General features: G+C 61.8%; 54 protein-coding genes, 1 tRNA gene and 1 pseudogene (2 of these 56 running past the window's edge). 22 read left to right on the top strand and 34 right to left on the bottom strand.

Annotated features, from left to right (window positions below):
* From ACWTV3_RS13620 to ACWTV3_RS13585, 8 genes are all read right to left on the bottom strand, one after another.
* Positions 1 to 506, bottom strand: the 5' portion of a protein-coding gene (locus ACWTV3_RS13620; RefSeq protein ID WP_498478737.1) for a hypothetical protein. 19 nt of this gene lie to the left of the window's left edge; only the first 506 of its 525 coding nucleotides appear in the window; the start codon lies at positions 504 to 506; its stop codon lies off the left edge, out of view.
* Between the two features lie 397 nt (positions 507 to 903).
* Positions 904 to 1,473, bottom strand: coding sequence for a DUF6932 family protein (locus ACWTV3_RS13615; RefSeq protein WP_498478736.1), 570 nt, complete (start codon positions 1,471 to 1,473; stop codon positions 904 to 906).
* A gap of 224 nt (positions 1,474 to 1,697) precedes the next feature.
* A complete protein-coding gene (locus tag ACWTV3_RS13610; protein ID WP_498478735.1) occupies positions 1,698 to 1,910 on the bottom strand; it encodes a hypothetical protein in 213 nt (70 codons plus the stop codon).
* Positions 1,911 to 2,036: 126 nt separating this feature from the next.
* Positions 2,037 to 2,675: a hypothetical protein gene (locus ACWTV3_RS13605; protein WP_498478734.1), complete on the bottom strand. Its 639-nt coding sequence runs from the start codon at positions 2,673 to 2,675 to the stop codon at positions 2,037 to 2,039.
* A 179-nt stretch (positions 2,676 to 2,854) separates the two neighbouring features.
* Positions 2,855 to 3,130 carry a hypothetical protein gene (locus ACWTV3_RS13600; RefSeq protein ID WP_498478733.1) on the bottom strand — a complete coding sequence of 92 codons (276 nt, stop codon included), beginning with the start codon at positions 3,128 to 3,130 and terminating at the stop codon, positions 2,855 to 2,857.
* A gap of 177 nt (positions 3,131 to 3,307) precedes the next feature.
* Positions 3,308 to 5,968, bottom strand: coding sequence for a phage/plasmid primase, P4 family (locus ACWTV3_RS13595; protein ID WP_498478732.1), 2,661 nt, complete (start codon positions 5,966 to 5,968; stop codon positions 3,308 to 3,310).
* Positions 5,969 to 6,006: 38 nt separating this feature from the next.
* Entirely contained in the window at positions 6,007 to 6,381 is a 375-nt protein-coding gene (locus ACWTV3_RS13590) for a hypothetical protein (RefSeq protein WP_498478731.1), read from the bottom strand.
* Between the two features lie 678 nt (positions 6,382 to 7,059).
* Positions 7,060 to 8,460: a recombinase family protein gene (locus ACWTV3_RS13585; protein ID WP_498478730.1), complete on the bottom strand. Its 1,401-nt coding sequence runs from the start codon at positions 8,458 to 8,460 to the stop codon at positions 7,060 to 7,062.
* A gap of 57 nt (positions 8,461 to 8,517) precedes the next feature.
* Between ACWTV3_RS13585 and ACWTV3_RS13580 the strand changes: the two are divergent.
* Positions 8,518 to 8,700 (top strand): annotated as a pseudogene (locus tag ACWTV3_RS13580) (thiamine-binding protein); the annotation flags it as partial.
* Positions 8,701 to 8,843: 143 nt separating this feature from the next.
* Here the strand turns inward: ACWTV3_RS13580 and ACWTV3_RS13575 are convergent.
* The 6 genes from ACWTV3_RS13575 to ACWTV3_RS13550 form a co-directional block, all read right to left on the bottom strand.
* Positions 8,844 to 9,515: a response regulator transcription factor gene (locus ACWTV3_RS13575; RefSeq protein WP_100389926.1), complete on the bottom strand. Its 672-nt coding sequence runs from the start codon at positions 9,513 to 9,515 to the stop codon at positions 8,844 to 8,846.
* A 37-nt stretch (positions 9,516 to 9,552) separates the two neighbouring features.
* Positions 9,553 to 10,806, bottom strand: coding sequence for a hypothetical protein (locus ACWTV3_RS13570; protein ID WP_498478729.1), 1,254 nt, complete (start codon positions 10,804 to 10,806; stop codon positions 9,553 to 9,555).
* On the bottom strand, positions 10,803 to 11,966 hold the full coding sequence (locus tag ACWTV3_RS13565) for a sensor histidine kinase (protein ID WP_498478728.1): 1,164 nt from the start codon (positions 11,964 to 11,966) through the stop codon (positions 10,803 to 10,805). Before ACWTV3_RS13565 ends, ACWTV3_RS13570 begins: the two co-directional genes overlap by 4 nt.
* A gap of 114 nt (positions 11,967 to 12,080) precedes the next feature.
* Entirely contained in the window at positions 12,081 to 13,286 is a 1,206-nt protein-coding gene (metX, locus tag ACWTV3_RS13560; protein ID WP_498478727.1) for a homoserine O-acetyltransferase MetX, read from the bottom strand.
* 195 nt (positions 13,287 to 13,481) lie between these two features.
* On the bottom strand, positions 13,482 to 14,837 hold the full coding sequence (locus ACWTV3_RS13555; protein WP_498478760.1) for a bifunctional o-acetylhomoserine/o-acetylserine sulfhydrylase: 1,356 nt from the start codon (positions 14,835 to 14,837) through the stop codon (positions 13,482 to 13,484).
* 65 nt (positions 14,838 to 14,902) lie between these two features.
* Positions 14,903 to 15,997: an acyltransferase family protein gene (locus ACWTV3_RS13550; RefSeq protein ID WP_498478726.1), complete on the bottom strand. Its 1,095-nt coding sequence runs from the start codon at positions 15,995 to 15,997 to the stop codon at positions 14,903 to 14,905.
* A 32-nt stretch (positions 15,998 to 16,029) separates the two neighbouring features.
* On the opposite strand from ACWTV3_RS13550, the gene ACWTV3_RS13545 reads away from it, so the two are divergent.
* The gene (locus ACWTV3_RS13545) at positions 16,030 to 16,803 is read left to right on the top strand and encodes an SDR family oxidoreductase (protein ID WP_498478725.1); all 774 of its coding nucleotides are present in this window, start codon (positions 16,030 to 16,032) and stop codon (positions 16,801 to 16,803) included.
* On the opposite strand, the gene ACWTV3_RS13540 is transcribed toward ACWTV3_RS13545, so the two are convergent.
* The gene (locus ACWTV3_RS13540) at positions 16,800 to 18,299 is read right to left on the bottom strand and encodes an MFS transporter (RefSeq protein WP_498478724.1); all 1,500 of its coding nucleotides are present in this window, start codon (positions 18,297 to 18,299) and stop codon (positions 16,800 to 16,802) included. The genes ACWTV3_RS13545 and ACWTV3_RS13540 overlap by 4 nt on opposite strands.
* Before the next feature lie 44 nt (positions 18,300 to 18,343).
* Here ACWTV3_RS13540 and ACWTV3_RS13535 point away from each other — a divergent pair, with 44 nt between their 5' ends.
* Both ACWTV3_RS13535 and ACWTV3_RS13530 read left to right on the top strand, forming a co-directional pair.
* Positions 18,344 to 19,024 carry a uracil-DNA glycosylase gene (locus ACWTV3_RS13535; protein ID WP_498478723.1) on the top strand — a complete coding sequence of 227 codons (681 nt, stop codon included), beginning with the start codon at positions 18,344 to 18,346 and terminating at the stop codon, positions 19,022 to 19,024.
* A gap of 77 nt (positions 19,025 to 19,101) precedes the next feature.
* Complete coding sequence (locus tag ACWTV3_RS13530) at positions 19,102 to 19,608, top strand: GNAT family N-acetyltransferase (protein WP_498478722.1); 507 nt, start codon at positions 19,102 to 19,104, stop codon at positions 19,606 to 19,608.
* Positions 19,609 to 19,732: 124 nt separating this feature from the next.
* Here ACWTV3_RS13530 and ACWTV3_RS13525 read toward each other — a convergent pair whose 3' ends face one another.
* Genes ACWTV3_RS13525 through ACWTV3_RS13515 form a run of 3 tightly spaced genes read right to left on the bottom strand, consistent with a single transcriptional unit; the run spans position 19,733 to position 21,746 of the window.
* Positions 19,733 to 20,503 carry an ABC transporter permease gene (locus ACWTV3_RS13525; RefSeq protein ID WP_498478721.1) on the bottom strand — a complete coding sequence of 257 codons (771 nt, stop codon included), beginning with the start codon at positions 20,501 to 20,503 and terminating at the stop codon, positions 19,733 to 19,735.
* Positions 20,500 to 21,390 carry an ABC transporter ATP-binding protein gene (locus ACWTV3_RS13520; RefSeq protein WP_498478720.1) on the bottom strand — a complete coding sequence of 297 codons (891 nt, stop codon included), beginning with the start codon at positions 21,388 to 21,390 and terminating at the stop codon, positions 20,500 to 20,502. Before ACWTV3_RS13520 ends, ACWTV3_RS13525 begins: the two co-directional genes overlap by 4 nt.
* Positions 21,387 to 21,746, bottom strand: coding sequence for a GntR family transcriptional regulator (locus tag ACWTV3_RS13515; protein WP_010205039.1), 360 nt, complete (start codon positions 21,744 to 21,746; stop codon positions 21,387 to 21,389). Before ACWTV3_RS13515 ends, ACWTV3_RS13520 begins: the two co-directional genes overlap by 4 nt.
* 133 nt (positions 21,747 to 21,879) lie before the next feature.
* On the opposite strand from ACWTV3_RS13515, the gene ACWTV3_RS13510 reads away from it, so the two are divergent.
* Positions 21,880 to 23,295 carry an amidase gene (locus ACWTV3_RS13510; RefSeq protein WP_498478719.1) on the top strand — a complete coding sequence of 472 codons (1,416 nt, stop codon included), beginning with the start codon at positions 21,880 to 21,882 and terminating at the stop codon, positions 23,293 to 23,295.
* 2 nt (positions 23,296 to 23,297) lie between these two features.
* On the opposite strand, the gene ACWTV3_RS13505 is transcribed toward ACWTV3_RS13510, so the two are convergent.
* Positions 23,298 to 24,365, bottom strand: coding sequence for a hypothetical protein (locus tag ACWTV3_RS13505; RefSeq protein WP_498478718.1), 1,068 nt, complete (start codon positions 24,363 to 24,365; stop codon positions 23,298 to 23,300).
* Positions 24,366 to 24,944: 579 nt separating this feature from the next.
* On the opposite strand from ACWTV3_RS13505, the gene ACWTV3_RS13500 reads away from it, so the two are divergent.
* A complete protein-coding gene (locus tag ACWTV3_RS13500; RefSeq protein ID WP_197126412.1) occupies positions 24,945 to 25,298 on the top strand; it encodes a siderophore-interacting protein in 354 nt (117 codons plus the stop codon).
* A gap of 42 nt (positions 25,299 to 25,340) precedes the next feature.
* Here ACWTV3_RS13500 and ACWTV3_RS13495 read toward each other — a convergent pair whose 3' ends face one another.
* From ACWTV3_RS13495 to ACWTV3_RS13485, 3 genes are all read right to left on the bottom strand, one after another.
* On the bottom strand, positions 25,341 to 25,808 hold the full coding sequence (locus ACWTV3_RS13495; protein WP_498478716.1) for a hypothetical protein: 468 nt from the start codon (positions 25,806 to 25,808) through the stop codon (positions 25,341 to 25,343).
* Positions 25,805 to 27,217 (bottom strand): dihydrolipoyl dehydrogenase family protein, encoded by a 1,413-nt coding sequence (locus ACWTV3_RS13490; RefSeq protein ID WP_498478715.1) that lies wholly within the window; start codon positions 27,215 to 27,217, stop codon positions 25,805 to 25,807. The genes ACWTV3_RS13495 and ACWTV3_RS13490 overlap by 4 nt, the downstream gene beginning before the upstream one ends.
* Before the next feature lie 76 nt (positions 27,218 to 27,293).
* The gene (locus ACWTV3_RS13485; RefSeq protein ID WP_498478714.1) at positions 27,294 to 28,094 is read right to left on the bottom strand and encodes a crotonase/enoyl-CoA hydratase family protein; all 801 of its coding nucleotides are present in this window, start codon (positions 28,092 to 28,094) and stop codon (positions 27,294 to 27,296) included.
* Positions 28,095 to 28,178: 84 nt separating this feature from the next.
* On the opposite strand from ACWTV3_RS13485, the gene ACWTV3_RS13480 reads away from it, so the two are divergent.
* Positions 28,179 to 28,496 carry a DUF4333 domain-containing protein gene (locus ACWTV3_RS13480; protein ID WP_498478712.1) on the top strand — a complete coding sequence of 106 codons (318 nt, stop codon included), beginning with the start codon at positions 28,179 to 28,181 and terminating at the stop codon, positions 28,494 to 28,496.
* Here the strand turns inward: ACWTV3_RS13480 and ACWTV3_RS13475 are convergent.
* The 6 genes from ACWTV3_RS13475 to ACWTV3_RS13450 form a co-directional block, all read right to left on the bottom strand.
* Complete coding sequence (locus ACWTV3_RS13475) at positions 28,454 to 29,329, bottom strand: arginase family protein (protein WP_498478711.1); 876 nt, start codon at positions 29,327 to 29,329, stop codon at positions 28,454 to 28,456. The two genes, ACWTV3_RS13480 and ACWTV3_RS13475, sit on opposite strands and share 43 nt — an antisense overlap.
* Positions 29,330 to 29,353: 24 nt before the next feature.
* Positions 29,354 to 30,091: a PspA/IM30 family protein gene (locus ACWTV3_RS13470; RefSeq protein WP_498478710.1), complete on the bottom strand. Its 738-nt coding sequence runs from the start codon at positions 30,089 to 30,091 to the stop codon at positions 29,354 to 29,356.
* A 39-nt stretch (positions 30,092 to 30,130) separates the two neighbouring features.
* Positions 30,131 to 32,143 (bottom strand): TPM domain-containing protein, encoded by a 2,013-nt coding sequence (locus ACWTV3_RS13465; RefSeq protein WP_498478709.1) that lies wholly within the window; start codon positions 32,141 to 32,143, stop codon positions 30,131 to 30,133.
* Between the two features lie 55 nt (positions 32,144 to 32,198).
* Positions 32,199 to 32,939, bottom strand: a complete 741-nt coding sequence (locus ACWTV3_RS13460; RefSeq protein ID WP_498478708.1) for a hypothetical protein — start codon at positions 32,937 to 32,939, stop codon at positions 32,199 to 32,201.
* On the bottom strand, positions 32,932 to 33,471 hold the full coding sequence (locus tag ACWTV3_RS13455) for a sigma-70 family RNA polymerase sigma factor (protein WP_498478707.1): 540 nt from the start codon (positions 33,469 to 33,471) through the stop codon (positions 32,932 to 32,934). The genes ACWTV3_RS13460 and ACWTV3_RS13455 overlap by 8 nt, the downstream gene beginning before the upstream one ends.
* Positions 33,472 to 33,575: 104 nt before the next feature.
* The gene (locus ACWTV3_RS13450) at positions 33,576 to 35,405 is read right to left on the bottom strand and encodes a phosphoenolpyruvate carboxykinase (GTP) (RefSeq protein ID WP_498478706.1); all 1,830 of its coding nucleotides are present in this window, start codon (positions 35,403 to 35,405) and stop codon (positions 33,576 to 33,578) included.
* Positions 35,406 to 35,530: 125 nt separating this feature from the next.
* Here ACWTV3_RS13450 and ACWTV3_RS13445 point away from each other — a divergent pair, with 125 nt between their 5' ends.
* Complete coding sequence (locus ACWTV3_RS13445; protein WP_498478705.1) at positions 35,531 to 36,967, top strand: helix-turn-helix domain-containing protein; 1,437 nt, start codon at positions 35,531 to 35,533, stop codon at positions 36,965 to 36,967.
* 50 nt (positions 36,968 to 37,017) lie between these two features.
* On the opposite strand, the gene ACWTV3_RS13440 is transcribed toward ACWTV3_RS13445, so the two are convergent.
* Together ACWTV3_RS13440 and ACWTV3_RS13435 are read right to left on the bottom strand one after the other, a co-directional pair.
* A complete protein-coding gene (locus tag ACWTV3_RS13440) occupies positions 37,018 to 38,115 on the bottom strand; it encodes a type I restriction endonuclease (RefSeq protein ID WP_498478704.1) in 1,098 nt (365 codons plus the stop codon).
* Positions 38,116 to 38,267: 152 nt separating this feature from the next.
* Entirely contained in the window at positions 38,268 to 38,708 is a 441-nt protein-coding gene (locus ACWTV3_RS13435; RefSeq protein ID WP_498478703.1) for a rhodanese-like domain-containing protein, read from the bottom strand.
* 87 nt (positions 38,709 to 38,795) lie between these two features.
* Between ACWTV3_RS13435 and ACWTV3_RS13430 the strand changes: the two genes are divergently transcribed.
* On the top strand, positions 38,796 to 39,458 hold the full coding sequence (locus ACWTV3_RS13430; RefSeq protein ID WP_498478702.1) for a pentapeptide repeat-containing protein: 663 nt from the start codon (positions 38,796 to 38,798) through the stop codon (positions 39,456 to 39,458).
* Positions 39,459 to 39,463: 5 nt separating this feature from the next.
* On the opposite strand, the gene ACWTV3_RS13425 is transcribed toward ACWTV3_RS13430, so the two are convergent.
* The gene (locus tag ACWTV3_RS13425) at positions 39,464 to 40,744 is read right to left on the bottom strand and encodes an FAD-dependent oxidoreductase (protein ID WP_498478701.1); all 1,281 of its coding nucleotides are present in this window, start codon (positions 40,742 to 40,744) and stop codon (positions 39,464 to 39,466) included.
* Between the two features lie 98 nt (positions 40,745 to 40,842).
* Here ACWTV3_RS13425 and ACWTV3_RS13420 point away from each other — a divergent pair, with 98 nt between their 5' ends.
* Positions 40,843 to 41,208, top strand: coding sequence for an ArsR/SmtB family transcription factor (locus ACWTV3_RS13420; RefSeq protein WP_498478700.1), 366 nt, complete (start codon positions 40,843 to 40,845; stop codon positions 41,206 to 41,208).
* A gap of 61 nt (positions 41,209 to 41,269) precedes the next feature.
* On the top strand, positions 41,270 to 41,473 hold the full coding sequence (locus ACWTV3_RS13415; RefSeq protein ID WP_498478699.1) for a hypothetical protein: 204 nt from the start codon (positions 41,270 to 41,272) through the stop codon (positions 41,471 to 41,473).
* A gap of 35 nt (positions 41,474 to 41,508) precedes the next feature.
* On the opposite strand, the gene ACWTV3_RS13410 is transcribed toward ACWTV3_RS13415, so the two are convergent.
* Positions 41,509 to 41,581 (bottom strand) — tRNA-Arg (locus ACWTV3_RS13410).
* Between the two features lie 86 nt (positions 41,582 to 41,667).
* Here ACWTV3_RS13410 and ACWTV3_RS13405 point away from each other — a divergent pair.
* On the top strand, positions 41,668 to 42,462 hold the full coding sequence (locus ACWTV3_RS13405; protein WP_498478698.1) for a transglutaminase-like domain-containing protein: 795 nt from the start codon (positions 41,668 to 41,670) through the stop codon (positions 42,460 to 42,462).
* Between the two features lie 15 nt (positions 42,463 to 42,477).
* On the opposite strand, the gene ACWTV3_RS13400 is transcribed toward ACWTV3_RS13405, so the two are convergent.
* Positions 42,478 to 43,095 (bottom strand): arginyl-tRNA synthetase, encoded by a 618-nt coding sequence (locus tag ACWTV3_RS13400; protein WP_498478697.1) that lies wholly within the window; start codon positions 43,093 to 43,095, stop codon positions 42,478 to 42,480.
* A gap of 135 nt (positions 43,096 to 43,230) precedes the next feature.
* Here ACWTV3_RS13400 and argS point away from each other — a divergent pair, with 135 nt between their 5' ends.
* The 9 genes from argS to prmC all read left to right on the top strand — a co-directional run bounded on the left by argS (position 43,231) and on the right by prmC (position 54,904).
* The gene (argS, locus tag ACWTV3_RS13395; protein WP_498478696.1) at positions 43,231 to 44,892 is read left to right on the top strand and encodes an arginine--tRNA ligase; all 1,662 of its coding nucleotides are present in this window, start codon (positions 43,231 to 43,233) and stop codon (positions 44,890 to 44,892) included.
* 5 nt (positions 44,893 to 44,897) lie between these two features.
* Entirely contained in the window at positions 44,898 to 45,758 is an 861-nt protein-coding gene (locus ACWTV3_RS13390; protein WP_498478695.1) for an LmeA family phospholipid-binding protein, read from the top strand.
* A 105-nt stretch (positions 45,759 to 45,863) separates the two neighbouring features.
* Positions 45,864 to 47,267, top strand: coding sequence for a diaminopimelate decarboxylase (gene lysA, locus ACWTV3_RS13385; protein ID WP_498478694.1), 1,404 nt, complete (start codon positions 45,864 to 45,866; stop codon positions 47,265 to 47,267).
* Positions 47,264 to 48,580, top strand: coding sequence for a homoserine dehydrogenase (locus tag ACWTV3_RS13380; RefSeq protein ID WP_341620771.1), 1,317 nt, complete (start codon positions 47,264 to 47,266; stop codon positions 48,578 to 48,580). The genes lysA and ACWTV3_RS13380 overlap by 4 nt, the downstream gene beginning before the upstream one ends.
* 3 nt (positions 48,581 to 48,583) lie before the next feature.
* Positions 48,584 to 49,675 (top strand): threonine synthase, encoded by a 1,092-nt coding sequence (gene thrC / locus ACWTV3_RS13375; protein WP_498478692.1) that lies wholly within the window; start codon positions 48,584 to 48,586, stop codon positions 49,673 to 49,675.
* The gene (thrB, locus tag ACWTV3_RS13370; protein WP_341620773.1) at positions 49,672 to 50,610 is read left to right on the top strand and encodes a homoserine kinase; all 939 of its coding nucleotides are present in this window, start codon (positions 49,672 to 49,674) and stop codon (positions 50,608 to 50,610) included. Before thrC ends, thrB begins: the two co-directional genes overlap by 4 nt.
* A 132-nt stretch (positions 50,611 to 50,742) precedes the next feature.
* Positions 50,743 to 52,941, top strand: coding sequence for a transcription termination factor Rho (rho, locus tag ACWTV3_RS13365; RefSeq protein ID WP_498478691.1), 2,199 nt, complete (start codon positions 50,743 to 50,745; stop codon positions 52,939 to 52,941).
* Positions 52,942 to 52,943: 2 nt separating this feature from the next.
* Positions 52,944 to 54,023, top strand: a complete 1,080-nt coding sequence (gene prfA / locus ACWTV3_RS13360) for a peptide chain release factor 1 (RefSeq protein ID WP_100389965.1) — start codon at positions 52,944 to 52,946, stop codon at positions 54,021 to 54,023.
* A gap of 44 nt (positions 54,024 to 54,067) precedes the next feature.
* Positions 54,068 to 54,904, top strand: a complete 837-nt coding sequence (prmC, locus tag ACWTV3_RS13355) for a peptide chain release factor N(5)-glutamine methyltransferase (protein WP_498478759.1) — start codon at positions 54,068 to 54,070, stop codon at positions 54,902 to 54,904.
* A gap of 72 nt (positions 54,905 to 54,976) precedes the next feature.
* Here prmC and ACWTV3_RS13350 read toward each other — a convergent pair whose 3' ends face one another.
* A complete protein-coding gene (locus ACWTV3_RS13350; protein ID WP_498478690.1) occupies positions 54,977 to 55,591 on the bottom strand; it encodes an HAD-IA family hydrolase in 615 nt (204 codons plus the stop codon).
* Positions 55,592 to 55,659: 68 nt separating this feature from the next.
* Between ACWTV3_RS13350 and ACWTV3_RS13345 the strand changes: the two genes are divergently transcribed.
* A protein-coding gene (locus ACWTV3_RS13345; protein WP_100389968.1) for an L-threonylcarbamoyladenylate synthase crosses the window boundary here: on the top strand, positions 55,660 to 55,732 show its 5' end (the start). Its footprint extends 584 nt past the window's final position; the window shows 73 of its 657 coding nt (coding positions 1-73); the start codon lies at positions 55,660 to 55,662; the stop codon falls past the right edge of the window.

The raw sequence follows: 55,732 nt of genomic DNA, 5'->3' as shown, positions 1-55,732 counted from the left end.
GCTCGCATCTCGTAGCTAACGGATTCTTTGCCCGTTGACGTGCTCACACGCAAGGTTTGTATCGCGCCAACTCGCACTCTGCGATTGTAAAACTGTGCCAAATTCTGGCGTAGTTCAGGCGGGGCAGCAAGAGCAATAACGCTGCCGTCCTGCAATCTCAAGCGCAGTTTTTGTGTGTGCTCGACGCTCGCAGTCAGGAGGATCCCGAACAGGTCGACATCCTCGTGAGTGGACGTGTTTCCCTTCGCGACGCTCTTGAGGTATTTGGCTGCGCTGTTGCTCAACATTTCGCTGCGTCGATTTCCCGAGCGGTTATTCCAGCCGACGTCGAGACCTAGACCTTCCTCTACGAGAACGGCGCTCAGATCGAACAAGTGCTTGGCAGCGCGCGGACCTAATCGTCGTATCTCACTCGGGACAGCTTCTGTATTGTTTTGCGCCGGACCGAGCAGGCCGACTAAATCAAGCAATGCCGAGAACGACTCATCGAGAAGGTCACGATCCACGCTGTCAGCGCCGACGACAGATTCTGTCGCGGGCTTCCGGAGCTCAAAAATGATAGACCCGGGCTTCACGCGCGGAGTGAAATGAAGTTCGGTCGCGGCGAGGATGTTAGTAGGTAGCTTGCCGACAGTTGTGGAAAGACCAACAATTGCAGCACCTATTGCGCTGACGGACTCCTGCAGCGAGAAAATGGCGCGCGTTGCAGCCCGCGCTGAAAGTTCGTGATTAGCCGTCGCGCCGCCGATGAATCTCGCAGTAAGGCGCTCCCGAGGCCCCGGCGCTAGAACGAACATTCGCTCAGCTGCGGCACGGTTTACGTTCATCACGTCGACGTCTAGTTCCGCAGGCTCAGCTTCGAGAATGGCAAGGAGGGCGGCGACGTTTTGGGTCGCCTGTCGTCTAGTCGCCACGTCTCACCTCCAAATATCCGCGCCTCGGATGGGCACTAGCTAATACGGGATCGTCGTCCGGTCCCTCGGTAGTTCTTGTGCGAAGCCACCAGTCGTCCCATGCTCCACGAATGGCCGTGTACTCAGCGGCTTCCTCTGAGACCCCAGCTCCTTCCCATGGCATCGCGATTACTGTTCTGACCATCACGAACGGCTCTACTCGGAAACCGAACTTATCGCGAACGTAGCTTTTCCGTCCAAGTTGTTTGACTTGCGAGCGTTTGGTGTTGCTAGGAAGGGCGTCGAATGCTGCAGCATTCAGGATAAATAAACAATCTATGTCATCGGGATCCATTCTGCCTGTGACAAAACTGCCACCGACCCAGATTGTTTCGATGAGGTCTATCCCGAACGCGTCGAATAGAGCGCAGGTGTCTAGAAAATCTGTGAAGATCTGGTCGCGCGTTGTGGAGTCCGCGAATCCCACGCTATCGACAAATTCACTTTCAAGGTCGCCAGTAGAGCAACCGAACCTTCCGAGCGGAAGGAGTCCGTCTGCATTGAGCGGGGGCAAGTGCATAAAACTCATTATGTCGCAGCGCTCGCCGGGGCGCTTCCCCCAAGTCGCGGGTCGTATAGGTTTTCGGGGTACGAAAGTCCCAGACTCGCGCATACCGCGAGACGGTATGCCGTCTCGGAACCAAAGGTACGCCGGGGGAGGAGGTCCCCCCTCCTTCCCGATAGGTGGGGTCGCCGGGACCAGCTCGCGAGAGCCGGCCCCGGCACGGGGATGCGTGTACACGACTAGCCGCGTGCCTCGCGAGCGATTGCCGCAGCGTCGAAGTTCGCAGATTCGACAGCACGCGCTCGAAGGCGGTCGTAGTAAGTCTCCGGGTCGAGGCCCAGGCTCTCCGCTTCGCGTGTGACCTTTCGGCGCGTCTGCGCGTCTGCGTCAGCGAACGCAGGGAAAGGGTGCGCCGCGATAGCGTCGCGGACAATGTCGTCGAGGTTGCTCATGGTTAGTTAGTCCTTTCAAGTTCGAGGTCCGCCGAGTCGATGCGAGCCTCTAGATGAGCGAGTGCGTAATTGAGAAGGGCCACGCCGGACAATCCGAGCGCAGCCCCAGCAGCAAGAGCGGGTGAGTTATTCACTAGCGGCCTCCTCTGCTCCGGCGTCCGCGAAGGAGCGCTCGATCTGCGACGCGGTAGGAAAGTGTTCAACTACCTTCTGGAGAGTCTCCTCAGCGGCGTGGACCGTGCCGAGCGTGTTGTGCGCCAGCGAACGCTTCGAGTAGTGGAACGCAAGAGCTGGCTGACCAGCGACCTTGTAGGCGCTATCGCGATCAGCGAGTGCAGCCTTCAGGTCTGCGAGTGCCGCCTCAGCTCGCGCTTGCGCTTTCAACGTTGCGTCGACCGCGACGTCCTTTAGTGCGCCGGACATGCGAGCTTCGAGGACGTGCTGGTCGTACTTGCGAAGAGCGCGGAGGGAGACCTGAGCTTGGCGTTTCACGGCGAGCGTCGCGGCTTGGGATGCGGCCTCCAGCGGTTCAAGCTCAGCGGTCAACGCTTGGCGCTTACGAGCGGCCATGACTTCGTCGCTCGCAGCTTTGACCGCGGCGTAGAGTTTGCGGCCCTTTTCGTTCTCCGCCAACCATGCCTCGCGGAGGTCGAGCGCGTTGGTCGCTTCGATGATCCACGGCTCAGGCTCAGGAGCGAACGCTGAGAACTGCGCGCCGCCGAAGCCGGTCGAGTGGGTGCGAGTGTGGTCATAGACGTATTTCATAGGGGGTTTCCTTTCGGGATGGGGCGTCCTCGGGTACGGACGCCGGGGTAGGACCGTGAGCGGGATGCTCACGTCAGGTCATAGTGAGAAGGGGAAAGCGAGGTCGGACTCCCGTCGCGCCTCAGCGAACGGGCGGACTGGACGCTCGATGGTGAGCCGGAGCGTCACGTTGGCCGATCTTATAAACCCAGCTCGATGTCGTTCAGGTCCGGGCCGGACGGCGCGCGCAAGACGACGCGGCGAGTGTCCGGGAGTGGTTTCACTTCGCCGGGACGGAGGTCTAGGTCAGGCTCGTTATAGCCGCTCGTTGCGACATTGAGCATTCGCTGAGCGGTCGCTTCGTCGAGGAGTCCGCGGTTGAAGCGGGAGACGACGCTAGTGATGCGCGCCGCGAGAGCGACGCCGTAATCTTCGGCGTATTTGTGGAGTACTTCGCGGGGGTTTAGTTCAGTCATTTCAGGGTCCTTTCGGTGTTGTGGTTGCGTGTAAACGCGAGAGGGTGGGATTTTGCAAGCAAGTTAGCGAGCTTGGCCTTTTTTCTATTTGTCTCCTAGAGATTTTTTTCCTAGGGACTGAATAGAAAAAGTGGCTAGTTTGCTAACTTGCTTGCATTTTGAGCTGCGCTCCTTGCGCTAACTCACGATTCGCGGAGTCAGGCCGGGGATTCGTTCGCCGTACTTCGCGACTCCGGCGTCTTCGCCTAACTCCAGAGCGCGAGGACCTGCCGCGACATAATCCGCAGCGCCGAGAGCGTCCGCGCGCGACTCGTTGAACCGCTTATTCACGACGGACGGCGCGACCAGGCGACGCCCGGCCCAGCGGACCGGGAAGCGGTCGACCTTTGCGCCCTTGCTCGTTCGGTTCGTTGGTAGGTCCCAGCGCTTCACGAGGGCCGTCTTTAGCTGACGTGCGGACTCCGGCAGTCCCGGCGTCCGGAGGAAGTCCTCGCCCATAGCCTCGCTCCAGAGTTGGAACCGCGCCCAGAGGTCAACGAGTAGAACGTTGCCCTCCTTCGGGTTGCCGGTCTCCTCGACATTGAACGCGAGGAACATTTGGAGCACGTCAGACTCGACACGCTCCTCCTCTGTCCGGGAGTCGATAGCGGCGCAACTAGGCAAGCCTCCGACGTACCATTTCGCGGCCTCGCGAACCGCCAGCGCGAGGATACCTTCGGCTTCCTCCTCCGCGATCATGCGTCCGATTCCCTTGACCTGTTCAGCCTCGCTGAAGTGGCGCAGGAATGGCACGATACGCAGACGACGCCAGACGGCGGAGTCGTCCGAGAACTCCGGGATCACGTTCGTCGCGAGGAGCATGGCGAACTGCGGACGATAGGCGAAGAGGTCTTGTCGCATGTACTTCGCTTTCACGAGGTCCTCGCCCGTGACCGCCTTCAGCCGGTCCTCATGGAGAGCCTTACCCGAACCTTCAGACGCGACGACGATGCGAGCTCGACGCAGCGACGCGAGGTCACTCAGCGCGGCGTTCTCATTGCCGGAGTTCTTCTCGAACGTGGAGAAGGAGGTCGACTCCGTAATCGAGCCGAACACACTCTGGAGGACGCCGAGGAACTGCGACTTCCCATTAGAGCCTCGCGGCGAGTGGAGAATCCAGAGCTTTTGCTCGCTTGAGTGTCCAGTGACGGCGTAGCCGATTAGCCGGAGCATGTAGCTCACTAGCTCCTCGTCAGTGTCGCCGTCCGCGTTCACGAACACTTCGCGCATGAAGGCCATGAACTTCGGAGCCTCTGCGTCCTCGCGGTAGCCGGTAGCCAGTCGCGCCGTGATCTTGTCAGATGGGCGCATAGGGCGCAGCTTCCCGGTTCGCAGCTCGACGACGCCGTTAGCGACAGCGAGGACGTCCGGGTCCGCGTCGAAGTCGGTCAGCTCCGCTGCAATGGACGGGTGTCCGCGAAGGAACTTGAACGCCGCCGAGACCTCGTTAGCCGCTTGGAGCGCTTTCACTAGCTCCGTCTTTGGCTGCAACTCACTCGTGACCTTTGCGAGGGCCTTCTGCTGGCTCGCGGCGCTCGCTCCCGCGGGGAGCGTGCTCAGCGCCTCGCGGATCAGCTCGCCGCGTTCGGTGAGTACCTGAGTCGCGAACTCTTTAGCCAGTCGTCCCGCAAGGTGCAGCACGACTGATTCAGAGTTTGCGAGCCACTGAGTGCCGTCGTAAAACATCCAGCCAGCCGCACGAGTGAACGCGAGGTCGTAGCCGAGTGCGCGGACGTAGTCGCGGATCGCGCTCGCCGCTCCCTCGTGACCGCGTCCCGCATACGGGGATGCGTCGAAGCCGGAGCCTTTACGGTACTGGCGCTCCGCGCCCTCGACTCGTTTAGCGAAGCGCGTCTTGAAAGCGTCCGGCGCTTCGTTCCGGAAGTCACGCACGTCGTAGCCCTTGACGGCTGACCCCCAGCGGACCCACGATGCCGAAGCGACGTAGGAGTCCGTATGGTCGATGATCGCGCGGGTCATGGCCTCACCCGCAGCGTCCTCGTCAGCGACGACGACGATTGAGCGGCCCACGAGAAGCTCGCGGACCTCGTCAATGCGCTCAGCGAGTCCAGCTCCACGAATGCCGATCACGTCGTACTGACCGAGAGCCGCGACGGTGATCGAGTCGGAGGCTCCCTCCGTGATGATTACCGGGCCGGAGCTGCGCCAAGGCCCTACGGTTCCCGCAGCATCCCAGCGAGCTTCCTCGTCCGTGCCCTTGCCGGGGTTAGCGGTCGAGAGCCACTTACTGTCCGGGGCGTCGAAGTCGCGGCGCTGGAGCCATGCGATATGTCCGTCCGCGGAGCGCGTGTAAACGACGCACTCGCCGCCGTTCTCGTGAGGCTCCCAACCGATTCCTGCCTCGTGAGGGTTATATCCCTCCGGGAGTCCGAAGCGGTCCGCGAGGGCCTGGGCGTGAGGATCGCCGTCCGCGATCAGCTTCTGGAGAGCCATAGATGCACGGAACGCGCGAGCTTCGAGAGTCGCTCGCTGTTCGACGCTGGCAGGAGCGGTCTCGCGCTTGCCGCGTAGTGTCTGGCCGACGTAGGCGACGTTCGACAGTTCCGAGGGAGTCAGGCCGACAGACGCGAGAATCTCGTGGAAGTCGCAACGGCGGGACTGGCAAACGACGAGCGCTTTACCTTCGTCGGTGAAGTCGATCACGAGCGAGGGACTGTGACTTCCGTCCGACTCGTGAACTGGGCAGAAGGCGCGGTAGCCGTGGCCTCGTTCGTTGTCGTCGACTGCTCCGATGGCGTCGAGGATTTTAGAGGCGGGGGTGACGTAGTGGGTGAGCATTGGGTTCTCCTTTATGGGGTGAGTGTTAAGGGTTCGGGTCACGAGCGGGGTCCGAATTGGGTCGCCGCTGCGACGTCGTGAGCGTCCGCTAGGACGTTCTCCGCATCGACGGATTCCTGATCCGTCAGCCAGTGAGAGAGGGGCACGTCTGGAGCGTCGAGGTCAGCCCACGGGAGCCTCTTCTTTGGGTAGTAGCCGCGTTCGTCTGGAAGCGCCTCGACGTCGAGAGTGAAAACGTCTGGCGGAAATGTGCCGAGGGAGAGGGCGTAGCCTTGCGCGCGCAATCCCATGTAAGGCAGGAGTGGCTCTCCGACGACACCCAGCCCGTGAGCATGACGTCCCTCGTTGGTGACGACGTAACCGATACGGACGCCGTCAGCGATACGGATAGCTGAAATGTTTTTGGTGTTCATTTTGGTTTTCCTTTCGGTGTGATGCCGGAGTCCGTCCGGCGCGGTTATTTGTTTTCGAGTTCAGCGAGACGCTGGCGAAGAGCCTCTAGCTCGTCGCGCTCCGCATGACGCCAGCGCTTGACTTTGCAGTTGTTGGAGTAGGTCACGGCGTCGATTCGACGAGCCGTAAACGCTCTCCCGCAGGTTGGGCACTTGAAGCGGTAGCCGGGCATCAGTCCCTCCTCTCTTCGAGCGGTTGGTGACGGATAGATCGCAAAAAAGGGGTAGCCGTCCACGCGGGGACGGCGACGCGGGTAAAAGAGGTTCCGTATATATAGACGGCCAACGAGCGTCTCGCTGCTCAGAAAAGTTTTGGAGAGGGTCAAGCGCGTGAAAGGAGCCGCGCTGACCCTCTGCCCCTATGACAGCGACGCAACACTGCGTCGCCGAGCTGGTCGCCATTGACCAACGGGGAAGACAGGAAGAACGCTCCCAGTGATGAGACCGACACGGGGAGCGTTCTTATGGAGAGGAGAAACGTGTCTCTAGGGTCTCTAATAAGGAGACGGCCAAAAGGTACTCAGCTGCTCACTTTTTCGGTAACAAATTAATTACGCTTGAGAGACGTCCTCGCCGGGGTCGACCGGGTCAGGGTTTAGGTGCGTCGCGAGCTTGCTTTCCTCCGGCCCATACCGGCGATTAGCTCGTGAAGTGGAGCGAGACGCGAGACGGGTCCCAGAAGCCCCTCCGCTTTGCTGGCGCGAGGTCAATCTCTACCCCGGAGGAGAGGATCAGGTCCCGGCGCTGACGAAAGTCGTAGCGTTGCCAGACTTCGGAGATAAGCTCGCCGGTCGAGACCAGCTCGATGACGGGAGTCGTGGGAAGCTCGTCCATGCGTTCGCGTTCCATGCGGAGAGCGTTTAGACGAGTCACGAGAGCCGTCACGTCTGCGTCCGGGTCGCGGAGCGCGTCCGTCGTGTCCCGGATAGCCTCCTCGACGGCTGCGAGACCAGCGACGGGACGAACGTACTCGCGAGGCTCGACGGCCTCCAGACGTCCTATGGCGCTCAGGAAGCGGCGCTCGACTTCCCGCTCCACGAGGTCCGCGTCGACAGCTGCGCCGCGAGAACAATCTCCGCCGCGAGCGCGAGTCATACAAGCGTAAATTGTGTTCGCTTGACGGCGTCGAACGATAAGAGGCTTCCCGCAAGTAGGACACGGGAGGAGACCGGAGAGGAGACGGGTAACGCGGTTACGCTTCCCAGCCTTCGTCGCTTCGGAGCGTCCGGGTGTAGGTGTCCAGTCCGTGAGCGCGCGAAGGCGCTCGACCTCGTCGACCGTGAGGAGCGGCTCCCATTGTTCGACCGGGACGCCGTTGTCATCGCGGAGTAGCTCGCCCTTGACCTTCACGCGGCCTAGGACGGAGTTGCTCCGGAGAATGCGCTGGACGCTCGTAGGGTTCCAGTTCTCCGCGCGACGTGGCGCGATCCCGTCCTCGTTCAGCCCTAGCGCTATCTGGTAGACGGGTTTCCCGGCGAGCGCTTCGTCTGCCATGCGGCGCACGATGGGAGCCTCTACCGGGTCCGGCTCCAGAGCGCGGCCCACGCCGGACGGGTGAGTGACGGCGCGATAGCCGTAGGGACGGACGCCTCCGGGCCAACGTCCATTCTTGCGAAGATGCTCTTGCGAAGCGGAGATTCTGAGACCCGCCGTTTTGGATTCCATGCTGGCGAATACTTGCAAGATTTCGACCATAGCTCGCCCCATTGCGGAAGTCGTGTCGAGCGACTCCGTCGCGGAGATAATCTGGAGGCCCTCGTCGAGAAGGACGCCGAGGTCGACGACGGAGCGGACGAGCCGGTCGAGCCGCCAGACCATGACGGCGTCCGCGCGGTCCTCCCGGATCAGCTCCCGGACGCGAGCGAGACCGGGACGGACGAGACGGCTCTTCGTGGCGCTGACGTCGACGTCCTCCGCTATCTCGACTAGCTCGAAGCCGCGAGCGGCGCACGTCTTGACGATCAGCTCCCGTTGCCGGACGACGGAGGTCGACTCCTCGCGGGAGGCTCTAGATAGGCGGACATAGCCAACGATTCTCATACTGTCTCCCTTGTCTTTTAGGACTATGTGAGGGAGTAGAGGGCCATGTACCCACTAACTGCTCACGAGGGAGACTGGGACGAAGTATTTGCTGTCGTCAAAGCGGCGACCGAAGCCGTCGGCCAATTTGGGTCGCGGGTCTCGCTCGTGCTGAAGGCCGACATCCGCCCCGGTCGTACGGGTGAAATGACCGGAAAAGTCGAGCGCCTCGAAGAAGCGATCATTCGCGCTGAGAGCTAACCAGCCAGCGCACTGCTGCCGCACAACACAATCGCCCTGACCCACACGAGTGGGGCCAGGGCGATTGGTGTTAGGGCGTTTGGTGTGAGACGTGGTGCCGCACGATGCAGCCTATGAAAGGTGCAGCCGGCAAAGGGTATGGCTTACAGGTGGTGCATCGTGTCGGTCTCGATCAGGATGCCGTCTTCAAGAGCGCGCTTACGCAGTGCAACCTTGGTGCCGACATCGAAGCCCGCGACGCGGTACTTCTCGCGAATGCGCTTGAGGTAGCTCTTGGCGGTCTCTTCAGAGATGCTGAGCTGGTACGCCACCGACTTGACCGGCTCGCCGCCGCCGTAGAGCGCCATAACGCGACGCTCTTGAGCGCTGAGCTTGGGAGCGCCACCGATTTCGTCGGCGTTGATGGCCAAGTCGAGTTCGGCGGAGATGAACGATTCGCCCTTCGACGCTGCGCGGATCGCTTCAACGATCATGTCAGCATCTTCGCTCTTGACGAGGTACCCGAGAGCACCAGCAGCCAAGGCTTCGCGAACCACGTTCGGCTCGGAATACGTGCTCATGAGGACGACGCGAACGTTCATCGACTTGAGGGTGTTGATCTTGAGCGAAACGGGGATGTTGTCTTTGAGGTCGAGGTCGAGCAATACGACGTCGACGGGGAACTCAGGATGAATCGTGAGTTCGGGCCAGGTGGGAACGGCAACGACCATGTCGATGTCTTCAGCGGCCTTGCGGATCCACTCGGTAAGAGCGCCGAGCAGCATTCGGTGGTCGTCAACGAGTGCGAGCCGGATGCGCTTTGTTGGTTCAGTCACGGTGAATTCCTCTGGTAGTTCGTCTTATCTTACGAATTTATTGGTCTGCGGGGTTCTCGACGAGACATTCGATGTCGAGACGCACGCTCGAATTCTCGATCGAGTCGGTGTAGGTGCCGACTTTCGCAATGGCCTCCCACGTAGAAGCGTCGACGCGATTGCGCGCGACTCCGCTTGACGTAATCGAAATGCCGACTGCCACTTTGTCTTCGAAGCCGGGCGCCAAAACGGTAGTTGAGGGCGCGATCGTAATGTGAACGGAGTTTTTGGCTCCGCGCTTCGGGGTGTCAGTAACGAAGAGCCACGCCGTCGAGAGCAGACCGTCGCGCTGCACCGGGTCGAGGAGGCCAGCAAGGCTTCCTTTGTCGGTGAGCGTGACTGATTTGCCGAGCAGGTCTGACTCGGTAATGGCGTGGTAGAGCCACGTTTCGCGACGCCCCTCAATGAGGTGCAGTCGCAATTCCGTAGCAAGGGATGCCGCTGTTGACGCAATTTTGGGTTCGAGCGGCAGCTTGGTGGAGCCGTTCGCTACGGAGTCGAGCAACTTTTCGGCGGCAAGGTCGAGACGAGCCAGTTCTTCGGAAGCCATCATGCCGACCGCAAAGCGAGGTGCGGTGAGCGTGCTCTGCACCAGCACTCGGTCGAGTTCTACTTGCACGAGTTGCCGGAAGTTCGTGATGAGTGAGAGGCCGATCACGGTGGGCAACACCGCGAAGGCGACCGTGGTCACTTGGGGTGCGAGGTTGTCGGTCGTCAGCGGGACGTTGATCAGGATGACCGTAGTGAGACCAACTCCGACGACAGAGACCGCAACGATGAGCTCAGTGGTGGGGCGCACCGTGAGAACGAGCAGCAACGCCATTCCTGCAGCAACAGCCGCCGTGGCGTAGCCGCCGATGTCATGGAGCTCCCAGACCGCGTAAATGTCGAGAGCTATCACGGCGGCAAGACCGGCGACGAACAAGTAGAAGATCCACTGCGGAAGCTGTCCGCTCGTGAGCTGAACGATGGTGATCGTCGCGGCAATGAGCAAAACGAGCAGACCCCAGGCCACCGCAGCAATGATCGGGTTGGGGTAGATGTCCCATTGGATGACGAGCCAGACGAGCCCGTAGATGGCACGGAGGCTCACGAGAATAGCGGCGCCGACGCCGACGAAACCGGTGCCGAGGCTGGTGAGTCGGGGACTGTCATCCCGAGCAAGGTGACGAACTGTCGCGCTCTTGGAGTGTCGACCCTTCTCGCCGACGATAACGCCGAGAGTGTTTTCTTCGGGGGGAGCGTAGGTCATCGGGGAACCTCCAGCACCACGGTTGTGCCTGAGCCAGGGGTCGAGAACAAGCGGGCCTGACCGCCGACCTCTTTGAGGCGAGCAACAACCGACTCTTTGAAACCAAGACTCGCTGAATCGACGTCGTCGAGAATGAAGCCAACGCCAGAGTCGGTGATCATCGCCCGAACCGTTTTTTCGTCTTCGGTGATGGTGACGTGCGCTTCGGTGACTCCCGAGTGGCGACGAACGTTCTCGAGGCACTCAGCGAGCGCGAGCAAGAAAGCGTCGAGAACATCACTGGGCAGGAGTACTTGGCCGGTGCCGTGCCAGCTGACTTCCAGCCCCATGCGTCCAAAGCGTTGCTTGACCGATTCCAGTGTCGTTCCGAGGACGGTTTCGCTGACGGGGGCGCTGAGGTTGTAATCGCCGGAGGCCTGCGGCGTGGGGGTTGCCCCTAGACGCAATTGGCGTAGCAGTCGAGCGTCATCCCCGGCTTGCTGGCGCATGGCCTCGGCGGAGACGCCGACGCCGGAGTGGGCGAGAAGAGTGAGCGTTGCCAAAACGGTGTCGTGCAACAGGCGGGCACCCTGGCGGCGCTGAGCTTCCGTCTCGCTTGCTTGCCGCTCAGCGCGGTGTGCGCGCCCGATGCTCGCGATGCGGCGAACGGCCTGGGGAACGCCCGAGCTGATCCAGAATCCGATGAGTGCCGCGAGAATCCATCCGAAAACCAGAAGAGCCAGCGTGCGCACGGGAGTTTGGAACGGCTCCATCGAGATAACAGTGACACTCGACACCGTGACGAAACTCACCAGCAAGACGATGCGGCGGATGAGAGTGGTCGTGAGCACGATCCCGAGGCAGGCGAGTGAGGCCGACGACAGTTGCGCGACAGCGGAGAGACCCGCCTGGGTGGGCCCACCGGGAGTGCCGGCGACGAGCAGAATCACCATGCTGCCAGCGATGAATGACGGGATGACCCAGCCGAGCGAACGACTGTTGCCCATCTGAAATTGCAGCACAGCCATGACCGCATACAGCGGAAGACAGAGGAACAGGGTGACCGTCGCGACGGCTCCGGGGATGCTCAAGCAGATGACCGATACGGTCAGAAAGCTGAGGCTCGCTACGCGCGCAGTGCGCTGCAGTAGGCGATCCCGTTCTTTAGCGATGAGGTCCATTTGGGGCAATGTTTGCACATTTCGTCCCTCTATCGGGGGTGACGCACCGCTTTTCGCATGAGGAAACGCCATTTTTTGACTAACACGCGCGTCTTCGGGCGATTCTCAGCGAGGTTACACGGCAAGCAGGCGCCTCAGTTGTTCGCTCATGAGTTCGGATTCAATGAGGAAGCCATCGTGGCCGAATGGCGAGTGGATGACGTGCGGAACGCTGCCATCGAGGTTGTCGGGCAGGTGCTCGGCAATAATCTCTTGACCGGAGACAGGGAACAGCCGGTCGCTGTCGATGCCGAGCACGAGGGCGGGCATGGTCGCGCGGGCAAGTGCCTGCTGCACCGTTCCGCGACCGCGCGCCACGTCGTGAGAGCTCATGGCTTCGACGAGGGTGATGTAGCTGTTCGCATCAAAGCGGCGGGCGAACTTGTTGCCGTGAAAATCGAGATAACTCTCTACCGCGTAGCGGCCGCCCTTGCCCCACGGGCTCACTTCGCTCTGCCAGGTGCGCTCAAAACGGTCATTGAGCTCATCGGAGGAGCGGTAATTGATGAGGGCCAATCGGCGGGCGAGGGCCAAACCGCGGTGGGGGCCATCGCCATCCGCCGCGTCGTAGTAGGCGCCGTCGGCAAAGGCGGGGTCGGTGCGAATCGACTCGACCTGCACCGAGTTGTGGGCAATCTGGTCGGCCGTCGATACGGGAGGTGCGGCCAGAATCGCGACCTTGGCGACACGCTGCGGATGCCCGACCGCCCACTCGAGGGCGTGCATGCCGCCCATCGAGCCACCGATCACGGCAGACCAACGGTCAATGCCGAGTGCGTCGCTCAGCGCGACCTGTGCCGCGACTTGGTCGCGGATGGTGACGAAGGGAAAGCGGGCGCCAAATTCAGCACCGTCGGGGGCGTGGGATGCCGGACCGGTGCTGCCTTGGCAGCCTCCCAAGATATTGGGGGCGACGACGAACCAGCGGTCGGTGTCGATGGCCTTGCCCGGCCCGACGAGATCGTTCCACCATCCGCCCGTGGCGTGACCAGCACCGGGAGCGCCGATGATGTGGCTGTCGCCGGTAAGCGCGTGAGCGATGAGGATCGCGTTCGAGGCATCGTCATTGAGCGTGCCATGGGTCTCGTACGCGATCCGAGCAGAGGGCAGCTTTCCGCTGAACTCGAGCGAGAGGTCGGTGACCGTGACGAACTGGCGCTCGCCCGTGGGATCTCCCTCTCGCCAGGCACCCGTCGCCGGGGGCTTGCCGAGGAGCGAACGCACGTTTGCGTCAGTGATGAATGCCGAAGGAACAGTGTCTTCAGGTGTCTGCCAGTCCATGTCTCTCCCAGTATCGCGAACGAACCTGTATGGCACGAAATTATTACGCTGGTGCGGGAGAGATATTCCGGTACACGACCAGCAGTTCCGGTGAAGAACGAGCGCGGATGCCGGCCAACGCTTTAACGCAGCGATGGCGGTGACCCCCGTGAGGAGTCACCGCCATCGTGAGCAGTTGCCGAGGTCAGTCGCGACCTAGGCGCTCGCGCGGAGCTCTTCCGTCTTCGCGCGGGCGGCTGCGAAGCCAGCCTGGAGGTCAGCCTTGATGTCCTCGATGTTCTCGAGGCCCACCGAGAGGCGGACGAGCCCGGGGGTGACTCCAGCGGTCAACTGCTGCTCGGGGGAGAGCTGCGAGTGAGTGGTGGATGCCGGGTGAATGATGAGGCTGCGCACGTCACCGATGTTGGCAACGTGACTGAACAGCGAGACACCGTTCACGAAGGAGCGACCAGCGTCGACGCCGCCCTTGAGCTCGAAGGAGAGAACTCCACCGACGCCCTTGGGCGCGTACTTGTTGGCGCTGGAGTACCAGGGGCTTGAGGGGAGTCCGGCGTAGTAGACGGTGTCGACATCCTCGTGAGCGTCGAGCCACTCAGCGATGGCTTGAGCGTTCTGAACGTGACGCTCAATGCGCAGGCTGAGGGTTTCGATGCCCTGAATGAGCGAGAAAGCGCTGTCGGGGGAGATGGCGGCACCGAGGTCACGCAGCAGCTGCACTCGTGCCTTGATGATGTAGGCAATGCCGTCGCCGAGTACTCCCGTGTAGCTCGCACCGTGGTACGAGGGGTCGGGCTCGGTGAGGCCGGGGAACTTGTCGACGTTCTTTGACCACTCGAACTTGCCGCCATCCACAATGACGCCGCCCAGAACGGTGCCGTGACCGCCCAGGAACTTTGTGGCCGAGTGCACCACGATGTCGGCGCCGTGCTCGAGCGGGCGAATGAGGTACGGGGTGGCGATGGTGTTATCGACGATCAGCGGAACTCCGCTGGCGTGAGCAACGTTGGCCACGAGCTCGATGTCGAGAACGTTGATGCGTGGGTTACCGATGGTCTCGGCGAACAGGAGCTTGGTGTTGGGGCGCACGGCGGCGGCCCACTCTGCTGCGTCATCCTGGTTCTCAACGAAGGTGGTTTCGATGCCGAGCTTCGCGAGCGTGTATTTGAAGAGGTTGTAGGTTCCGCCATACACCGACGACGACGACACAATGTGGTCGCCTGCCTGAGCAATGTTGAGAATGGCGAACGTGGTGGCCGACTGGCCCGAAGCGAGCAACAGTGCTGCGGTTCCGCCTTCGAGGGCGGCAACGCGCTGTTCGACGACGTCCTGAGTGGGGTTCTGGATGCGGGTGTAGATGTTGCCGAATTCGGCGAGCGCGAAGAGGTTCTTCGCGTGATCCGCGTCGTTGAACACGTACGCGGTCGTCTTGTAGATCGGAGTGGCCCGCGAGTTGGTCGTAGGGTCAGGCTGCGCGCCCGAGTGGATCTGCTTGGTTTCAAAGTTCCAGTCGCTCACGGCGGCCTCCTCGTATCTCTGGGTGGGTCGGGATATCCGCCACACTGTGAGCCTAAGGAGCCCCTGTGGGGCGGTCAATCACTCGTGAAATATGTCGTAACTCAACGTTTTTGGGTAGACAGATCGGTCTCTTTGGGTAAGGGGATAAAGACCCAGTTGGGTTTTGGTTCGATCAGGGGGCGGAAGATCTTCTTCACGATCGGCATCGAAAGAACGAGGGCGATACCGATGGAGCCGAGGATCATGCTCACGAGCCACAGGGCCGAGGCCCGCTCATCCAGCAGCAGTCCGCTCTCTCGCAGCGGGTAAAGAACGAAGCTGTGCAGCAGGTAGACGTACATGGTGGCTTGGCCGGCATCCGTAACCCAGGTGTGGCGGCGGGGAACGAGAGCGAAGAAAGCGGCGCTGAGAATGACGGCGAGCACAATGAGGCCCAGCCGCACGCCACCCGCCCACCACTGGTCTTCGCCGAGCCCGTGATACGAGGCGTCATAGAAGAACCAGAAGCGCAGATCGATGGTGCGCCAGAGCTCGATGTTGCCGAGAATGACCGCCATAAAGCCCGCGAAGACCGTGACCGCGAGCGCTCGCAGTAGTACGACGAGGCGCTCTGCGACGTTCCAGCGGTCCATGAGGCCCCACTCGCGCAGTTTCCAGCCGAGCACGAAGAACGGGAGGATGCCGATGGCGCGCGAGAGAGAGAACGTGCTGTCGACGTTGTCGAGATACCCGACACCGATCGACGCGATCACGGCCCAGAGCAGCGGCCAGCGCACCTGCGACAGGTACGGCAGGATGAGGCGGAAGATGCCCAAGGCGAGCAGGAACCAGAGCGTCCAACTCGGTTTAGAGGGGTTGAGATCAGTCTCGCCTTCGACCAAAAACTTCACGAGAGTCCAGATCGTCTCCATGATGAAGTACGGCAGGATGATGTCGGTGATGACCCGGCGCATCTGAAGCGCCGTCGGGGCGCCGGGCTTCGAGAAGTAGCCGCTGATGATCGCAAACGCGGGCATGTGGAACGCGTAGATGAAGAGATACAGCGCGAGAGCGTAATTGGAGTCATACGTCATCCGCTGAATGCCGTGGCCGATCACGACCAGAGTGACCGCAAGAAAGCGTGCGTTATCCCAGTGCGGCATGCGCACCTTGGCGGTGCGGGCAGGCTGGGGCGTAGTGAGAGAAGCTCCGGTCATTCGTCGAAGTGTAATACCGCTACTTTGGAAGAATGGTGAATCGGCGAGTAGTAGTTACAGGAGCAAGTTCAGGTATCGGCGAAGCGACCGCGCGACGGTTCGCGAAACATGGCTGGCAGGTGGTGGCTGTAGCGCGTCGCGCTGATCGACTTGCCGCTCTCGCCGCCGACACAGGCATCGAAACCTTTGTCGCCGATGTCACGAATCAGGATGACGTCGAAGCGCTTGCCGCTTTCTTGCGTGAGCTCGGCCCCATCCACGCTCTCATCAACAACGCGGGTGGTGCGCTCGGCGTCGCTAGCGTTGAAGAGAGCAACGCGGATGACTGGCTGCGGATGTTCGACGTGAACGTTGTCGGCACCAAGCGCGTCACGAGCGCCCTGCTGCCGCTGCTGCGCGAAGCGATCGTGGAGGGTGACACCGCAAGCATCCTCATGGTCACCTCCATCGCGGCTTCCGTGCCTTATGAGGGCGGAAGTGGCTACAACGCCGCCAAGTTTGCTCAGCACGCACTCACGGCTGTGCTTCGCCTTGAGCTTGCGGGGGAGCCGATCCGTGTGATCGAGGTTGCGCCCGGCATGGTGAAGACCGAAGAATTCGCTCTTGTTCGGTTCGGCGGTGATGCGGTCAAGGCCGACACCGTTTACGAAAACGTGCCTGACCCGCTCGTCGCCGACGACATCGCGGAGACGATTGTGCACGCGATCGAGCTGCCGCCGTTCGTGAACCTTGACCTTGTCACGGTGAAGCCTGTTGCCCAGGCCGCACCGCACAAGATGATCAGAGGCGAACTCAAGCCACGCTAGTCGGCGACGATAGTTTCGTTGCTTGTTTCGTTGCTCGTTTCGGTCGGTTTGAGCTCCTCGAAGTCGTCAACGACATCCGCGAACGCGAGCTTCGGCACCAAGAACAACAGCACGGCTGCGACGAGAGCGCCAGTACCGCAGATCGTGAACACCGTCAGGTAGCCGAACAAGCTTGACGCGGTTTCGGTGACCGCGGAAGCAGCTCCGGCCAGCAGCACGATGGCGAAGATTGCCGAGGCGAACGAGCCACCGATCGTCTTGGTGGTGTTCGTTAGAGCGGTCGCGATGCCGGTCTGGCCGCGCGGGGCAGCAGCAGCGGCCGCGGCAGGGAGCGCGCCAACGAGAGCACCCGAGCCGAGGCCCGCGATGCTCATGTTGAGGAAGACGCTCAACACCGTGGTGTGGAACGGCAGGAACATCAGGTAGCCAGTGGCAACGAAGAAGGTGGCCACGATGAGTGCCACGCGGGGGCTCTTCCACTTCGACAGAATCGGGAACAGCAGTGCGCCCACGATCATCGAGACGAGGTAGGCACCGATGATGTACGAAATCTCATCGGATTCCATGCCGAGGCCGTACCCGTTGATGGGGTCGGTGCCGGCGAAGGTCGCGAGCGGAGCCTGAGCTCCGAGCAAGCTGATACCAACGAGCCCCGCCGTGAGCTGGATGGGCCACATGCTCGGGTCGCGCAGCATGCGAAGATCGATCGCCGGGTCTTTCTGGCGCAACTCGTAACGGCCCCACGGGATGAATGTCGCAACACCAGCGAGCATGACGAGGTAGACCCACCAGGCACCGGGCCCGTTGATGCGCAAGAACGTCAAACCCGAGGTAATGAGCAACAGGCCGATGGTGAGGAGCACGAAGCCCCAGAAGTCGAGCGTGCGGCCGGGCAGCGGTTTCGATTCGGGTACTCCGAACAAAATGACGAAGAAGACGATCGTCACGGCGATCGCGGGGATCATCAGAGTTTGTTGAACGTTCTCGCCGAAGGCTTTGAAAATACGGCCGCCACCGAGGGCACCCATGATGGCGCCGGCTTCGAGGGCCACGACGAGGAATCCAGCAGCGCGGCGGGTTTGGGACGCGCCCATGCCCGTTGTGCGTCCGCGGTCAAAGATCAACGCGACTTCGAGGGGAAGCCAGACGACGTAGAAGCCCTGCAGAGCCCACGCAATCAAGAAGCTCGTGAAGTCACCCGTGAACGCGAGCCACCACGTTGCTCCGGCGGTGAGCACGGTCGAAATCAGCAGAATGCGCTTGTGGCCGTGCATATCGCCGAGCTTCGCCAGAATCGGCACCACAATGGCGCTCAGGAGTAGCTGGGCGGCCTCGAACCAGTTGAAATCAGCATCGCGGATGCCCAAATGCTGCACCAGGTCGGGAATGAGAGGGATGTAATACCCCTGAATGATGCCGCTCACTAGCTCGACAAAGAAGAGGTAGCCGATGAGGCCCACGGTGATAGCACCGGACTTGCCGCGCAGGAATGACATGAACGGATGCTATCGGTAGACAGGGCGCGCATTAGCGTAGTGACATGGACTTGAGCAGTGTCGACCCCGGATGGTCTCGCGCACTACACCCGTTAGGGGCACAACTGGATGCTGTTCAGGCATTTCTTGAGGCCGAGACTGCCGCCGACCGAGACTGGCTCCCCGAGCCGGATGTCGTACTGCGGGCGTTCGAAGCACCCCTTGATGAGGTGCGCGTGCTCATCGTCGGCCAAGACCCGTACCCCACGCCCGGGCATGCCGTGGGGCTCGCATTCTCGGCCGATCGGACGGTGCGACCGCTACCGCGGAGCCTCGCCAACATTTACAAGGAACTGAATGACGACCTCGGCATCGCGCCCGCGGCGCACCCCGATCTGAGTGCATGGCAGAGCCAAGGAGTGTTGCTGCTCAACCGGGTGCTGACGGTGCAGGCGGGCCAGACGGGCTCCCACCGTCGTCACGGCTGGGAAGAGATTACCGCCGCTGCAATTCGGGCGCTTGCGGCGAGGCCGCAGCCCCTTGTTGCGGTGCTGTGGGGCAAGGATGCGGCATCCGTCGCGCCGTTGCTGGGGGATACGCCGGTGATCATGAGTGCTCACCCGAGCCCGCTCTCTGCCCGCCGCGGGTTCTTCGGTTCGAAGCCGTTTAGTCGAGTGAATGCTGCGCTCCAGGCGCAGGGCGCTGAACCCATCGACTGGCGAATCGACCCGTCACCAGCCCCATAAAATAAGAGTCTCGTCGCCCTCGGGGCGAGACAGTTTTCACCACTTACTTTCTTTGTCACGACACCTCGGGAGCAGCCATGGCACACCACTTTAGAGACGCCATCGCAGCGGATGATGCGGCGCTCGCCGAAATCTATGGCCACTACGTGAGCACGACCGTCGTCACCTTCGACATTGTCGAGGTCACGCCCGAGGTCATGACCGCTAAGCGGGTCGCCGTGGAAGAGTCTGGGCTGCCCTTCATTGTCGCGGTCGACGAGAATGAGCGTGTGCTCGGCTATGCCGCCATGTTCCCGTGGCGCCCCAAGGCCGCGTACAAGCAAACCGTTGAAGGTTCGATCTACCTTTCTCCCGCGGCCACCGGGCAGGGCGTGGGCGGCGCTCTACTCAACGAACTCATTGAACGCGGGCGCCAGGCCGGCATCCGCGAGATCATTGCCGTGATTTCGGATGACGGAGCCGACGCCTCGATTCACCTTCATAAGAAGCTGGGCTTCGAATCCATCGGCCACCTCAAGCGCGTCGGCTTCAAGTTTGACCGTTGGGTCGGCACGTATCTAATGCAGAAGTCGATCGACGCGTAGCGCTTCGGCCGCGAACCACACACCACGAACCACGACGTCACGAACGACGGATGCCCGGCCTCCCGCGAAGGGGAGAGCCGGGCATCCGCATCTCTGGGTTGGTCTGGCGACCTCAGCCTTCTGACTAGGCGGCGTTGCGCGGAGTTGCGCGCCGCAGCAGCGTGAATCCAGCCACACCGCTGATCGCGGTGAGCACGAGGCTCCAGGCTGCGACTCCAGTGACCCCGAGGTCGACCAAGGCGGCCCCGATTGCGGCCCACGAATCCGTGAAGGTTGCAAGCGCAATCAAGCCGACGAGCAACGCCGCGACGACGATGAAGAACATCGTCACGCCGGTGGACTTCCACCGCACCCAGACTGAGGCAATGGCCGATCCGAAGAACAGGAAGAACAGGAACGCCACGAATTGCACGAAGATGCGTTCCGCAATGCCCGCTCCGAAGTAGACGGGCGCGAAAATCGTGACGCCCATTCCCCAGCCGCCTGTCATCGTTTCGGCGGCTGAGATTATCGTCAAGCCGGCGGTGTAGATCACGGCTAGCGCCACGAAAGCAAGCGCGCTTCCGAGGTAGTAGTCGCGGCGGGTAACGCCGTAGCCGAGTGCGAACGGGAACGTAATGCTGATCGCCTGGATCGCCACGACCATCATGTAGATGTAGATGAAGAAGCTCGACCCGGAGAACTGGGTTCCTTCTAGTGCACCAGCGCGATCGGCGGGGTCGATCGCCGAGTAGATCAGCCACCAGATGGTGAGCATACCCACAAAAATCACGCCGAGAATGATCCACGGCAAGCCGAGGGTCGTCCACGGGTTGGCGAAATGTAGCTTGGCCACATTCGTGATGCGCTTCAGAGGGCTTGCCGGCGGGGCGAGAGCCGTTGTTGTGGTGGTCATGCGCTGGCCTCGAATTCCTTGGTCTCGGTGCGGGTGAGTTGGATAATGAGCTGCTGCAGCGACACCGGTGACAGTTCCAGCCCGGCAGCGTGTGCGTCGCGGCGCTCGCTCTCGCTGAGCCCGGCAACAGTCACCGAGCTGAGTCCGCCGATGCCGTCGCGGTGCAGCACTTCGCGGTTGCCGATGAACGCTTCGACCGCGATCTTCATGCCGACCACGTTCGTGGCGCGGTTGCGGAGAGTTTCGGCATCCTCGTTGATGAGGAGCTTGCCTTCGTCGATCACGAGAACGTGTTCGAGCAGGTTGCTGACCTCGTCGATGAGGTGAGTGGAGAGGATCACGGTGCGCGGGTGGGTGGCGTAGTCCTCTAGAAGGCGGTCGTAGAAGATTTGGCGAGCCACGGCATCCAACCCCAGGTACGGCTCGTCGAAGAAGGTGAGCGGTGCGCGTGAGGCGAGGCCGACGATGACGCCGATGGAGGAGAGCTGGCCGCGCGAGAGCTTCTTGATGCGGCGGTCGAGGGGGAGGCGGAAGTCGGCGATCAGGCGATCGGCGAATTCTTGGTCCCAGTTGGCGAAGAACCAGGGGGCGGTCTTGAAGACGTCTTTGGGCCGGAAGTCTTCGGGGTAACGCTGACTCTCTTTGATGAAGCAGGTGTTCTGCAGAACCTTGGCGTTCTCGACTGGGGCTTGCCCGAACAGCGAGATGGTGCCGCTCGAGGCAAATTCTTGGCCGGTGAGCAACTGCATGAGCGTCGTCTTGCCGGCGCCGTTGCGGCCGAGGAGGCCGTAAATCTTGTTCTCTTCGACGGTGAAGCTCACGTCGTTGACGGCGTTTACTTTGCCGAAGTGCTTGCTGAGGTTAGTTACCTCGATGGTGGAGGTCATGAGTTATTCGCCTCCTTGGCGATCATCTGGGTGAGTTGGGCGGAGTCGATGCCGAGCTTTTCTGCTTCGGCCAAGAGGGGGCGAACGTACTCGCTGCTGAAGCTGTCGCGGCGAGCTCCTTTGAGTTGTTCTTGAGCGCCGGCGGCGACGAACATTCCGATTCCTCGTTTCTTGTAAAGAATTCCGGCATCGACGAGCACGTTCACGCCTTTGAGGGCGGTCGCGGGGTTGATGCGATAGAAGGCTGCGAACTCGTTGATCGAGGGAGCCTGGCCTTCTTCGGGCAGTGCGCCGGAGATGATGTCGTTCTCAATGTTCTCGGCGACCTGCGCGAAAATGGGGCGGGAGTCATCCATGTGAGCCTCCTTTCTGAGTGCGGGTGCTGGTCTAGCAGTGCCGCGGTAACAGCGCGGCGGCTAGTTGGTTAGTTGGTGATGTAACTAACCAACCAGCATCGCGGGTTGTTGTCAACCCCCTTAGGCTGAATCCGTGTCAGAACTTCATCGCCTCACCGCCCTTGAGCAGCTCCATCTCGTGCGAGCGGGCGAGCTGAAGCCCAGCGAACTCGTGGAGTGCTACCTCGATCGCATCGAACGCCTCAACCCCGAGTTGGGCGCCTTCACGGTCGTGACTCCGGATGCTGCGCGCCAGCGTGCCGCCGAGCTAGAGGCCTCTGGCTCCCGCGCTGCCGTCCTCTGGGGTCTACCCTCGGGCGAAAAAGACTTGTGGGCCCGCGCCGGAGTGCGCACCGCCTATGGATCGCGCGCCTTCGCCGACTACGTGCCCGAGGTGTCGGATGAGATCACCGACGTTCTCGATGCCGCCGGCGCGATCAGCCTCGGCAAAACAGCGACTCCCGAATTCGGCCTGCCCGCCTACACCGAGCCGCTCTCGGATGCCCCGGCCGTGAACCCCTGGGACACCTCTCTCGGCTCCGGCGGCAGCAGCGGGGGAGCGGCCGTCGCCGTCTCCGCGGGGCTCTTGCCGTTCGCTCCAGGCTCGGACGGTGGTGGCTCGATTCGCATTCCCGCCGCCGCGACCGGACTCGTCGGACTCAAACCGTCGCGTGGTCGTGTGCCCGCGGGCAGCGGTTTCGGCAGTCTCGGCCAGCTTCCGGTAACCGGACCGCTGGCTCGTACCGTGGCGGATGCTGCCCTCCTCCTCGATGGCATCGCTGGCCCCTCGCCCTTCTCGGTCGGCCCGCCCACGTGGGACGGCGGCGCCTTCCTCAACGCGGCGATCCGTGGCGAGGGCACGTTCAACATCGGCGTCATGACAACCTCGCCGTGGGATGACACCTACGAGATCAGTGTCTCGCCCGAAGCTCAGGATGCTCTTACCCTCGCTCGCACCGCGCTCGACCAGCTCGGCCACGGCAGCGAAGACTTCGCGCTCGACCCCTCACCCGAATACGCCGAAGCTTTCACGGTGCTGTGGCAAGCGGGAGCCGCCGGAATCCCGCTCGATGGCGAGCAACTTGAGCTCGTGGAACCCCTCACGAAATGGCTCATCGAAAGCGGACGCCGGATGAGCGCGCGCGACGTGGGCGTCGCCATCGCAACGCTGTCTCGGTTCGAGCGCAGCGTCATCCGCCAGTTCTCGACCTACGACGCCGTCCTGACTCCGGCGATGGCCATGACCCCGCGCCCGCTCGGTTGGTTCCACGCCGAGGATGCCTTCGAGAACTTTGCAAAGCAAGTGCAGTACACGCCCTGGACGAGCTTCGTCAACGTCTCAGGCCTGCCCGCGATCAGCCTCCCCGTGCACGAAACCGCGGAAGGGCTGCCGATGGGCGTGCAACTCATCGGCCGCCCCGGTCGCGAAGACGTGCTGCTCGCGATCGGTGCGCAACTCGAGCGCCGCTTTCAGTGGGGTTCGCGGCATCCTGCGGCGTTTGGGGCTTAGCGCTACTGGTTAGCTCTCCAGCTCTCGTCTTGATCGGGGGCGAAGTGCACACCTAGCGACTTCGCTAGTGCTCGCATCTGTTTCGAGAGAGTGCGCCACTCCTTCTCGGTGATCTCGCCGATTTCGAACCCGACTCCGCGCACAGCACCGTCGGCAACGAAGACGGTCGCACCAGCCAAAGAGCCGAGGGCAAGATCAGCGTGCCCGGCAGAAAGCCACTCGGCGGATTCGGTGATGGTGCCGCCGCCACCCAAGCTCGCATCCATCTCTAGGAGAGCGTGATGCACGACCGCAGAGTCCAACGCTTGGCCGGCGGCAAGATTGTCGGGGTCGTAGTCGCGGGGCGCGATCATGAACTCGTCGTCTTCCAGCTGCGCAAGGGCCGGAGCCGACTTTTCGGGGGCGACTCTGGGCTCCGATGCAAACTCAGGCGGATTGCGCAGCGAATCGAAGTCGCTGAGCGGCCGCTCGACCAGCGGAGCAAGAATTGATGGCCCTCTAGGGTCATCACCTGCCAGGGCGATCCACTCCGCAAACTGCGTCGAGAACCAGCTCATAAACTTCGTGAGGTTGACCCGCTCTGGCCTCGTCACACCATGTGACACAGAAACTTGCAGGTTGTATAAACGCGGTCCTAACCCGGATTTGGACTCGGTCCGGTAAACCAAGTCGTTGAAATATTGGTGATCGGTGCCGGCCCAGCGGTACAGATCAATCCTTGTCGAGGGATCGAGACGGTGTAAGACGCTGAAGACGTAGCTTTGCCAGGCCTGAGCGACATAGAGCGTCCGTCTGTACTGAAGCTCAGGCACGAACCCGAACGCTAGTGAGTAGTCCGTTCGCCACTGTTCCGGGATCATCTCCGCTGCGGCAGAGGTGGCGAAAGTTTGAGTCCAGTTCCACAGGGTTTCAATGCTCGCTAACGATGCATCCATCTCATCGATAGGGCCGCCACCGGCTGCCATCCAATGCGCTAACTCTGTGAGCCGAAAATCCAGTGTGGCTTCAGCGTGCGCCAAGTGGCGATTGGCCTGCTCGCGACTCAAGTCGGACGGGCGGAGGTGCATCATGTGAGGCGCCAATCGATGAGGGGGATCATGCTTTAGTCCTGTGAGGTTCACGGTTCCGGGGGGTCGTGGTCGTGCGGCTCGCGACCCAAACGCTCGCAGCGGCCAAGAAGCTGACTGGCGCTCCGAGCCACCAAGAGGTACCGAGATCTTTTTCGACCACGACATAGTCGGGGTTGTCAGATGGCGCCTCGGCGTAAAACGAGCACTCAAGCGCGAGCGGAAGAACTGTCACCCGTGATTTGGTCTGCACAACATATTCCGAGTCGCTCAAATTCGCGGGAACATAATCAGCGCAGGACGAGTGGCTGTTTCGCTCCGCCAAGCTCGCGTATGCATAGAGCGAGCCAATCCAGAGGGGTCCCAGTGCTGCCAGCGCAATCGCGACTCGTTGCATCGCTTTTCTGCGTCGGTTCTGCTCGACTGCGTGACTGTTGGTCATACTCGATTGTTGCAGAACAAAAGAAATACTTAGGTTCCTCAAGGCCGCGCGTCGTGCTGTAGTGGTGGCCCCGAATCCGCTGCTTGGAGTCCGCCGAGAGCGCTTCGTGATTTAGGTAAGGCATGCCTATACTGGGGTCAATGTTTCCCGAACTCTTCACCCCGCAGATCGCCTGGAATCCCCAGTCGGCTGACCGCGTGCTGCTCGCGGGAGACGAGACCTCGATCGATGCAATCTCGATGATCCTCGCGACATTGCCGGCCCGTTCACGCGGCCAAGTGTTCATCGAAGTTGACTCGGCTGACGCCATCCAGCCGCTATCGGCTCCCGGCCGCTTCAGCGTGTGCTGGTTGCTGCGCGAGCGCGGCCAAAGCGTTGCCCGATCGGTCGACGCGTGGCTTAGCGAAATGCTGCCCGTCAGTGCATTCGGCGAGAGCACCGTTTACGCGTGGGTTGCTCATCAGGGCCCCGCGCGACTGCTCAGCTCCAACTAGCGCGCCCCTCCGACTAGCTCGCGCCGCGCATCCATCCGCCCGCTACTTTTCCGCTGTGGCTTTCGGCGCACGCAATGACCTCGCACGCACATAGCCACCGAGCTCCAGCCCCGCCTCAACCTCAAAGCGATTCGTCAGCGGATTCTGCCCCGCCAGCAAGTACAGCGGGATAAACCACAACCCGTACTTTCGCCACTGCTCGCGGTGAACAGCCTCATGCGCGAGCACGTCATCGCTCGCATCCCCGCCGGTCAAAAACACGGCGCCAATCGTCGTGCCGCCGCGCCCAAACGCCCACTTCGGCAGAGGCGTCGCCACCAGCACGCCGCCCTGCGACTTCAGCGCGCGCTTGCTCAACGCCGCGCCCCATAGCGCTCCGGATGCCGTAGCAAACCAGTAGCCGGGTCGCGTGAGGACGGGGTGCAGCAGCACTCGCTGAGCGCGCGGATTGTGTTCGGCGCGCGCCAGAGCGTGCCCGAGCCGCGTGCCCAGCGTTAGTGCTCGGCTCACGGACGTCCAATCGTTTCGAGCAGTCGCAGCCACACCTCACTGATCGTGGGGTACGAGGGAACCGCGTGCCACAGGCGCGCGATGGGAACCTCACCCACGATGGCGATGGTGGCCGAGTGCAGCAGCTCCGCAACATCCTGACCCACAAAGGTCGCGCCGATAATGACCTGACGCTCGCGGTCGATGACGAGTCGTGCGTGGCCCTCGTAGCCGTCAGCCTGCAGGCTCGCGCCAGCAACCCAGCCGATGTTGTAGTCAACGACTTGAGCGTCGATGCCCTGCTTCTCGGCATCGTGAGACATGACTCCGACCGAAGCTACTTCGGGATCGCTAAACGTGACTTGCGGAACAGCGCTGTGGTCGGCGGTCGCAACGTGCGCACCCCAGGGGGCGTCATCCACGGTCTCGCCCTTAGCGCGGGCGACAATCACGTCACCGGCAGCCCGCGCTTGGTACTTGCCCTGATGGGTGAGCAGCGCGCGGTGGTTGACGTCGCCGACGGCATAGAGCCAGTCGGTGTCGGGCACGAGCATGGTGTCGTCCACCCGAATCCAGTCGCCCGGCGTGAGGCCAACGGTTTCAAGGCCGATGTCATTCGTGCGAGCGGCGCGACCGGTTGCAATCAGGATTTCGGATGTCGTGAAGCTACCCTCCGGAGTCTCGATCACGACGCCGTCAGCGGTGCGTTCCACGCGCGTGGGGGAGGTTCTGACGATGATGACGTCGCGCTCCTTCAGGGCTTTCTCGACCATCTCGCCGGCGAAATCTTCTTGGCCGTTGAGTAGCCCGCTGCGGGCAAACATCGTCACTTCGGCGCCGAGGTCACGGTAGGCAGTGGCCATTTCTACCCCAACAACGCCGCCGCCGATGATGGCGAGGGACTCGGGGACAACCTTGACCGCGGTGGCTTCACGCGGAGTCCACGGCTGAGCTTCGATCAGACCGGGAATGTTAGGCAGTTGCGGGTCAGATCCCGTGCTCACGACAACGGCGTGATTGGCAGTGAGCGTGGTGACGGTTCCGTCGTCGGCCGTGACCGTGACGGTCTTGGGGCCCGCGAGGCGCGCGTGCCCGCGCTCGAGGCCGATACCCGCTTTCTTGACCCACTTCACTTGGCCAGCGTCATCCCAATTGCTCGTGAAGCTATTGCGGCGCGCGAGCAGAGCGTCGACGTTGATGCCACCCGTCACGGCTTCTGCAGCACCGGGAAGTTTTTCGACCGCGCGCAACGCCAAGCCACTGCGGATGAGGGCTTTCGACGGCATGCACGCCCAGTACGAGCACTCACCACCCACGAGCTCGCTCTCCACGAGCACTACGCTCAACCCGCCTTGAACGGCGCGATCCGCCACGTTCTCACCGACCGCTCCGGCTCCGATAACGATGACATCCCAGTTGTTCTCGGTCATGAGTGAACTCCTTCGCGTTGGTGGTGCGGATGGTGCGGGTGATGCTGGTGCGCCGGTATCGGCCGTACCGGCGGTCCTACTTGCCGATGAACTCGGCGGTGGTGCGCGTCATAAACGCTTCCATTCCGATTCTGGCATCTTTGCTCTGAGCGACCGCTACGAGGGCGGGCTGGAGGCCTGACTCGGCCGCTGCATCGCCCTCGCGAATCGCCAGGTTCGCATTAGCCAGCGCCGCTTGCACCGCGAGCGGCGCCTGGGCCGCAACACGGTGAGCCAGCTCAAGGCCGCGCGCATACTGCTCGCCGTGCGGCACAACTTCTTGCACCATCCCGATGCGGTGCGCTTCGGCCGCGTCGAAGCTGTCGCCGGTGAGAATCCAGCGCATCGCGTTCGACCAGCCCACTCGGCGCGGGAAGCGAATGGTGGCACCACCAAAGGGCAGGATGCCGCGCGAGACCTCGACCTGGCCGAAGACAGTCGAGTCCGCTGCGATGGCGATGTCGCTCGCCAGCAGTAGCTCAATACCGAGCGTGAGGCACGTGCCCTGCACCGCAATCACGACGGGCTTCGAGAGCTTTTCGCCCGAGACCTGCCACGGGTTAATGCCGCCCTCAGGAACCATATCGAGCCCGTCCGCTCCGATGCGGGGGCCAATGTCAGCGAGGTCGAGGCCGCCCGTGAAGTGGTCTCCGTGAGCAAAAACGAAACCGGCCCGCAGCTCGGGGTCGCGTTCAAGTTCGCCATACGCGAGTGCGAGTTGCTGCAACATCTCCATGTCGGCGGCGTTGCGCTTGTCGGTGCGGTTGAGGCCGATGAGCAAGACGTGACCGTCTCGCTCCACAGTGATCTTGGGGGTGCTCGAGTTGGAGTCAGTCATAGCCCCAGACTACGACTGCACGACAGCCAGCGGGAGGGATGCTGGCGATAAGCTCATACCCACACCAACTTTTCGGAGGCTCCTGTGTTGCGATCCGCAATTCTCGTTTGTTCTGTTGCGACGGCGGCCCTGCTCAGCGGCTGCAGCAGCGAACCGCCCGTCGAGGTTTCCGCGAGTGACATTGCGGCGGAGGCGGTTTCCGCGCTTGAACAGGCCACGGGCGAATCGCCCGAGATGAACTGTGGCACCGACATCATTGAGCTCAAGAACAACACGAAACTCGACTGCGTTCTTACCGACACCACGCTCGACGAAGACTTCGACAGCCAAGTGACGATTACGGATGTCGACGGGGCGAACTACTCGGTGTCGGTCGGGGTTGCAGAAGAACCGCGCGAATGACCGCCGGCGCTCGCTAGGGCGCCAATCAGCCTCAAAATTGTGGGGGAGTCATCCACCGCGGACGTCATCGACGCGGGAGCAAATTCGGTGATGCCCGCCCCCGACAGCGGGTACTTTGCCACCACAGCGCGAATCGTTTCGATGAGCACTCCCGCTTCGATGCCGAAGGGCACGGGGGAGCCGAGCCCCGCGAAATCAGCGGGATCAAGAACATCCAGATCGATATGGAGATACACCGAGTCGGCGCCCGTCGCCGCAATGGCATCGAGCAGCGTCTCCGCAGAGAAATCGACGGGGCCGAGCATCCGGATGCCGGACTGACCGATGTAGTCATCTTCAGCGGTATCGATCGAGCGCACGCCGGCGAGGATCACCCGATCGGCGCGAACCGGATGCGCGGGCACAAGCTCAGAGGGACCATCGCCCAGGAGCGTGCGCAACACCATTCCAGTGAACGCGCCGGAGGGACTCGTCGCGGCGGTATGCAGATCAGGATGGGCGTCGAGCCACACCACGGCGGGCTCGCTCGCGCTCACATGCTCGATCGCCGCGAGCTCGACGCCGCAATCGCCACCAATGGTGACGTGGGTGTCAACGCCGGCTTCGGTGCCTTCGGCGAGAGCGTGCCGTAGCCGATCGCGCACGAGCAGCAGCGAACTGTAGCGGTGCACGCCCGTGCCTTGGTGATCGCCCGCTTCGAGGGGAATGTCGACGGTGCGAGTCGACGCCGAGGGAAGATCTCCCCGAATCGACTCGGCACCGTCCACAAGTTGCATGGCGCGGGACGAACCCGAACCCTGCCACTGCGGAACGACAACGTAGTTAATTGTCATCCGTTGTACTTTCGAATCGTCGAATTACTCGCCTGCGGTGAGGGCTTGAGCGCCGCCCGCTTTGAGAGCCGCGAGACGGGCCTCAACTTCGGTCTGCTTGCCGAGGTCTTCGAGGCCTTCGAACTGAGCGTCGAGGCTGGATGCTGCGAGCTCTTGCTGCCCCAGAACCTTGGCCTCTTCGCGGCGAATCTTGTCTTCGAAGCGGCCGAGGTCGCTCGTCGGGTCAAGAAGATCGATCGACTTGAGCGCGTCGTGCACCTGCGACTGAGCTTCAACCGTCTTGGAGCGAGCAACAAGCTCGTCACGCTTGGCGGTGAGTTCGCTCAGCTTGGCGCGCATGCCATCGAGGCCGCTCTTGAGCTGGTCAACAACCTGAGTTTGCGACGCAATGGTCGGCTCAGCGGTGCGAGCTTCGTTCTCGGAAGAAACTTGACGACCGATGGCGATCTTGGCGAGGTTGTCGAACTTGTCGGCATCCGCGGCGTTACCCGCCGCGCGCAGTTCGTCAGCCTTCGAGCTTGCCGCGAGAGCCTTACGGCCCCAGTCAGCAGCAGCGTTCATGTCTTCAGCGTGATCCTGCTCCATGAGGCGCAGGTTGCCGATGGTCTGAGCTACAGCGCTCTCCGCATCCGCAATGGAGTTGGTGTAGTCGCGCACGAGCTGGTCGAGCATCAACTGAGGGTCCTCGGCCGAGTCGAGGAGCGAGTTGATGTTCGCCTTCAGTAGTTGTGAGATTCGTCCGAGAATTGACTGCTTTGCCATGCGACGTGCCTTTCGTGAGTTTTCTGAAGGAAACCGTAATTAGAATCTACCGCCGCGGCTGCGGCCACCACCACTGCGGCGAGATGATCCGCCCGAGCTGCGGCCGCCCGAACGTGAACCGCCGCGCGAACCTGAACCGCCCGAGCGCGAACCGCCGCCCCAGGAGTAGCCCGACGATGGGCGCGACGAGCGTGAGCCGAGGCTGCCACCGATGAGCCCACCGATGATGCCGCCGAGCACAGCTCCACCGCCCGAATTCGAGCCGCCGAGCGACCCGCCAACGCTAGCATTGGAGCCGCCGGAGAATTGAGAGACCTCGCGCTGAGCGATGTCGTACGCACTTGCCGCCAATTGGTCCGCCGTGCGGGCGTGGGTCACAGCGGTCACGGGGTCGGATGTCTGCAGCGCGAGCGCCTGCTTGAACTGACGATCAGCTTCGGCAATCTTGGTTCGCGCCGAAGAGCCAACGCCACCGCGACGTGTCGTGATGAACTGCGCCGTCGTGGTGATGCGAGACTGCGCTGCCGCCAGCGCCGCCGACAACTGGGTCGCTGCTTGAGCCGTTGCTGCCTGCTGGTCGCGCACGCCCACAAAGACCGTTTCGAGAGCAGCGTTAGCATCCCCGAGTGCGCTCAAACTCGCGACAGGATCGGCGGTCGCCGACTGGGCGGCAGCCAACGCGGCTTCAGCACTCGCGATCGAGGGCTGCAGTGCTGCTGCCGTGCTGTCTGCGGGAAGCGCGCGGGCCGCAGCGATGTCGTTCGTGGTGTCTGTGATGGCGGCGGCAAGCTTCTGCTCTACTGCCTGGAGCTCCGCGGTCAGCGAATCGACGGCATCCATGAGTTGGATGGCCTGGCCCAGTTCCGCTTGAGCGGCGCGCACAGCGACAGCAGCTTCACTCGGTTTCTGCGCTTCGATCGAGGCTTGCGCTGCAGTCGAGGTGCTCACAGCCGAGTTCAGCAATTCCTGAGCGCGCGTGCCGTTGTCGACAACAGCCGCAATAGCCGCGGGCGCGTAGCGCGCGGTGAGCGCTGCGAGGGCGGCCTCGGTTGCGGGGAGTCGCTGAGCCGCGGCCGCAATCGCGGTGGAGGTTTCAGCGAGTACCGCGGCGGCGTTTGTCTCAAGCTGGCGAAGTTTCTCAAACGCCTCGGCCTGTTCGTCGAGCAAGTCGTCGGCGTGCTCGCACAGTTCGATGATCTCGATCGTCATGGCACGCTTCTGCTCGGCTGTTTCAGGCTCGCTGTCGTCGAGTTGCTGGCGGATGCGGAACGCCTTCGCCACAGCGGCATTCGCTTCGTCAAGCGACTTCTGGAAGCCGGCGGTCGCGGCCGAACCGAACTGTGCTTCGGCAAAGCCAAGCTCTTGCTCGCTGGTCTTGACCGCGTCATCGAGATCGACCAGAGCGCTACCGGCGCGACGGTCGAGTTCTTCTTGCGAAACCTCAGCGGTGGGAGCAGTACTGCCGTCACCCTTGCCGCCACGACGCACACGGTAAATCACATAGGCGCCAGCACCAACAACCGCAACACCGCCCACAATCGGCAGAATCGGGATGCCGCCGCTTGATGCGTCGGACGTCACCGCCGTCGAACCCTCACCCGCGAGCGAGTTGGCGCCCGCGATAGCAGCCTGCCCCCAGTTATCGTTGCGAAGCTCTGACTCGATCGCGCTTTCTGCGGCATCCAGCTGGTCAGAGGTCACGGGAGCGTCGGGCGCTACGGAGAGTGCGTATTGGCGCTGCGAAACAGCAACGGCAAGAAGCAGATCATTGTCGCCCAGCCCGTTGTTATCGGCGGTGGTGTCAGCCCAATCAACAGGGTCGCTGGGGTTGGTGAACTCGTCAACATAGACGACGAAAAGTTGAATGCCCTGGCTTTCGTAGAGCGAATCGAGAGCACCATCGATGGCGCTCGAATCGCCGTCGAGCACGCCCACCGCGTCGACAACGTAGCCGCCGTCGAGGCTCACAGGGTCGTTCGCCAGAGCCGGCCCTGCGGTGAGCAGGGCGAGTGCAGCGGCAAGCGCCAGAGTAGTGCCCAGTCGAGCTTTCACGGGTGCTCCTTCGTCGAGGACAGTGACACGACGAGTCTAGCGAAGGCGACTGTGGCTACTGCAGTGTGATCGCTGATTGTGCGCTGCGAACTTCGGCAGCGGCGCCATCGGCGGGGTCGGTGGGTACAAAGGCGAGCGTCGCATTCACGGCATAGGTGCCGGGCTCCACCATCCCACCGGTGTCAATCATGGTGCAGTCGAAAATATCGATCGCGACATCAAAAGCGATGCTTTGGCCAGGCTGCAGATTCACAGGCATGATCGACAGAATCTGAACATCCGGGCTGTGCGAAATCACGATTGAGTCGCGCAGCAGGTTCACCTCGGGCACGTTCGAGGTGGAGCCGGTCACCGGCTCATCAGACGTATTGGTCAGGCGCGCTGTGCCGTAGGTGCTGCCGGAAGCCACAACTTCGGCGGGCAACTCCAGTTCGAGCGAGAGCCCAAACGGCGTTGTTTGATCGGTGCGGATGCTCGTGCCACACGTCGCGGTGATCGGGCTCGTGTCGGGGGCGGCCTGCGATTCTTCTGACGGGGCGGCGTCGCTTTCGCCGCCGGTGTCGAACGACTCGTCTGCGACGACCCCTGCCGTCGTGCTGGTGGGGTCCGCCTGCCGGAACGTGCTGATGCCTGCGAAGACGAGCGACGTCGCCGCGAGCAGTCCCACCGCTCCTACCGCGAACTGGCGTGGGAGGCGGCGACGTTTGCTTCGTGAAATCACTGCAGCGGTATCAATATCGATCGCGGGCAATTCGGTGCCCGAAAACTGGGTGCGCAGTTCGTTCTCATCAACCACGGTGGCCTCCCAGATCGTGTGCGTCGGCGCGGTCTAGGCTCACGGCCATGCGGGCGAGTCCGTCACTCAAATAGCGTTTCACGGCACCCGAGCTGATATCGAGGGTCGCGGCAATGTCATCCACTTTGAGATCTTCGTAGTAGCGCAGCACCACGCAGGCGCGTTCGCGCGGGCGAAGCTTCATGAGTTGAGACTGAAGGTCTAAGCGAGCTTCGGTGTCAGCATCCGCAGATTCATGGATGTCGGGCTCCACCGTGAGGTGGGCGATCTTGCGCCAGCGGCTGATCTTTCGGCCGCGGTCAAGGTAGGTGTTCAGAATCGCTCGACGCACGTAAGCCTCGGCGCTGGCGATGCCGAAGCCGTTACGCAGACGACCGAAGGTTTTCACGAGGGCATCGTGCACAAGGTCGGAGGCGTCGTCGCGGTTTCCCGAAATCAGGTACGCGTAACGCGTCAATGCCTCACCTCGCTCGGCGACGAGTTGTGCGGCTACGTCTTCCCAGCGGGCAGGGGTGTTTGTGGTCTCAGTCACTGAGCCCCTCCTCGCCGTCGTCTCTATTGTGGCCGAGGAATGGCCAATAGTTAGCGCAATCGTGGTCACACTAGTAAAGACGAACGGCGAGGGGGTTTCGTTGGTTAGCTTGTGAGGCGTGCTTTCAACTGCTCAAGCTGGCGTGTAACGGCAGCGGGAACGCGACCATCGAAGGTTGCAAAAAATTCTTCGGTGGATGCCGCTTCGGCGAGCCATGACTCCGTATCGATAGCAAAAAGCTGTTCCATGACGTTTTCGTCAAGGTCGAGGCCGTCAATATTGAGGTCGCCTTCGCGGGGGAGCAGCCCGAGGGCACTCTCCTGTGCGGCAACTTGACCGTCGACGCGTTCGAGAATCCACTCGAGCACGCGAGAGTTCTCGCCGAAGCCTGGCCAGAGGAACGAGCCATCCGCGCCCTTACGGAACCAGTTGACTTGGAAAATGCGCGGCACCGTGCCTGAACTGCGGAGGTTCTGGCCCACAGAGAGCCAGTGGGCCCAGTGGTCTGCCATGTTGTATCCACAGAAGGGCATCATCGCGAACGGATCTCTCCGTAGTTCGCCAATGGTGCCTTCGGCAGCCGCCGTCCGCTCAGATGAGATAGTGGCGCCCAGGTAGACGCCATGCTCCCAATCTCGTGCCTCCACCACTAGCGGCACGTTGGTCGCGCGGCGACCGCCGAAGATTATGGCGTCAATAACGACGCCCTGTGGCGATTCCCACTCATCTGCGATGGTGGGGCATTGTGCTGCTGCCACAGTAAAACGTGAGTTCGGATGCGACGAGGGAGTTCCCGATTCGGGAGTCCAGTCGTTTCCTTGCCAATCGATCAAGTGCTCAGGCACCTCATCGGTCATGCCTTCCCACCACACGTCGCCGTTGTCTTTCAGCGCAACGTTGGTGAAGACGGTATTGCCCCAGATGGTGTCCATCGCGGTCTCGTTGGTGGCGATTCCCGTTCCCGGCGCCACACCAAAGAATCCAGCTTCAGGGTTGATGGCGCGCAGGCGGCCGTCAGCTCCCTTGCCAAGCCACGCGATGTCGTCACCGATCGTCTCGGCCTTCCAGCCGGGAATCGTGGGCTTGAGCATCGCGAGGTTGGTCTTGCCGCAGGCGCTGGGGAATGCCGCAGCGATGTGGAAGACGCGACCACGAGGGTTGGTGAGCTTGAGGAGCAGCATGTGCTCGGCAAGCCATCCTTCGTCGCGAGCGATCACCGAAGCGATACGCAGGGCGAACGACTTCTTCGCGAGAATTGCGTTGCCGCCATAAGCGGAACCGAACGACCAGATTTCGCGAGTCTCGGGGAAGTGGCTGATGTACTTGGTCTGGTTGCAGGGCCACGGCACATCCGTGTCACCGGCAGCGAGCGGGGCTCCAACACTGTGGACGGCCCGCACCCACTCGGTGGAGTCATCAATCGACTGAAGAACAGCGGTTCCCATTCGCGTCATGATGCCCATGCTCATGACGACGTAGGGGGAGTCGGTCACCTGCACGCCGATTTTGGCGAGGGGAGAACCGAGCGGACCCATAGAGAACGGAACAACGTAAAGGCGGCGGCCTCGCATTGCACCCTCAAAGAGGCCGTCAAGCGTGGTGCGCATATCTGCGGGGGCGGCCCAGTTGTTGGAGGGGCCGGCATCGCTCTCGTTGACCGAGCAGATGAAAGTGCGCGATTCGACACGAGCGACATCGCTGGGGTCGCTGCGGGCGAGGAAGCTGTGGGGACGGTACTCATCGTTGAGACGGGTCAGCGTGCCGGCCTCAATCATGAGTTCGGCGAGCTCGTCAGCCTCTTCGGGGCTGCCGTTGCACCAGACAACTTCGTCGGGCTGCGTGAGGGTGGCGATCTCTTCCACCCAGGCAATAACGCTCTGATTTGTTCCGTCGGGTGCGGAGAAGTGGGTCCTTGTCATCTCGGCGATGCTCATTTCTACCTTCCGCTGAAGTGTTGTTGTAGTGAAAAAACTGTTGTTATTCGATGATGACCCACTTTTGCCCGCCTTGCTGGCGAATCAGGTGGAAAGAATCCTCGTTCTTTAGTTATAGTGAACGTGTGAATGATCTTGTGACTCTCGGGCAACGCATCCGACATTTCCGCACCACGGCCGGACTGACCCTCGACCAACTCGGCGACAAGGTGGGAGTCGCGGGTAGCCAGCTCTCCCTCATGGAGAACGGGCGGCGCGAACCCCGACTGACGCTGCTGTCGGCAATTGCGTCGGCCACCGACATCCAACTCGCCGATCTGCTTGAAGAAACCCCGCCGACCAAGCGGGCTGCGCTCGAGATCGAACTCGACCGTTTGCAGCGCAGCACGATCTACGCGTCGTTGGGGCTGCCGAAGATTCGCCCATCTAAGGGCATTCCGGATGAGACGCTCGAGGCAATCGTGGGCCTCCACCATGAACTTTCCACGCGCTCGCGCCAGGCGATTGCCACTCCGGAGGAAGCGCGTCGCGCCAACACTGAGCTGCGTCAGCGCATGCGCACTCTCGATAACTACTTGCCCGACCTCGAAAAAGAGGCCGAGAAACTCACGATCGCGGGCAACCATACGACGGGGGCGCTCACTCATCGCGCCGTGAGTCTGATGGCGGAATCCCTCGGCTTCGAACTCGTGCACGTGCACGACCTGCCGCATTCGGCGCGTTCGGTCACCGATCTCAAGCACGGGCGCATTTACTTGCCGCCGGCATCCATTCCGGGCGGGCACGGCCTGCGTTCGATGGCGCTGCAAGCAATGGCGCACCGCGTTCTCGGTCACACGGAGCCGACGAGTTACGCCGAGTTCTTGCACCAACGTCTCGAAATCAACTACTTCGCGGCGGCTGTGCTCATGCCGCTCAAGCAGTCGGTGGCGTTCTTGAGCGAGGCCAAAGCTTCTCGCAACATCGCCGTCGAAGACTTTCGGGATGCCTTCGGCGTCACCCATGAAGCGGCTGCGTTGCGCTTCACCAACTTGGCAACCTCACACCTCGATCTCGAAACACACTTCTTGCGCGTCGGTGACGATGGTGCCGTCTACAAGGCCTACGAAAACGATGGGCTTCGCCTGCCGGTGGATGTCACGGGCTCGGCCGAAGGTCAGTTTGTGTGCCGCAATTGGAGCGCTCGTACCGCGTTTACCCGCACCAACCGCACCACGGAGTTCTACCAGTACACCGATACCCCTGAGGGCAGCTTCTTCGAATCGACCCAAACGGGAACGACGGATGCCGAAGAGTTCTCGATCACGATCGGGGTGCCGTTCTCGCACTCCAAGTGGTTCCGCGGCCGCGCCACCGACGTGCGTCGTTCATCCACGTGCCCCGACGAAACCTGCTGCCGCAAGCCGGAGGGCGAACTGCGCGACCGATGGGCGGGCAACGCGTGGTCGAGCGCCAAGCTGCACGCCCACATTCTGTCGCCGCTGCCTTCGGGAACCTTCCCCGGCGTTGACGACCGCGAGCTTTACGAGTTCCTGGAGTCCCACTCGAGCGACGCCGGCTAAGCAGCGCGGGTGAGCTCCTTTTGAGGCTCGCCCGCGCTGTTGGTGCTGATCTAGCTGTCGTGAAGCTGGACAGCGGCTCTGATCTGCTCGGCGTAGTTGTAGATCTCGTCGAGAGATCCAATGGCGTGCTTGGTTTCGACTTTGTCGGCGTCAAAGGTCCCGATGTACTTCTGCTTCTTGCTGTTGAAATGCAGTCGAGCGATGGTCTTTCTATTGTTGTCATCGAGCAGCACAGCGAAGTACGACTTTGCATCGCGGTGAACCACACGCTGTGGCTTCACTTCGCTGCATGCGATTGCCTTGACGATTTGGTAGCCCTCGAGTTCTTCGAGGGTGGTCTCAATTTCGGTATCGCGATCAAGATCAGCCTCGACTACGGGCTCGCTGCTGAGCTCTTCTGCTTCTGCATCCGTCTGAACTGAGGGATAGGTCGACGAGCCTAGGGCTGCCTTCAACCGGTCATTCACTTGGTCATTCAAGAACTGCTTCGAGGCTTTATTTACGAGCGGAGTGAATTGCTCGCGGACTTTCTGAGTAAACGACTTGTCATACACGCGGGAGGTGACGAACTTCACCCAATCGTCTGACGACTCGCGGAAGAGCGTTGCTATCGTGCGCTTGAGGGCTCCGACGTACTTGAGCTCCTCGGCAGCGTTTATCACTGAGTCAAGATCGAAGGAGTCCTTCGTGAGTTTGCTGAGTTCTGGAATCAGCGTCTCGTCAATATCAGCCAGATCGAGAACCAAGAACGGCTTGTCGTCCATTCGATTCGGTGCATCGAGGTCGGTGTAGAAATGGTAAATCGCGCCGTTGGTGAGCACAGCGATACGAGCGTTGGTTACCGCGAAATAACGATACAACTGGGATGCGTGTTCGATGCGCAGCGGTTCTTTCGACCTCTTGCACTCGATCAGAATCTGGACTTCGCCATCGCGCATAATCGCGTAGTCGATCTTCTCGCCCTTTTTCACCCCTACATCAGCGGTGAACTCAGGAACCACTTCAAGCGGATTGAAGACGTCGTAGCCAAGAATCGTTGATATGAACGGCATAATGAACGCGTTCTTCGTGGCTTCTTCGGTTTGGATCGCTTCGCGCTGGTTTTTGACTTTGAGCGCTAATGCGGCGAGACGTTCTGCGAACTCCATTGATACCCCTTTGAAACAGTTGTTGAAAACACTAGGGGAATGGTCGCGAGAATATGTCAGTCCATCGCCCCCAGTTATGGCTGCAAGTTACTAGTTGCCCGGGACCGCTCGCAAGAAGCTCGCGACTTGTGCCTGATGATGAGGGCGTTGAGTTAGCAGTCGCAGGAGATTGCCGCGACGGGAGCCGTAAGCGGATCCTTGGCGCGCACGACGGGGCCGTTGCTGTCCGCTGCAGGGAATCCTTCGCGTGCCCAGTACTCGAAGCCGCCGATCATTTCGCGCACTTCGTAGCCGAGCTTCGCGAATTCGAGCGCGGCTTTCGTGCCACCGTTGCAGCCAGGGCCCCAGCAGTAGACGACGACAGGCATATCCTCGGGGATCTCGGCGGCGGCGCGGGCACTGATCGTGGAGGTCGGCATGTGCACGGCGCCGACCGCGTGACCTTGATTCCAGGCGGCGTCACCGCGCGAGTCAATGAGCACAAAACGTTGGCTGGCCTCGATCGCTGCCCCGACATCCGAGGGATCAGTTTCGTAGTCGAGCTTGCTCGAAAAGTGGGCAACTCGGTCTGCGGCGGTGGCGGGAGGCGTCATGCGTACAGGCTAGCGGTGCAGCGTCAGTGTGGTGGGGTAGTTTCGGTTTGGCGCAGAACCCATCCAGCTCAAGGAGTGACCCGCGGCATGGCTAAGAAAGCAGTGACGGCAGCACCGCTCATCGATTCGCTTCGTTTGGAGAATCTTGTCGAAGGCGAAGCGAAGTCACTGCGTGCACATGAAAGTTATGACGGTCAGCGGTTTACAGCATCCGATGTGAGCGAAGATGACCTTTCGGGGATCTCTTTCACGGAGTGCGAGTTCACCGAGCTCGAGGCCAATGAGACGAACTTTCGGGCAGCCACTTTCGTGGAGACCCGCTTCAACAAGCTGAACGCCCCCATTTTCTCGGCCCCGCGCTCGAACCTTCGTGACGTGAGTATCGAGGGCTCTCGGTTGGGGTCGGCAGAATTTTACGAGTCAACGTGGAAGTCGATTCGGTTTGTGCGCTGCCGCATCGGCTACCTCAACCTGCGGGGAGCCCATCTTCACGACGTGTTGTTCCAAGACTGCCTCATCGATGAACTCGACCTCGGTGGCGCCACGGCAAACCGTGTCGCGTTCTCGGGGACACAGGTGAACTCTCTCGACCTCACCCGCGCCAAGCTCACCAACGTTGATTTACGGTCGCTCGAATTGCGCCACGTTACGGGGGTCGAGCACCTCAAGGGCGCGACGATCAACTCCTACCAACTGGCAGAACTCGCGCCGGCTCTCGCCGCGCACCTCGGGATCCTGCTCGACGACTAAGCCGGTCAGCAACCGCCGCTAGTTGTCGAGCAGCAGACGCCCGTCTCGGGCAACATGAGGTTCACGCGGTCAGCACTCGCCACGTCGCCAGCGATAGCGGCAACCACCGAGCGCACTTGCTCGTAACCGGTCGCCATCAAGAAAGTCGGGGCGCGGCCGTAGCTCTTCATGCCGACGATGTAGACATTCTTTTCGGGATGCGCGAGCACACTCGCTCCGTGCGGCTCCACGGTGCCACAGCTGTGCGAATTCGGGTCGATGAGGGGTGCCAGCATGACGGGAGCTTCGAGCACCGGGTCGAGGCTGAGGTGCAGCTCACGCATGATGCCGATGTCGGGGCGGAACCCGGTGGCGGCGGCGAGAGCATCCACGGTCAGTGATTGGTCGCCATCGGGATTGCTGCTGGTGACAGTGAGGCGGCCATCGCGTTGAGGAGTGAGTTCGGTGACGGTGAAGTCGGTCAGGAGCGTGATCGCTCCAGATTCGACGGCAGCCTTTAGGCGAGTGCCCAGCGCACCGCGACCCGGGAGTTCATCAGCGCTGCCGCCACCATAGAGGCGACGAGCCGACCGGCCACGAATTGCCCAGGTGATTTCGGTGGTCGGATCGCTATCGCGCAGGGCAGCGAGAGCGAGAAGCGTATTGGCGGCCGAGTGGCCCATGCCGATGACGAGCGTGTGCTTGCCGGCGAAGCGCGCACGATCGCGGCCGAGAACATCGGGCAGCGGTCCCGTGAGCCACGCGCTGGCTTCGGTCTCGCCCGTGGCGGGGAGTCCGGAGGCGCCGATGGGGTTGTTCTGGCCCCAGGTTCCTGACGCGTCGATGATGGCGGAAGCGAGGATGTCGTAGACGCCATCGGGGGAGTCAACGCGAACCATCAACGGCCGGCGCTCGCGGCCGATCGTTGTGGTCGAGTCAATACCCTGACGGGACATCCCGATAACGCGGCTGTTGTAGCGGATAAGCGGTGCGAGTTCGGCGGTGGCGGCGAGGGGCTTGAGGTAGTCCCGCACGAGATCGGCACCGGTGGGGAGCGTCTCTGCGTCGGGGGAGACCCAGTCGGTGCGCTCGAGAAACTCACGGCCGAAGGGGTCGATGCTGTAGCGCCATGGAGAGAAGAGGGAGACGTGGCCCCAGTCGCTGATCGCAGCACCGGCATGGTTGCCGGATTCCACGACGACTGCGGTGATGCCGCGTTGAGTGAGGTTCGCGGCTGCAGCGAGCCCAATAGGGCCCGCACCCACTACGACGACGGGAAGGGTGGAGGGGGAAGGTGCGACAGTCATTGCTCTCCTTGGTGGTGTTCGCTAGCGGCGCTACTAGCGTACGCTCACAATAACAGTATCTACTGTTGATAACAAAGAATTCATGTAAGATCGCCTCTATGAGCGAACGAACCGACCTTCTGATGATTCAGAAGCCCACCTGGTCAGCGACGGCCGAGCGCGCCCAGAGCCTCGCACCGCTTTTGCGTGCCCTCGGCGACCCAAATCGGCTCCAGCTTGTTCTGCTTCTCACCGAACGCGCCCACACGGTTCGCGAACTCACGGAGGCCACCGGCCTCAGCCAAACGCTCGTGAGCCATCACCTCGCACCACTGCGCGAAAACGGTCTCGTCACGGTCACGCCGCGCGGCCGCGCCAACGTCTATGCGCTCTGCTGCGAAGCGTTCGCCGAGCCCGTCAAGATGCTCGCGTCCGTCGCGACCAGCACGGATGCCGGGGCAGAGGCCTGCTGCGTCGTCTCCTAGCGCCGCGCTAGGAATGCGATTTTTCCTTGAGAAGAGTCCAGTCGTGGCCTACCGTGAAAGCATGACAAAATCTCAAGCTGGGCCGTTACCTCGCGGGGTATGGACGATTGCGGTGATCTTTAGCACCGCGATTCTCGCGGTCGGCCTCTGGGCGAGCATCGCCACCGGAGAATGGATCGCTCTACTGAGCGCGTCAGGACTCATCATTCTTCCGCTGGGCGGCCTGGTCTATCGTCAATCGCGCACGCAACGGCAGCCAGAATAAGCCGCGGCGCAAGTGCGGCGTTGAGCTAATAACAGTGCCCCCGGAGGGAATCGAACCCCCGACCTACGGTACCGGAAACCGGCGCTCTATCCCCTGAGCTACGAAGGCAAGGAGGCTAGCTTAGCAAGCAATTGCCCCAACAATTAGCACTCTGTTGGGATGTCCGCTTCAGGTTCTCGTGACAGTATCGGAGCATGCTGCGCACCGTTTCATCTCACCAAGAACTTGACCTTCGCGGTCGCACCGAAATGGTCTTCAGTATTGCTGTTGCAGCGCCGTGGCCGCTGGCATCCGAGTCGATAGATTTTGTGTTGGATGGCGTACCCCAGCACCCCACAGAGTTGGTCGACGCCCGCGGAACCCGCTTGCACTCGCTCATTGCTGGACCGGGGCAGCTAGTTGTGGACTACGCCGCCACCGTCGAGGCCACTCCCGATCCCGCGCCGCTCAATGCCATCGATCGCGTCGAGTACTTGCGCCCGAGCCGTTACTGCGAGTCAGATGTACTCACGCCAACCGCCCGCTCCCTCTTTCCTACGCAGTCCGGCCATGAACTGGTGCAGGCAGTTCGCGACTGGGTGTCGCACAACCTCCGCTATAGCCCAGGAATGTCGGCGGCCACCGATGGTGCCTCTCATTCTTTGCTCACGCGTCGTGGCGTGTGCCGAGACTTCGCGCACCTCACGATCACGATGCTGCGGGCGAAAGATGTGCCTGCCCGCTACACGTCGGTGTACGCACCGGGCCTGAGCCCGATGGACTTTCACGCGGTGGCCGAAGCGTATGTCGACGGTCAGTGGTGGGTTGTTGATTCGACCGGACTCGCACCGCGTCAATCACTCGTGCGCATTGCGACGGGCCGCGACGCAGCGGATGTCGCATTTCTCACGAACCACTGGGCCGACCTGTTCCTGCAGAAGCTGGAGATCACGGCCACCGCCGACGACCTTCCTATGGATGACCACCGTTCACTCGTTGAGCTTCCCTAGTTACGTGCGGAACAGTTATTGAAGTGCTGATCCCACTTCCTCAACAAGACCGCTGGCCTGCGCCGCCGACGTGAATTCCCGGGAGCTCAGCGTTGCCCAATACGGGCCCACAAAAATTTGAGCGGTTCCGATTCCGCTGGCGCTGGAAAAGTAGCCGCTAAAAGCCCCCGCGTTTGCTCCCGCGTTCGATGTGAACGTCTCGAGCTTTGACGCGGTCGGTTGAGCGACTGAGACGTCGATTGACGTGCCGCTTGTTGTGTTCTGCCAGCGGCACACGACGCCCTTAGCTGCGACGGCAGCTGCGGCGGTGGTACCCGACTCGGGCGTGAAGTTGCCGAGCAGTAGGTAGTTGGGATTGAACTCGTACATCGCGCTGGGGGAGACGAGATCGTTGCAGCTGAAGCTCACCGCAGTATCTTGCGGCGACTGTGAGGGTGTGGGAGTGGACGACGACGTTGCTTCAGGCGATGGCGACGGTATCGCAGTGTCTTCAGGCGTTGCACTAGTGGGGAGGTTCGAGGCACTGGGGGTAGTCGCGTTCGTGCCCGGCTCCGTGGGCACGCAGGCGCTCAGAAGGAGAGCCGAGGCGCTCAGTGCGATCACTGCCGGAATTACGCGAAGTCGAAAAGCCATACCCCCATTCTCATGACTTGCACCGGCATCGCAGCGCAGTGACCCGGCAGTGTCGTGAAGTGTCAACCGATCTGTGACCTTAAGCCCGCATCCACCTCGCACCGAATGCCTTTAACCACCCAGTACTCTTAAGGGGTGAATCCTGCTGATCTTTCTGCCACCCTGCTCTCTGTCGTCTCCCGCATTGCGGCTGACCGCGGCACGCCCGATCTGGGCCTGACCGCGAGTGACTTGGTGCTAGAGCGACCGCGCAACCGCGATCACGGTGATTGGGCATCCAACATCGCTATGAAGCTCGCGAAGCCGCTGGGGGCCAACCCTCGCGAACTTGCGACCGAAATTGCTGAGCAGGCTCGCGCTATCGATGGCATTGCCTCGGTGGATGTTGCGGGCCCCGGCTTCATTAACATCACGCTGGATGCCGCTGCCGCGGGTGCGCTCGCGAAGACCATCGTCGAGCAGGGCGAGGCTTACGGTCGCAATGAATCCCTCGCGGGTCAGACCATCAACTTGGAGTTCGTTTCGGCCAACCCCACCGGTCCGCTGCACATTGGCCACACTCGGTGGGCTGCCCTGGGCGACTCGCTCGCGCGCATTTTGAAGGCTGCCGGCGCTGAACTTGTGAGCGAGTTCTACATTAATGACGCCGGTAACCAGATGGACAACTTTGGGGCGTCTATCTTGGCCTCGGCTAAGGGCGAACCGACTCCCGAGAACGGTTACCCGGGCGCCTACGTTGCCGAGCTCGCTCAGCGCGTGCTCGCCTCGAACCCCGAAATTCTTGAACTCGACCATGATGAAGCGATCGCGGTCGCTCGCGAACGTGGTTACGAGCTGCAGTTGGGCGAGATCAAGAAATCCCTCGCTGCCTTCAACGTGCACTTCGACGTGTGGTTCAGCGAGCGAGAGCTTCACGCGGTGCAGGAGGATGGCAAGAGCGCCATCGACACCGCTGTCGAGCGTTTGCGGGCCCAAGGCCACGTCGCCGACATCGACGACGCCGTGTGGGTCAAGACCACTGACTTTGGTGATGACAAAGACCGCGTGATCAAGCGCGGCAATGGCATCTACACCTACTTTGCTGCTGATGCGGCGTACTACTTGAGCAAGGGTGACCGTGGCTACGCCCACAAAATCTACTTGCTCGGGGCCGACCACCACGGCTACGTTCACCGTCTCAAGGCGCTCGCGGGCGCGGCCGGTGACGACCCCAACAAAGACATTGAGGTGCTCATCGGGCAGCTCGTCAGCATCAACGGTGCTCGCCTCTCCAAGCGCGCCGGTAACATCATCGAGCTCGACGACCTGCGCGAATGGCTCGGAACGGATGCCCTGCGCTACTCGCTCGGCCGTTACCCCTCCGATTCGCCGCTCAACCTCGATCCCGAGATTCTGCAGAAGCGCACCAACGACAACCCTGTTTTCTACGTTCAGTACGCTCACGCCCGCACGCACAGCGTTGCTCGTAATGCCGGGGAGTCGGGAGTGGATCGTAGCGTCTTCGATGCTTCGCTGCTCACGAACGAGACCGAAAGCATCCTGCTCGGTGTTCTTGCGGAGTTCCCGCGCATCGTGGCTCAGGCCGCAGAGTTGCGTGAGCCCCACCGCATCGCGCGTTTTGCCGAAGAACTCGCCGGCAGCTACCACCGCTGGTACGACCAGTGCCGCGTTACACCCATGAACGACGAAGAAGTGACCGACGTTCACCGCACACGACTCTGGGTCAACGACGCAGTCGGTCAGGTTCTGCGGAACAGCCTCTGGATGCTCGGGGTTAGCGCCCCGGAGCGGATGTAGCTTTCGTGGCTTCTGACGAACAGCCCACCATCGAGCTACGGCTCGACGGTGCGGGGGAGCCCGCTACTGCGACGACCACCGGTTACGAGACTGCGAAGCGCAAGCGACGGAGCTGGATTGGGTGGGTCGTCGCCGGGGTCGTTTTCGTCATCCTGATCGTGGGCGTTGTGCTTGTCGAAACGGTCGGACGAACAGCCGCGGTTCGCCTCGCACAGAACGAGATTGCGTCGTCTCTCGGCCTGGAATCCAGCGACGGTGTGGCTGTCGATCTGGGCTCCGGCTCGCTTATCGTCCAAGCGCTCACGGGCGGTCTCGACGTCGTCACGATCGACATCGACCGCTTCGAGGTCAACGGCCTCGAGTCATCCGTGCAGGTCATTGCGACAGGGGTACCCGTGGTGTCGTCGCAACCCATCGACACTGTCTCGATGGACGTCGCTATTACTGGCGCTGAGGTATCGAAGCTTGCCACGACCCTGAGTGGCACCGGTCTCGACTCCATCGAGCTCGAAGGCACGGCAATTCGTGTGTCGACGGTGTTCGAATTGTTGTTCTTTGAAATTCCCGTAGCCGTTGATTTGATTCCCGTAGCTGCCGGCGACTCCGTTGCGTTCGAGCCGGAGTCGGTCATCCTTGGAGAAGAAACGATTTCGGTCGCCGCCCTGCGGGAGAATCCGCTCGTTTCCGGCCTCGCGGGTAGCCTGCTCAGCTCACAAGAGTTTTGTGTTGCCTCGTCGCTGCCAACGGCATTGACGATCGATTCGGTTGCTGTCGCTAACGACAACCTCGTCATCGAGCTCCGCGCAGATGGGTTTGCGCTCGACGATGCCGCGTGGAACGAATACGGCACGTGCCCGGCACCTTAACTCGATTCAGCGCTAGCGGCGTCAGCCGTTAGAGTGGTCAGCATCCCCAACGCCTGTGCGGACACAATCCGCCGTTTTCCGTCTACATCTCTGTGAGGTGCGACTGTGTTCGCGAACCCGCTGGCGCCCGAGTGGCTCGAAGCTCCCGCCGAAGCTAATTCTTTGGCATCGACCGTCTGGTCGCGCAATGCTGCGCGCTCCGAGAGCGGTGAACTGACCATTGCGGGTGTTTCCGCGAGCGAGCTCGTTGCTAACTTCGGTACGCCGGTCTACGTCGTCGACGAAGCGGATGCCGTGACGCGCGCTACCGAGATCAAGGGCGCGTTCGATACCGAATTCGCTCGCATCGGGTCGAGCGTCAAGGTGTACTACGCCGGCAAGGCATTCCTCTGCACTGAGGTCGCTCGCTGGATGACGGCCGTTGGCCTCAACATCGACGTTGCGAGCGCCGGCGAGATGGCTGTTGCCCTCGCGGCTGGCGTTGACGCGTCGCGACTGGGATTCCACGGCAACAACAAGAGTCTTTCCGAGATCGACCGTGCTGTGCGCGCGGGCATCGGCCCCATCGTTATCGACAGCGTCGTCGAAATCGGTCGGGTTGCTGAAGCCGCTGCACGGCACGGTCGGACCCAGCGAGTGCGCTTGCGCATCAGTAGCGGGGTTCACGCGTCCACTCATGAGTACTTGGCAACGGCCAGGGAAGACCAGAAGTTTGGTGTTCCGCTGACCGAAGCTGAGGCGATTGTGGCGCAGATTCGTTCGCATTCTTCGCTGGAGTTCGTGGGCATCCATTCGCACATTGGATCGCAGATTTTCGACACTGCGGGCTTTGCGGAGGCAGCTCGTCGCTTGCTTGAGCTGCATGCCCGTTTGTCGGTGGCGGCTCCGGTGCCCGAGTTGAACTTGGGCGGTGGTTTCGGCATCGCGTACACCTCGGTGGATCAAGCCTTGCCGGTTGCTGAACTCGCGGCGTCGCTCGCCAACATTGTCGAGGCTGAGTGCGCTCGCCTCGAGATTCCTGTTCCTGTCATTGCTATCGAGCCGGGCCGTGCCATCATCGGCCCGTCGACAGCCACCCTCTACACCGTGGGCACGATCAAGGATGTGCTCGTTGAAGGCGAAGCGGTCCGCAAGTACGTCAGCGTTGATGGCGGTATGAGCGACAACCTGCGCACAGCCCTCTATGCGGCGGACTATTCGGCTCGCCTCGCGAATCGCGTTTCGGATGCTGCCCCTGAGCTGGTGCGTATCGCCGGCAAGCACTGTGAGGCTGGCGATATCGTCGTGCGCGCCGAGTACCTGCCCGGAGACGTTGAGTCCGGAGACACTGTGGCCGTTCCCGCCACCGGCGCATATGGCTGGGCGATGTCCAACAACTACAACTACCTTGCGCGCCCGCCCGTTGTTGCGGTGCGCGACGGTAAGGCTCGCATTATTGTGCGGGGCGAAACCGAAGACGACTTGCTCAGCCGCGACGCGGGAATCACACCATCGGGAGACTCTGAATGATCGAATACCGCAACCTTCGCGTCGCAGTTCTGGGTGGAGGAAGTGTCGGATCACAAGTCACCGCTCTACTGCTCGAGCACGCCGACGAGCTCGCTGCCCGGGCGGGAGCCGGGCTCGAAGTCGTGGGCGTCGCCGTTCGTGACATTGACGCCCCTCGCGACACCGACATCCCGAAAGAACTGCTGACGACTGACGCAGAGTCGCTCATTGTTGGCGCCGATATCGTCATCGAACTGATCGGTGGTCTTGAGCCAGCCCGCACCTGGATTCTGAAAGCGCTGCACTCCGGTGCCGACGTCATCACCGCTAACAAGGCTCTGCTGGCCCACCACGGCGCTGAGCTCTTCGAAGAGGCCGCTCAGGTTGGCGCACAGTTGTACTACGAAGCGGCAGTGGCTGGCGCGATTCCAATCATCCGTCCGCTGCGTGACAGCCTTGCCGGTGACCGCGTTGAGCGAATCTTGGGCATCGTCAACGGCACCACCAACTACATTCTTGACCGCATGGATGCCACGGGCGATAGTTTCGACACCGCTCTCGCCGAGGCCACACGCTTGGGCTTTGCCGAGGCAGACCCCACCGCCGATATCGAGGGCTACGACGCTGCGCAGAAGGCCGCACTGCTGGCGAGCCTCGCTTTCCACACACGCGTGCCGCTGGATGCCGTGCACCGTGAAGGAATCACGAGCGTTACCGCCGAGCAGGTTGTTGCCGCGCGCAAGGCTGGTTATGTCGTCAAACTGCTCGCGATTTGTGAGCGCGTTCTCGCCGCCGACGGCTCGACCGAGGGCGTCAGTGCTCGCGTTCACCCCGCCCTTGTTCCTTTGACTCATCCGCTCGCTGCCGTTCACGGTGGCAACAATGCGGTGTTCGTTGAGGCCGAGGCTGCAGGCAGCCTCATGTTTTACGGCGCCGGCGCTGGCGGAATTGAGACCGCATCCGCCGTTCTGGGCGACGTTGTTTCAGCCGCGCGCCGCCACGTCATTGGCGGCCCCGGCGTTGCCGAGTCGACCCACGCCAACCTTCCGATCCTGCCGATCGCCCGCGTGATGACGCGCTACCAGATCACGTTGACGGTCGTCGACGAGCCCGGAGTGCTCGCCACGATCGCTGCTGTATTTAGTGACCACGAAGTCTCTGTTGAAGCGGTCAACCAGACCGTCGGTGCCGTAGTGGAGGGTGTGCCGAGCGCTACCCTTATTACAGTGACGCATGAGGCGACGGATGAGTCGCTTGCCGCCACGGTGGCAGCGCTGGCCGAAAGTTCGGTTGTGCGCGAAGTTGTGTCCGTTTTGAGAGTTGAGGGGCTGTAAATAATGAATAGCGAAATCCGGAACCGCCAGTGGCGCGGCCTGCTTCACGAGTACGCCGACCGTCTCAACATCTCTGATGCAACCCCCATCATTACGCTCGGTGAGGGCGGCACTCCGCTGCTTCCCGCACCAGCGCTGTCGGCTCGCACCGGCGCCAAGGTCTGGGTCAAGTTCGAAGGGATGAACCCCACCGGTTCGTTCAAGGACCGCGGCATGACGATGGCGATCTCCAAGGCTGTCGAGCACGGCGCCAAGGCCGTCATCTGCGCCTCGACCGGTAACACCTCCGCGTCGGCCGCCGCCTACGCCGCTCACGCTGGCATCACTGCCGCCGTTCTCGTTCCCGAGGGCAAGATCGCAATGGGCAAGCTCAGCCAGGCCATCGCGCACAACGGTGAACTCATTCAGGTTCAAGGAAACTTCGATGACTGCCTCGACATTGCTCGCGACCTCGCCGACAACTACCCCGTGCACCTCGTTAACTCAGTGAACCCTGACCGTATCGAGGGCCAGAAGACGGCGGCATTCGAGGTCGTTGAAGTCTTGGGAGATGCTCCTGACTTCCACATCGTTCCCGTCGGAAACGCCGGAAACTACACCGCCTACTTCCGTGGTTACAGCGAAGAGCTTGAGCGCTCCGCTACCACGAAGCTTCCGCGCATGTTCGGCTTCCAAGCCGAAGGCAGCGCTCCCATCGTTCGCGGCGAAGTCGTCAAGAACCCTGACACGATTGCTAGCGCCATCCGCATCGGTAACCCGGCATCGTGGCACCTCGCCACGGAGGCCCACAAGGTATCCGACGGCTACTTCGGTGCCATCAGCGACGCCAAGATTCTCGAAGCCCAGCGCATCCTCTCGGCTGAGGTCGGTATCTTCGTTGAGCCCGCATCTGCGATCAGCGTTGCCGGTCTCTTGGAGCGTGCCGAAGCTGGCCAGATTCCTCGCGGTTCCACCGTCGTGCTCACCGTTACCGGTCACGGCCTCAAGGACCCGCAGTGGGCTCTCAAGACGGCCAGCGGCGATGACATCACGCCCAAGGTCGTTCCCGTCGACACCGCTGAGGTCGCAAGCGTGCTGGGGCTGGCCAAGGCATGACCTCGCTGGTCGGTCGCAGCGTCGTCGTGCGCGTGCCGGCGACCTCTGCCAACCTCGGTCCCGGCTTTGACACGCTCGGGCTTGCCCTCTCGCACTACGACGAACTGATCGTTACTGCGGTCGAGGGCTCGGGCGTCGAGATCGATGTCACGGGTGTTGGCGCAGGAATTGTCGCGACCGATGAGTCGAACCTCGTCATTCAGTCGATCCAGCACTGCTTCACACACTTTGGGCAGTCGATGCCGGCACTCCATGTATCGGCGACCAACGTCATCCCGCACGGTGGTGGCTTGGGTTCGTCAGCGGCAGCAATTGTCTCGGGTGTTATGGCCGCGAAGGGCTTGCTCGACGGCATCGTCGAGATGGATGCCGCCACTCTTCTCGTGCTCGCTACCGAGCTCGAGGGGCACCCCGACAACGTCGCACCGGCACTCTTGGGCGGTCTCACGATCGCGTGGAGCACCGAGTCGGGGCCGCTAGCGAAAAAGTTGATGGTGCACCGTGGAGTGTCACCGCTCGTCTGCGTTCCTGACTTTCAGGTCTCGACGGCGCACGCACGCAGTTTGCAGCCGGATGCTGTGCCCTACGCCGATGCTGTCTATAACGTCTCGCGGGCAGCGCTCTTGATTGCCGCCCTCACGCAGAGCCCCGAAGTGTTGCTCGAAGCCACGGGGGATCGCCTTCACCAGGATTACCGCGCTGCAGCGATGCCGCAGACCACAGAATTGATCCGCATGCTGCGTTCCCACGGTCATGCGGCTGTAGTTTCGGGCGCTGGCCCCTCGGTGCTCGTGCTTGCTGACGACCCGGCGAAGCGCCTCGAAGCAGTCGCTCTCGTGCAGGAGCACGCCGCAACGCCGTGGGAATGTCTACTCTTAGCCGTGGACTTCAAAGGTGCTACAGTGAATGAGCACCAGGTAGAAGCTACGGCGTAGCCGCAGCCTCCCGGTCGCATTTCACCCGTCGTATCCCCGAATTTTGATTCCTGCGCATCCGCGCAGACATCGGTGAGCGACTAGCTCTCCGCCAAGTTATTCATTCTTGGTTGGGGAAAGGAACCCCTAGTAGTGACTGACGTCAACAACCACGCATCAAGCGTGGATTCCCGTACCGCGCTGAGCGCGTTGCGACTGCCCGAGCTTCAAGCTATGGCAGCCGAACGCGGTATCACCGGTACTTCCAAACTTCGCAAAGGAGATCTCGTGGACGCTATCAACGAGAAAAACAACAGCAACAAAGATTCTGCCCCCGCCACTGAAGCGGCTGCCGCTCCTGTGCGTAAGCGTGCTTCGCGCCGCGTTACGAGCACCGATGGCGCCGCTATCGCTGGCTCCGAAGCTCCCGCGGGCGCTCCGCAGGTAGACAAGAGCGCTGCCGCTGCCCAGGCTCCCGCTGCGGATGCCGCAGCAGAGAAGCCCAAGACGGCTAGCCGCAAGAAGAAGGCTGACTCCGCGCCCGCCGCCGAGTCGGATGCCGCAGCCGGCTCCGCAGCGTCGACCGACGCCGCAGCATCCACCGAGGCTCCCGCAGCCGACGCCGCGCCTAAGCGCAGCCGTCGCAGCTCCAGCCGCAGCGTTGCAACGGCAGATGCATCAAGCGATAACACTGCCGCATCGAGCGACGTGAAGTCATCCGACACCGAGGGCAAGTCCGTCAAGGGCGCCAACAAGAACAACAAGAGTGACAAGGGCGCGAAGAACGCCGACACCAACTCTGACAACGCCGAGAAGAACGGCAACGCTGATAAGAACAGCGACAAGAACAGCAACGCTGACAAGAACAGCAGCAACGACAACGACAACGACGGTGACAACGCCGATAACGAGTCGGGTTCGGGCCGCGGACGTAACCGTAACCGTAACCGCAACAACAACAGCCAAAACGGTGAAGGTTCTGGCCGTCAGAACAACAACCGTCGCCAGAACAACAACGGCGAAGGCAACAACGGCGGCGACAGCAACAACGGTGGCAACCGCAACAACCGCAACAACGATGACTCGCGCGGCGGCGACGCTGATTCCGAGCGCGGTGGACGCGGCCGTTACCGTGACCGCAAGCGCGGCCGTGGAAACATGGGCGACGACTTCGAGCCCGAGATCACCGAAGATGACGTACTGATTCCGGTTGCCGGCATCCTCGACGTTCTCGACAACTACGCTTTCGTGCGCACCACCGGTTACCTTCCCGGTAACAGCGATGTTTACGTCTCGCTCGGCCAGGTCAAGAAGTACAACCTCCGCAAGGGTGATGCCGTTGTCGGCGCTATCCGCCAGCCGCGTGAGGGTGACAACAACCAGGGCCGCCAGAAGTACAACGCCATCGTGCGCATCGACTCGATCAACGGGCTCCCCGTTGAAGAGGCAGCAAACCGCGTTGAATTCGGCAAGCTCACTCCGCTGTACCCGCAGGAGCGACTGCGTCTCGAGACCGAGCCGACCATGCTGTCGACTCGCATCATCGACCTCGCTGCTCCGATCGGTAAGGGCCAGCGCGGCCTGATCGTTTCGCCTCCAAAGGCTGGCAAGACTCAGGTTCTGCAGGCCATCGCGAACGCGATCTCCAAGAACAACCCCGAGGTTCACCTCATGGTTGTTCTCGTTGACGAGCGTCCCGAAGAGGTCACCGACATGCAGCGCACCGTCAAGGGCGAAGTTATTGCTTCGACCTTCGACCGCCCCGCTGAAGACCACACCACCGTCGCTGAACTCGCTATCGAGCGCGCCAAGCGTCTCGTTGAGCTCGGCCACGACGTAGTCGTTCTGCTCGACTCGATCACTCGCCTTGGCCGTGCGTACAACGTGACGGCACCGCCGTCGGGTCGCGTACTGTCGGGTGGCGTCGACTCCGCAGCACTGTACCCGCCGAAGCGTTTCTTCGGTGCGGCCCGCAACGTTGAAGAGGGTGGCTCGCTCACCATCATCGCTACCGCTCTCGTCGAGACCGGTTCGAAGATGGACGAGGTTATCTTCGAAGAGTTCAAGGGCACCGGCAACATGGAGCTTCGTCTCTCGCGCCAGCTCGCCGACAAGCGCATCTTCCCCGCGGTCGATGTCAACGCATCGGGAACCCGTCGCGAAGAAATGCTGTTGGGTGCCGACGAGGTCAAGGTCACGTGGAACTTGCGCCGTGCACTCGCTGGTCTCGATCAGCAAGCGGCGCTCGAGATCGTGTTGAATAAGCTGAAGGACACGCAGTCGAACGTTGAGTTCCTCATGCAGATCCAGAAGTCGCTTCCCTCCACTACCGGCAACAAAAAAGAGGACTAACAATGTTCGAGTCAGTACAGTCGCTGCTGACCGAGCATGCGGATCTCGAGGGCCAGCTTGCTGACCCCGAGCTCCACTCCGACCCGGTCCGCTCTAAGAAGGTCAACCGACGCTACGCCGAGTTGTCGCGCATTGTCGCGGCATACAACGACTGGCGTCAGCTGACCGACGACCTCGCGGCAGCCACCGAAATGGCTGACGAAGATGAGTCGTTCGCTGAAGAGATCCCCGGTCTCACCGAGACTCTCGAAGCTGCCCAGGAGAAACTGCGCCGCATCCTGATTCCGCGTGACCCCAACGATTCCCGTGACGTGATCATGGAAATCAAGATGGGTGAAGGTGGAGCCGAATCGGCCCTCTTCGCGGGTGACTTGCTGCGGATGTACCTCCACTACGCAGAGTCGAAGAAGTGGAAAACCGAGATCATCGAGCAGACCTCGAGCGACCTCGGCGGCATCAAGGATGTCCAACTCGCCATCAAGGGATCGTCGAGCGATCCTGCTGAGGGCGTCTGGGCGCACTTGAAGTACGAGGGTGGAGTGCACCGTGTTCAGCGCGTGCCCGCCACGGAGTCTCAGGGGCGCATCCACACCTCCGCTGCTGGTGTGCTGGTGTTCCCCGAGGTCGACGAGCCTGAAGAGGTCGAGATCAGCCAGAACGATCTCAAGATCGACGTGTATCGCTCCTCAGGTCCTGGCGGCCAGTCGGTGAACACGACGGACTCCGCTGTTCGTATTACTCACCTTCCGACCGGCATCGTCGTGGCTATGCAGAATGAGAAATCGCAACTGCAGAACCGCGAGGCCGGTATGCGAGTGCTTCGTGCGCGCATCTTGGCTCGCTACCAAGAAGAGGCGGATGCCGAAGCGAGCGAGTACCGCAAGAGTCAGATTCGCACGATGGATCGCTCCGAGCGCATTCGCACGTACAACTTCCCCGAGAACCGCATTGCTGATCACCGCACGGGATACAAGGCCTACAACCTTGACCAAGCGATCAATGGTGCGCTTGAGCCCGTCATCCAGTCGTGCATTATTGCCGACGAAGAGGCGCGCTTGGCTGAAGTAGGAAACGACTCCTGAACGAGGTAACTCCCGTTTCACACGACTCCAGTGTCGCTGACCTTCTGGCCAGCGGCACTGAGTTGTTGAACGGCGGGGGAGTGCCCACGCCCGAGGTCGATGCCGAGCTGCTTCTGGCTCACGTTCTTGAGCTGGGGCGTGGTGAGCTTCGTGTTCGCGTCGTCACCGGTGCCACCGTGCCCGCAGAAAAAGCGGCGCACGCTCATGAACTTTTTGCTCGCCGTGCTGCCCGCGAGCCCCTGCAGCACATCACTGGGATGGCGCCCTTTCGCAATCTTGAACTCAGCGTGGGCCCGGGTGTTTTCGTTCCTCGCCCCGAGACTGAAACGGTCGTGCAGTTCGCGATCGACGCCCTCAATGCCAGCGCGACTCCCGAGCCTATTGGCGTTGACCTGGGCACGGGTAGTGGAGCTATCGCTCTGGCCATGGCCACCGAGGTCACGCGCGCGCGCATCTTTGCGGTCGAGCTCTCGCCTGACGCCATGCCCTACACGAGCGAGAACTTTCGCCGCTATGGCGAGCCAAATGCAACGCTGATCAACGCTGACCTGGGCGACGCTTTCCCTGAACTCAACGGCACCGTTGACGTCGTGATTTCGAATCCGCCGTACATTCCGGCCGCGGCGACCCCGCGCGATATCGAAGTTCAGCTTCATGACCCCGCTCTGGCGCTCTACGGGGGAGAAGACGGCATGGATGTCGTACGCCGCGTGTCGATGACCGCGCGCCGTCTGCTCCACGACGGCGGCACTCTCGTACTCGAGCACGGCGAAGAACAAGCTCCGGCCCTTGCCGCGCTGCTCACGGCGGACGGCTGGAGAGCCGTAGCCCACCACAAAGACCTTCTCGGTCGCGACCGCGCAACCACGGCTCTGCTCTAGAGCCCGCGTTCGATCCGTCCGCACAATGTGCAACGCGCAAAGTGCGACGCGGAACTTGCGACGTGCAAGTTGCTAGGCGCGAGCGGCGGCAAACTCTTCGATCGCGGCATGCATGCCGGCGCAGGTGCGAAATTCGTGGCCGGTGATACCGAGGCTCTGGGCGGCAGCAACGTTCTCGGGCATGTCATCGGCAAAGAACGCGTTTTCGGGTGCGACGCCGTACGCCTCGAGAGCCCGCTCAAACACGACCGGGTTGGGCTTACGGGCACCATAGTGGCTTGAGGTCCGCAGGTGATCGCCGAAGATCTCGACAAGCTCCGGGGCGACTCTGGCGAGGTTATCGCCGAGAAGCGCTCCATTGTTGGTCAATAGCGTCGCCCGGCCGAGTTCGGAAGCGCGGCGGGCGGCTGCGAGCGAATCGGGCCACGGCGTCATCGCTGCCGCTCGAATCTTTAGCCAGCTGTCGAGATCCACGCGCTGGCCGATGGCTTCTTCGAAGGCGGCAAGGTATTCCTCGCCGGTTGCGTAGAGGCCGGCTTCGGCGCCAAATTCGCCGTCATCGTGCCACCAGCGGCGGCGCAGTTCGAGAAAGCTGAGGCCCGTGAGCTCGCTCATCGCGGCCATCCGCGCACGCCAGTCGTAGTCGTAGAGCACGTCATCCATGTCAAAGATGAAAAGCAGCGTCATTGTTTGCCATCGCTATCTGTTAGTCGTGATCAGTCTTTCACTGTTTCTCCCGGTACCATGTTGGGGACATGGATGACCTTTACGATTGCGCCGACGAAGCCCAACTCCTCACCGGTATGAGAATGGCGCGTGTGGCGATTG

Source organism: Salinibacterium sp. AL4.1 (assembly GCF_059767305.1).
Note: the sequence above shows the minus strand (reverse complement) of the source record. Positions and strands in the feature narration are given on the sequence as shown.

What these genes read in the sequence shown, in the direction of transcription:
- ACWTV3_RS13615 (WP_498478736.1), bottom strand. Translation starts at nt 1,473, where the DNA reads ATGCACTTGCCCCCGCTCAATGCAGACGGACTCCTTCCGCTCGGAAGG.
- ACWTV3_RS13610 (WP_498478735.1), bottom strand. Translation starts at nt 1,910, where the DNA reads ATGAGCAACCTCGACGACATTGTCCGCGACGCTATCGCGGCGCACCCT.
- ACWTV3_RS13605 (WP_498478734.1), bottom strand. Translation starts at nt 2,675, where the DNA reads ATGAAATACGTCTATGACCACACTCGCACCCACTCGACCGGCTTCGGC.
- ACWTV3_RS13600 (WP_498478733.1), bottom strand. Translation starts at nt 3,130, where the DNA reads ATGACTGAACTAAACCCCCGCGAAGTACTCCACAAATACGCCGAAGAT.
- ACWTV3_RS13595 (WP_498478732.1), bottom strand. Translation starts at nt 5,968, where the DNA reads ATGCTCACCCACTACGTCACCCCCGCCTCTAAAATCCTCGACGCCATC.
- ACWTV3_RS13590 (WP_498478731.1), bottom strand. Translation starts at nt 6,381, where the DNA reads ATGAACACCAAAAACATTTCAGCTATCCGTATCGCTGACGGCGTCCGT.
- ACWTV3_RS13585 (WP_498478730.1), bottom strand. Translation starts at nt 8,460, where the DNA reads ATGAGAATCGTTGGCTATGTCCGCCTATCTAGAGCCTCCCGCGAGGAG.
- ACWTV3_RS13570 (WP_498478729.1), bottom strand. Translation starts at nt 10,806, where the DNA reads ATGACCTACGCTCCCCCCGAAGAAAACACTCTCGGCGTTATCGTCGGC.
- ACWTV3_RS13565 (WP_498478728.1), bottom strand. Translation starts at nt 11,966, where the DNA reads ATGGACCTCATCGCTAAAGAACGGGATCGCCTACTGCAGCGCACTGCG.
- metX (WP_498478727.1), bottom strand. Translation starts at nt 13,286, where the DNA reads ATGGACTGGCAGACACCTGAAGACACTGTTCCTTCGGCATTCATCACT.
- ACWTV3_RS13550 (WP_498478726.1), bottom strand. Translation starts at nt 15,997, where the DNA reads ATGACCGGAGCTTCTCTCACTACGCCCCAGCCTGCCCGCACCGCCAAG.
- ACWTV3_RS13545 (WP_498478725.1), top strand. Translation starts at nt 16,030, where the DNA reads ATGGTGAATCGGCGAGTAGTAGTTACAGGAGCAAGTTCAGGTATCGGC.
- ACWTV3_RS13540 (WP_498478724.1), bottom strand. Translation starts at nt 18,299, where the DNA reads ATGTCATTCCTGCGCGGCAAGTCCGGTGCTATCACCGTGGGCCTCATC.
- ACWTV3_RS13535 (WP_498478723.1), top strand. Translation starts at nt 18,344, where the DNA reads ATGGACTTGAGCAGTGTCGACCCCGGATGGTCTCGCGCACTACACCCG.
- ACWTV3_RS13530 (WP_498478722.1), top strand. Translation starts at nt 19,102, where the DNA reads ATGGCACACCACTTTAGAGACGCCATCGCAGCGGATGATGCGGCGCTC.
- ACWTV3_RS13525 (WP_498478721.1), bottom strand. Translation starts at nt 20,503, where the DNA reads ATGACCACCACAACAACGGCTCTCGCCCCGCCGGCAAGCCCTCTGAAG.
- ACWTV3_RS13520 (WP_498478720.1), bottom strand. Translation starts at nt 21,390, where the DNA reads ATGACCTCCACCATCGAGGTAACTAACCTCAGCAAGCACTTCGGCAAA.
- ACWTV3_RS13515 (WP_010205039.1), bottom strand. Translation starts at nt 21,746, where the DNA reads ATGGATGACTCCCGCCCCATTTTCGCGCAGGTCGCCGAGAACATTGAG.
- ACWTV3_RS13505 (WP_498478718.1), bottom strand. Translation starts at nt 24,365, where the DNA reads ATGATGCACCTCCGCCCGTCCGACTTGAGTCGCGAGCAGGCCAATCGC.
- ACWTV3_RS13500 (WP_197126412.1), top strand. Translation starts at nt 24,945, where the DNA reads ATGTTTCCCGAACTCTTCACCCCGCAGATCGCCTGGAATCCCCAGTCG.
- ACWTV3_RS13490 (WP_498478715.1), bottom strand. Translation starts at nt 27,217, where the DNA reads ATGACCGAGAACAACTGGGATGTCATCGTTATCGGAGCCGGAGCGGTC.
- ACWTV3_RS13485 (WP_498478714.1), bottom strand. Translation starts at nt 28,094, where the DNA reads ATGACTGACTCCAACTCGAGCACCCCCAAGATCACTGTGGAGCGAGAC.
- ACWTV3_RS13475 (WP_498478711.1), bottom strand. Translation starts at nt 29,329, where the DNA reads ATGACAATTAACTACGTTGTCGTTCCGCAGTGGCAGGGTTCGGGTTCG.
- ACWTV3_RS13470 (WP_498478710.1), bottom strand. Translation starts at nt 30,091, where the DNA reads ATGGCAAAGCAGTCAATTCTCGGACGAATCTCACAACTACTGAAGGCG.
- ACWTV3_RS13450 (WP_498478706.1), bottom strand. Translation starts at nt 35,405, where the DNA reads ATGAGCATCGCCGAGATGACAAGGACCCACTTCTCCGCACCCGACGGA.
- ACWTV3_RS13440 (WP_498478704.1), bottom strand. Translation starts at nt 38,115, where the DNA reads ATGGAGTTCGCAGAACGTCTCGCCGCATTAGCGCTCAAAGTCAAAAAC.
- ACWTV3_RS13435 (WP_498478703.1), bottom strand. Translation starts at nt 38,708, where the DNA reads ATGACGCCTCCCGCCACCGCCGCAGACCGAGTTGCCCACTTTTCGAGC.
- ACWTV3_RS13430 (WP_498478702.1), top strand. Translation starts at nt 38,796, where the DNA reads ATGGCTAAGAAAGCAGTGACGGCAGCACCGCTCATCGATTCGCTTCGT.
- ACWTV3_RS13425 (WP_498478701.1), bottom strand. Translation starts at nt 40,744, where the DNA reads ATGACTGTCGCACCTTCCCCCTCCACCCTTCCCGTCGTCGTAGTGGGT.
- ACWTV3_RS13420 (WP_498478700.1), top strand. Translation starts at nt 40,843, where the DNA reads ATGAGCGAACGAACCGACCTTCTGATGATTCAGAAGCCCACCTGGTCA.
- ACWTV3_RS13415 (WP_498478699.1), top strand. Translation starts at nt 41,270, where the DNA reads ATGACAAAATCTCAAGCTGGGCCGTTACCTCGCGGGGTATGGACGATT.
- ACWTV3_RS13405 (WP_498478698.1), top strand. Translation starts at nt 41,668, where the DNA reads ATGCTGCGCACCGTTTCATCTCACCAAGAACTTGACCTTCGCGGTCGC.
- ACWTV3_RS13400 (WP_498478697.1), bottom strand. Translation starts at nt 43,095, where the DNA reads ATGGCTTTTCGACTTCGCGTAATTCCGGCAGTGATCGCACTGAGCGCC.
- ACWTV3_RS13380 (WP_341620771.1), top strand. Translation starts at nt 47,264, where the DNA reads ATGATCGAATACCGCAACCTTCGCGTCGCAGTTCTGGGTGGAGGAAGT.
- thrC (WP_498478692.1), top strand. Translation starts at nt 48,584, where the DNA reads ATGAATAGCGAAATCCGGAACCGCCAGTGGCGCGGCCTGCTTCACGAG.
- thrB (WP_341620773.1), top strand. Translation starts at nt 49,672, where the DNA reads ATGACCTCGCTGGTCGGTCGCAGCGTCGTCGTGCGCGTGCCGGCGACC.
- prfA (WP_100389965.1), top strand. Translation starts at nt 52,944, where the DNA reads ATGTTCGAGTCAGTACAGTCGCTGCTGACCGAGCATGCGGATCTCGAG.
- ACWTV3_RS13350 (WP_498478690.1), bottom strand. Translation starts at nt 55,591, where the DNA reads ATGACGCTGCTTTTCATCTTTGACATGGATGACGTGCTCTACGACTAC.